This is a genomic window from Bacillota bacterium, assembly GCA_040757085.1.
Taxonomy (GTDB): Bacteria; Bacillota; Sulfobacillia; order JACIYH01; family JACIYH01; genus JACIYH01.
Genome location: JBFLXJ010000023.1, coordinates 230,687 through 288,357, shown reverse-complemented (window position 1 = coordinate 288,357; position 57,671 = coordinate 230,687). Strand labels below are relative to the sequence as shown.

The 57,671-nt window shown below is 67.6% G+C and carries 50 protein-coding genes (2 of these 50 running past the window's edge); 8 read left to right on the top strand and 42 right to left on the bottom strand.

Translation table 11 applies throughout. The features are described 5' to 3' along the window. The 4 genes from AB1446_09000 to AB1446_08985 all read right to left on the bottom strand — a co-directional run. Positions 1 to 1,204 carry the 5' portion of a metallopeptidase TldD-related protein gene (locus AB1446_09000; protein ID MEW6547041.1) on the bottom strand. The gene continues 134 nt to the left of window position 1, outside the view, so 1,204 of the gene's 1,338 nt are visible here — the first part of the coding sequence; the start codon lies at positions 1,202 to 1,204; the stop codon falls past the left edge of the window. A 22-nt stretch (positions 1,205 to 1,226) separates the two neighbouring features. Beyond that, positions 1,227 to 2,732 (bottom strand): TldD/PmbA family protein, encoded by a 1,506-nt coding sequence (locus AB1446_08995; GenBank protein ID MEW6547040.1) that lies wholly within the window; start codon positions 2,730 to 2,732, stop codon positions 1,227 to 1,229. An 81-nt stretch (positions 2,733 to 2,813) separates the two neighbouring features. Continuing rightward, on the bottom strand, positions 2,814 to 4,559 hold the full coding sequence (locus tag AB1446_08990) for an ABC-ATPase domain-containing protein (GenBank protein MEW6547039.1): 1,746 nt from the start codon (positions 4,557 to 4,559) through the stop codon (positions 2,814 to 2,816). 14 nt (positions 4,560 to 4,573) lie between these two features. Further along, positions 4,574 to 5,047: a GNAT family protein gene (locus AB1446_08985; protein MEW6547038.1), complete on the bottom strand. Its 474-nt coding sequence runs from the start codon at positions 5,045 to 5,047 to the stop codon at positions 4,574 to 4,576. A gap of 133 nt (positions 5,048 to 5,180) precedes the next feature. Here AB1446_08985 and AB1446_08980 point away from each other — a divergent pair, with 133 nt between their 5' ends. Both AB1446_08980 and AB1446_08975 read left to right on the top strand, forming a co-directional pair. Further along, entirely contained in the window at positions 5,181 to 6,902 is a 1,722-nt protein-coding gene (locus tag AB1446_08980; protein MEW6547037.1) for a DNA repair helicase XPB, read from the top strand. Further along, positions 6,899 to 8,647: a helicase-associated domain-containing protein gene (locus AB1446_08975; protein MEW6547036.1), complete on the top strand. Its 1,749-nt coding sequence runs from the start codon at positions 6,899 to 6,901 to the stop codon at positions 8,645 to 8,647. The genes AB1446_08980 and AB1446_08975 overlap by 4 nt, the downstream gene beginning before the upstream one ends. Here AB1446_08975 and AB1446_08970 read toward each other — a convergent pair. From AB1446_08970 to purE, 11 genes are all read right to left on the bottom strand, one after another. Beyond that, positions 8,644 to 9,183, bottom strand: a complete 540-nt coding sequence (locus AB1446_08970; protein ID MEW6547035.1) for a QueT transporter family protein — start codon at positions 9,181 to 9,183, stop codon at positions 8,644 to 8,646. The two genes, AB1446_08975 and AB1446_08970, sit on opposite strands and share 4 nt — an antisense overlap. Continuing rightward, the gene (purD, locus tag AB1446_08965; protein MEW6547034.1) at positions 9,180 to 10,466 is read right to left on the bottom strand and encodes a phosphoribosylamine--glycine ligase; all 1,287 of its coding nucleotides are present in this window, start codon (positions 10,464 to 10,466) and stop codon (positions 9,180 to 9,182) included. Before purD ends, AB1446_08970 begins: the two co-directional genes overlap by 4 nt. A gap of 20 nt (positions 10,467 to 10,486) precedes the next feature. After that, the gene (purH, locus tag AB1446_08960; GenBank protein MEW6547033.1) at positions 10,487 to 12,172 is read right to left on the bottom strand and encodes a bifunctional phosphoribosylaminoimidazolecarboxamide formyltransferase/IMP cyclohydrolase; all 1,686 of its coding nucleotides are present in this window, start codon (positions 12,170 to 12,172) and stop codon (positions 10,487 to 10,489) included. Between the two features lie 16 nt (positions 12,173 to 12,188). Next, the gene (purN, locus tag AB1446_08955; protein MEW6547032.1) at positions 12,189 to 12,836 is read right to left on the bottom strand and encodes a phosphoribosylglycinamide formyltransferase; all 648 of its coding nucleotides are present in this window, start codon (positions 12,834 to 12,836) and stop codon (positions 12,189 to 12,191) included. A gap of 81 nt (positions 12,837 to 12,917) precedes the next feature. Next, entirely contained in the window at positions 12,918 to 14,000 is a 1,083-nt protein-coding gene (gene purM / locus AB1446_08950; protein ID MEW6547031.1) for a phosphoribosylformylglycinamidine cyclo-ligase, read from the bottom strand. A gap of 2 nt (positions 14,001 to 14,002) precedes the next feature. Beyond that, positions 14,003 to 15,403: an amidophosphoribosyltransferase gene (purF, locus tag AB1446_08945; GenBank protein ID MEW6547030.1), complete on the bottom strand. Its 1,401-nt coding sequence runs from the start codon at positions 15,401 to 15,403 to the stop codon at positions 14,003 to 14,005. Between the two features lie 23 nt (positions 15,404 to 15,426). After that, positions 15,427 to 17,754, bottom strand: a complete 2,328-nt coding sequence (gene purL / locus AB1446_08940; GenBank protein MEW6547029.1) for a phosphoribosylformylglycinamidine synthase subunit PurL — start codon at positions 17,752 to 17,754, stop codon at positions 15,427 to 15,429. Positions 17,755 to 17,787: 33 nt separating this feature from the next. Further along, a complete protein-coding gene (gene purQ / locus AB1446_08935; protein ID MEW6547028.1) occupies positions 17,788 to 18,483 on the bottom strand; it encodes a phosphoribosylformylglycinamidine synthase subunit PurQ in 696 nt (231 codons plus the stop codon). After that, the gene (gene purC, locus AB1446_08930) at positions 18,480 to 19,556 is read right to left on the bottom strand and encodes a phosphoribosylaminoimidazolesuccinocarboxamide synthase (protein ID MEW6547027.1); all 1,077 of its coding nucleotides are present in this window, start codon (positions 19,554 to 19,556) and stop codon (positions 18,480 to 18,482) included. The genes purQ and purC overlap by 4 nt, the downstream gene beginning before the upstream one ends. Beyond that, entirely contained in the window at positions 19,553 to 20,932 is a 1,380-nt protein-coding gene (purB, locus tag AB1446_08925; protein MEW6547026.1) for an adenylosuccinate lyase, read from the bottom strand. Before purB ends, purC begins: the two co-directional genes overlap by 4 nt. A 42-nt stretch (positions 20,933 to 20,974) precedes the next feature. Next, positions 20,975 to 21,466, bottom strand: coding sequence for a 5-(carboxyamino)imidazole ribonucleotide mutase (gene purE / locus AB1446_08920; protein ID MEW6547025.1), 492 nt, complete (start codon positions 21,464 to 21,466; stop codon positions 20,975 to 20,977). A gap of 609 nt (positions 21,467 to 22,075) precedes the next feature. On the opposite strand from purE, the gene AB1446_08915 reads away from it, so the two are divergent. From AB1446_08915 to AB1446_08890, 6 genes are all read left to right on the top strand, one after another. Then, positions 22,076 to 23,224 carry an ABC transporter substrate-binding protein gene (locus AB1446_08915; protein MEW6547024.1) on the top strand — a complete coding sequence of 383 codons (1,149 nt, stop codon included), beginning with the start codon at positions 22,076 to 22,078 and terminating at the stop codon, positions 23,222 to 23,224. Positions 23,225 to 23,297: 73 nt separating this feature from the next. Next, positions 23,298 to 24,203, top strand: a complete 906-nt coding sequence (locus AB1446_08910; GenBank protein ID MEW6547023.1) for a branched-chain amino acid ABC transporter permease — start codon at positions 23,298 to 23,300, stop codon at positions 24,201 to 24,203. Positions 24,204 to 24,252: 49 nt separating this feature from the next. Then, a complete protein-coding gene (locus AB1446_08905) occupies positions 24,253 to 25,215 on the top strand; it encodes a branched-chain amino acid ABC transporter permease (protein ID MEW6547022.1) in 963 nt (320 codons plus the stop codon). Further along, the gene (locus tag AB1446_08900; GenBank protein MEW6547021.1) at positions 25,196 to 25,966 is read left to right on the top strand and encodes an ABC transporter ATP-binding protein; all 771 of its coding nucleotides are present in this window, start codon (positions 25,196 to 25,198) and stop codon (positions 25,964 to 25,966) included. The genes AB1446_08905 and AB1446_08900 overlap by 20 nt, the downstream gene beginning before the upstream one ends. Positions 25,967 to 26,085: 119 nt before the next feature. Further along, the gene (locus AB1446_08895) at positions 26,086 to 26,775 is read left to right on the top strand and encodes an ABC transporter ATP-binding protein (protein ID MEW6547020.1); all 690 of its coding nucleotides are present in this window, start codon (positions 26,086 to 26,088) and stop codon (positions 26,773 to 26,775) included. A 79-nt stretch (positions 26,776 to 26,854) separates the two neighbouring features. Further along, positions 26,855 to 28,141: an MFS transporter gene (locus tag AB1446_08890; protein ID MEW6547019.1), complete on the top strand. Its 1,287-nt coding sequence runs from the start codon at positions 26,855 to 26,857 to the stop codon at positions 28,139 to 28,141. 45 nt (positions 28,142 to 28,186) lie between these two features. Here the strand turns inward: AB1446_08890 and guaA are convergent, their stop codons facing one another. The 27 genes from guaA to AB1446_08755 form a co-directional block, all read right to left on the bottom strand. Further along, positions 28,187 to 29,716, bottom strand: a complete 1,530-nt coding sequence (gene guaA / locus AB1446_08885; protein MEW6547018.1) for a glutamine-hydrolyzing GMP synthase — start codon at positions 29,714 to 29,716, stop codon at positions 28,187 to 28,189. A gap of 108 nt (positions 29,717 to 29,824) precedes the next feature. Beyond that, entirely contained in the window at positions 29,825 to 30,370 is a 546-nt protein-coding gene (hpt, locus tag AB1446_08880; GenBank protein MEW6547017.1) for a hypoxanthine phosphoribosyltransferase, read from the bottom strand. 130 nt (positions 30,371 to 30,500) lie between these two features. Continuing rightward, entirely contained in the window at positions 30,501 to 31,844 is a 1,344-nt protein-coding gene (locus AB1446_08875; protein MEW6547016.1) for a hypothetical protein, read from the bottom strand. A gap of 204 nt (positions 31,845 to 32,048) precedes the next feature. Continuing rightward, positions 32,049 to 32,531: a MogA/MoaB family molybdenum cofactor biosynthesis protein gene (locus tag AB1446_08870; protein MEW6547015.1), complete on the bottom strand. Its 483-nt coding sequence runs from the start codon at positions 32,529 to 32,531 to the stop codon at positions 32,049 to 32,051. Next, entirely contained in the window at positions 32,525 to 33,094 is a 570-nt protein-coding gene (gene moaC, locus AB1446_08865) for a cyclic pyranopterin monophosphate synthase MoaC (protein ID MEW6547014.1), read from the bottom strand. Before moaC ends, AB1446_08870 begins: the two co-directional genes overlap by 7 nt. A 43-nt stretch (positions 33,095 to 33,137) precedes the next feature. Further along, a complete protein-coding gene (gene moaA / locus AB1446_08860; protein MEW6547013.1) occupies positions 33,138 to 34,121 on the bottom strand; it encodes a GTP 3',8-cyclase MoaA in 984 nt (327 codons plus the stop codon). 16 nt (positions 34,122 to 34,137) lie between these two features. Beyond that, complete coding sequence (locus AB1446_08855) at positions 34,138 to 36,063, bottom strand: molybdopterin biosynthesis protein (protein ID MEW6547012.1); 1,926 nt, start codon at positions 36,061 to 36,063, stop codon at positions 34,138 to 34,140. Between the two features lie 65 nt (positions 36,064 to 36,128). Continuing rightward, entirely contained in the window at positions 36,129 to 37,394 is a 1,266-nt protein-coding gene (glp, locus tag AB1446_08850) for a gephyrin-like molybdotransferase Glp (protein ID MEW6547011.1), read from the bottom strand. A gap of 86 nt (positions 37,395 to 37,480) precedes the next feature. After that, the gene (locus AB1446_08845) at positions 37,481 to 37,675 is read right to left on the bottom strand and encodes a hypothetical protein (GenBank protein ID MEW6547010.1); all 195 of its coding nucleotides are present in this window, start codon (positions 37,673 to 37,675) and stop codon (positions 37,481 to 37,483) included. Positions 37,676 to 37,846: 171 nt separating this feature from the next. Then, a complete protein-coding gene (locus AB1446_08840; GenBank protein MEW6547009.1) occupies positions 37,847 to 38,695 on the bottom strand; it encodes a 3-hydroxybutyryl-CoA dehydrogenase in 849 nt (282 codons plus the stop codon). A gap of 104 nt (positions 38,696 to 38,799) precedes the next feature. Beyond that, positions 38,800 to 39,984: an acetyl-CoA C-acetyltransferase gene (locus AB1446_08835; protein MEW6547008.1), complete on the bottom strand. Its 1,185-nt coding sequence runs from the start codon at positions 39,982 to 39,984 to the stop codon at positions 38,800 to 38,802. 26 nt (positions 39,985 to 40,010) lie between these two features. Next, entirely contained in the window at positions 40,011 to 40,799 is a 789-nt protein-coding gene (fdhD, locus tag AB1446_08830) for a formate dehydrogenase accessory sulfurtransferase FdhD (protein ID MEW6547007.1), read from the bottom strand. Between the two features lie 37 nt (positions 40,800 to 40,836). Continuing rightward, positions 40,837 to 41,316: an NADH-quinone oxidoreductase subunit NuoE gene (gene nuoE, locus AB1446_08825; GenBank protein ID MEW6547006.1), complete on the bottom strand. Its 480-nt coding sequence runs from the start codon at positions 41,314 to 41,316 to the stop codon at positions 40,837 to 40,839. A gap of 64 nt (positions 41,317 to 41,380) precedes the next feature. Next, positions 41,381 to 44,089 carry a formate dehydrogenase subunit alpha gene (fdhF, locus tag AB1446_08820; protein MEW6547005.1) on the bottom strand — a complete coding sequence of 903 codons (2,709 nt, stop codon included), beginning with the start codon at positions 44,087 to 44,089 and terminating at the stop codon, positions 41,381 to 41,383. A gap of 18 nt (positions 44,090 to 44,107) precedes the next feature. Next, positions 44,108 to 45,949: an NADH-quinone oxidoreductase subunit NuoF gene (gene nuoF / locus AB1446_08815; GenBank protein MEW6547004.1), complete on the bottom strand. Its 1,842-nt coding sequence runs from the start codon at positions 45,947 to 45,949 to the stop codon at positions 44,108 to 44,110. A gap of 178 nt (positions 45,950 to 46,127) precedes the next feature. Beyond that, positions 46,128 to 46,544 carry a hypothetical protein gene (locus tag AB1446_08810; GenBank protein MEW6547003.1) on the bottom strand — a complete coding sequence of 139 codons (417 nt, stop codon included), beginning with the start codon at positions 46,542 to 46,544 and terminating at the stop codon, positions 46,128 to 46,130. Between the two features lie 62 nt (positions 46,545 to 46,606). Next, positions 46,607 to 47,707 (bottom strand): hypothetical protein, encoded by a 1,101-nt coding sequence (locus AB1446_08805; GenBank protein ID MEW6547002.1) that lies wholly within the window; start codon positions 47,705 to 47,707, stop codon positions 46,607 to 46,609. Continuing rightward, a complete protein-coding gene (locus AB1446_08800; GenBank protein MEW6547001.1) occupies positions 47,707 to 49,539 on the bottom strand; it encodes a glutamate mutase L in 1,833 nt (610 codons plus the stop codon). The genes AB1446_08805 and AB1446_08800 overlap by 1 nt, the downstream gene beginning before the upstream one ends. Positions 49,540 to 49,625: 86 nt before the next feature. Next, the gene (locus AB1446_08795; GenBank protein MEW6547000.1) at positions 49,626 to 51,119 is read right to left on the bottom strand and encodes an ABC transporter permease; all 1,494 of its coding nucleotides are present in this window, start codon (positions 51,117 to 51,119) and stop codon (positions 49,626 to 49,628) included. A 3-nt stretch (positions 51,120 to 51,122) separates the two neighbouring features. Then, on the bottom strand, positions 51,123 to 52,538 hold the full coding sequence (locus AB1446_08790; GenBank protein MEW6546999.1) for an ABC transporter permease: 1,416 nt from the start codon (positions 52,536 to 52,538) through the stop codon (positions 51,123 to 51,125). After that, on the bottom strand, positions 52,528 to 53,226 hold the full coding sequence (locus tag AB1446_08785) for an ABC transporter ATP-binding protein (protein ID MEW6546998.1): 699 nt from the start codon (positions 53,224 to 53,226) through the stop codon (positions 52,528 to 52,530). The genes AB1446_08790 and AB1446_08785 overlap by 11 nt, the downstream gene beginning before the upstream one ends. 23 nt (positions 53,227 to 53,249) lie before the next feature. Next, positions 53,250 to 54,377, bottom strand: a complete 1,128-nt coding sequence (locus AB1446_08780; protein ID MEW6546997.1) for a hypothetical protein — start codon at positions 54,375 to 54,377, stop codon at positions 53,250 to 53,252. Positions 54,378 to 54,408: 31 nt separating this feature from the next. Then, entirely contained in the window at positions 54,409 to 55,140 is a 732-nt protein-coding gene (locus tag AB1446_08775; protein MEW6546996.1) for an ABC transporter ATP-binding protein, read from the bottom strand. 135 nt (positions 55,141 to 55,275) lie between these two features. Beyond that, the gene (locus tag AB1446_08770) at positions 55,276 to 55,878 is read right to left on the bottom strand and encodes a hypothetical protein (protein ID MEW6546995.1); all 603 of its coding nucleotides are present in this window, start codon (positions 55,876 to 55,878) and stop codon (positions 55,276 to 55,278) included. 30 nt (positions 55,879 to 55,908) lie between these two features. Then, the gene (locus AB1446_08765; GenBank protein MEW6546994.1) at positions 55,909 to 56,727 is read right to left on the bottom strand and encodes a hypothetical protein; all 819 of its coding nucleotides are present in this window, start codon (positions 56,725 to 56,727) and stop codon (positions 55,909 to 55,911) included. 30 nt (positions 56,728 to 56,757) lie between these two features. Continuing rightward, positions 56,758 to 57,378 (bottom strand): hypothetical protein, encoded by a 621-nt coding sequence (locus AB1446_08760; protein MEW6546993.1) that lies wholly within the window; start codon positions 57,376 to 57,378, stop codon positions 56,758 to 56,760. A 27-nt stretch (positions 57,379 to 57,405) separates the two neighbouring features. Continuing rightward, positions 57,406 to 57,671 carry the 3' end of a DUF6754 domain-containing protein gene (locus AB1446_08755; protein ID MEW6546992.1) on the bottom strand. It continues 547 nt past the right edge of the window, so only the last 266 of its 813 coding nucleotides appear in the window; its start codon lies off the right edge, out of view; its stop codon occupies positions 57,406 to 57,408.

The following is a 57,671-nucleotide window of genomic DNA, read 5'->3' as shown; positions in this document are numbered from 1 at the left end:
CCTGCGTAAATCGGAAGTTCTTGATGGGGGCGCGGATTTCGCCGTTATCGATCAGGAAGGTGCCGTCGCGGGTCATCCCGGTGATGATACCGCGGGCTGGATGGACGGGGTTGGTGTAGTGGAACCTGGTGACCAGGATACCCCGGCGCGTTGACCTGATCATGTCCTCCAGGGAAGCATCCCCGGGGGCCATGAACAGGTTGGTGGGCACGGGACCCGACCACCATCCCCAGGCGACGGCATGTCCCGTGCTGGTCTTCCCCTCCCGATGCGCAGTCCGGCTGTCATAGACCAGGGCATTGGCTTTGCCCTGATCGACCAGTACCACCTTTTGCTTGGGCACGCCCTCGGCATCGAAGGGGAGTGGAATCCCGCGGGCGTCGAGCCCGTCATCCCAGATGGTGACCGAGGGATGGACGATCTGCTGCCCGAGTTTACCGCACACGAAGCTGCGTCCTTCCTGGTAAGCCTCCGCCGAGAAGCCCAGCCTCCCGATGTATTCCACCAGATCCGCCACCGCCAGCGGCTCCAATACCACCTCGTATTCGCCCGGGTCGAGCCTGATGCTGTTCCGGCCGTCGCGGCATTTCTGCGCGGCGCGCTGTCCGATCGCCCGGGGGTCGATGCCGGCCACATCGGTGGAGGCGCCCAGCGCAAACCCGGCCGAATCGGGCGACATCACCACTGCCGTCATTATCGCCATGGTGCCGGCATGATAGGCCCTGATGCCCCGGCTGTTGGCCACTGCCACTTCTGCCGCCGTGGTGGAGAACGCTCCCGCCGCCTCGAACCCCATCGCGCGGGCGATCTCGATGACCTCGCGGGCGCCGCGGGCTCGATCGATGGGGCTGAACCGGGCGGTAGCAGGTACGAAAGCATCCACCGCAGGGACAGGCTGCGGTTCCGGCACCGGGGGAAGTTCCGGGTTATCCGGTTGCACGCGGGCGATCTCCACCGCCTGCCGGATCACTTCCTCCAGGGAAGGGTCATCCAGCCGGTTGGTGGTGGCCTGCCCCACCTTCTGGCCGAACCGTATCTTCACCGTCAGGCTGGCGTTGTGCTCGCCTACATTCTGATGGATGTAGTTGCAGGCGTAACGCGTGAGGTAGGAATCTCCCCCGTACAGCATGACCTCGGTGGCGTCCCCGGGGGACAGGGACAGGACCTTCTCCAGCAGGGCGAGGGCTCCCTCTTTACCTACCATTTTCCCACCCCCACTCTCACATTCACCATCTCCCTACGCCGACTCTCACGTTGCGGAAGCGTGCCGGCGCCGTCCCGTGCCCTACGTGCGCCAGTTGGGGAGGTTCTCCCTTGCCGCAGTTGGGCAGACCCCACAGGTGCCAGTGCTTCTTGTCACAGACGGCGTCGCAGGCCCCCCAGAACTCGGGCGTGATCCCCGTGTACGTGGGATTCTTGAGGATGCGTCCCAGGGAGCCGTCCTTGATCTCCCAGGCGATCTCGGTGCCAAACTGGAAGTTGAGGCGCTTGTCGTCGATGGACCAGGACTTGTTGGTCTCCATGTAGATGCCCTCTTTGGTGTCGCGGATCAGTTCGTCGAAGGTCCAGTCACCGGGCTCCAGGTTGATGTTGGTCATCCGGATGATGGGGAGCCGGTTCCACCCGTCCGCCCGCATGGTCCCATTTGACCGCGCCACCTGGCAACCGGCCCCGCCGCCCGCCGTGCTGCCGCCCGGAGCGCCGGCATGGCGGGCAAGGAGTGCGGCCGTCTCCCGGGAGGTGAGGTAGTTGACGAACAGCCCATTCCGCACCAGGGTGATCCGCTGGGCCGGGACACCCTCGTCGTCGTAACCGAAGCTGCCCAGGCCCCCGGGGATGGTGGCGTCCGCCACCAGGTTGACTGCCGCAGATCCATATTGCAGCTTCCCCAGCTTGTCGGGAGTGATGAAGCTGGTCCCTGCGTACGAGGCCTCGGTGCCGAAGACACGGTCCAGTTCGCTGGGATGACCGCAGGATTCGTGCACCTGCAGTGCCATCTGGGCGGAACCCAGGATCACCGTGGTCTTGCCGGACGGGCACTGGGGAGCCTCCAGCAAGGCCAGGGCTTCGTCAGCCACCTGCTCAGCGTGACCGGCAAGGTCCATCTCACGTACGTACTCGTAACCGCGGGACGCGTAGTCACCTCCAAACGAGGAGGGGTACGACCGCCGTTGCACCTCGCCAGCGTCGGCAGCCAGGGCAGAAATACCGGCCCCCGTCTCCGTCTTACTTTGCTCCACGTAGGTACCCTCGGTGCTGGCAAACACTTTATCTTCGCGGAAGGCCGACAGCAAACCCTGGGTCACCCTGATGCGGGGATCCTTGCGCATCAGGCGGTCTGCCTCCAGCAGGAGATCGATCTTCTCCTCCAGTTTCACCTCGAAGGGATCTTCCTTCATCGGTGATTCCCAGCGATCCTCGACCGGCTCCACGGGAGCCAGCTCCACGGGAGGCTCGGCCCTGGCCAGGGCACTGGCCCGGGCAATCTCCACCGCCTTCTCCGCTATCCGCATTACTTCCCGATCATCGATCACCGAACTGGCCGCAAATCCCCATGCCCCGTCGACCAGTGCGCGCACGCCTATCCCGCGCGACTGCAGGGCTGAAACCGACTCTACCTTCCCGTTCTTGATGGCCACCCGCTCCTCGCGCCGGGTCACCACGCGGGCGTCGGCGTAGCCGGCTCCCCGCGCCCGCGCTACTTCCAGTGCTTTCCGCACCACGTCGCGCATCCCCGCACCCCCAGTCTCGTGGTCTACAACAGCACCACACTCTTCACCCCATCGTTCGGTCAACCCCTGGTAGATTCTCCGCTACCCAAAACATTCCTGCCGCCCGGCCGCGGGTAGGCGGACACGCAGGGTGCGCAGGCGGTTGAGTGCGGCTGCCACCTCCAGGGGGCGCGCCCAGGCGTAGTCACCGGGAGGGGGGCCCGGCGGCGCCACCACGTCCAGTCCCTCCTTCTCGACCCGGGCAACCAGCATGTCGAGAGCCTCCCGCAAGGTGCGGCGGCCGTCCAGGCAGTTCCGCGCCATCCAGTACAGAGCGTCACCCGTGAAGCGCACCTGGCCCTCGTCCACGATTTGCTCAACGCAGTCCAGCACGATGTCCTCCCGCCCGAACCGGATGTGCTCGGTACCGCGAGCGGAGATCTTCACCCTGCCTCCCTTGGACGGGTCGAGGGAATCCCCCAGGGGAATCCGTGACACCGGGCGCGCCATGGGCGCCGGCTCTTCGGGCCGGCGGCGGGTGGGCATCGCGGCGGCGATCTCGCGGGCGCGGGCGGTTACATCATGCGGACGGTAAGCGTCCATCATGATGACGGTATCCGCCACGTCGAAATAGTCGCCCGATCCCCCCATGACCAGCACGCTGGAGACTCCCATATGTTCCCAGAGCGAACGCACCCGGTCCAGAAAGGGGATGATGGGCTCCTTCTCCCTGGATACCAGCATCTGCATGCGGGCGTCCCGGATCATGAAGTTGGTGGCGGACGTGTCCTCGTCCAGCAGGAGGACGTCGGCCCCCGCCTCCAGGGCTTCCACGATGTTGGCCGCCTGGGATGTGGAACCAGAGGCCGATTCGGTGGAAAAGCACCGCGTGTCCTGTCCGAAAGGCAGGTAGGAGATGAACGGGCTGATGTCCACCTTCTCGACGCGTCGGCCGTCCTCGGCCCTGATCTTCACCGCGCCGGGCACCGTCACCACCAGTTCCCGCCCGTCCCCCGGGATGTGCCCGTAGACACCCCGCTCCAGCGCCCGCAGCAGGGTGGATTTGCCGTGGTAGCCGCCGCCCACGATGACTGTCACCCCTCGGGGTATCCCCATCCCCCGCACGGGACCGCCGTTGGGGAGGAAGAACTCCACCTCCAGAGAGGGAGGCGACACGAAGGGGATCACCCGCCCCTCTCGCAGCGGGCGGTCGGACACCCCGCTTTCCCGGGGCAGGATGGCGCCGTTGGCCACAAAGGCCACCAATCCCCGGCGGGGCAGCTCCTCCCTTATGTACTCCTGATCCTCGGCCAGGTACGCCCAGCGACGGGCCTGGTCCCGGTCGATCCTCTCCCAGTACAGAGCGGACATCACCGCCCGCGGGAGTTCCCCGAGCAGCATGGCCTCCGCCTCCCGACCCAGGACGGTGCGCCCGGCCGCGGGCAGTCCCACCACCAGGCGGGCCTCTACCCGCTCGGCGTTGACGGAGATGGCCGACCGCCACAAAATTTCCTGCCCGTGGGGCATCACTGCCATCAGGCCGCTCGTACCCGTGCCCCGGTGGCCTCGCGCCTGGCGCCCAAGGGCAGCGGCCAGGGTCCGCAGGAGGAAGTCCTCCAGGCCCAGGCGCCGGAACCGGTCCTGGTAGAGATCGGCGGGAAAGCGAGCCAGGTCCTGGGGCACCACCACCCTCACCTCCGAGGGGGAGGCGAAGGGGTCGCCCTGCACCCTATCCACGTACAGGCGGAATCCCGGGAACTGATAGCTGCCCTTTATGTCCAGATAAGCCTTGTAGCCGCGGCCATCGATGCGCCGCAGAATGCTCCTCAGATCCTCACTGGTGACCACGTTGGCTGCTCACCTCACCATTTGTCACGGTCGGACTCACCCTGCACCGTCGCCGGGGCGACGGTGCGGTGAAATTCCTTATCTGTGATCTCCATTACCAGGCAGGGGAAGAAGAGATACGCCTTGCCGTAACCGGCCTGGCGGAATCCGCATTTCTCGTAGCAGCGGATGGCCCGCTCGTTGTCGGGCATCACCCGCAGCCACACCCGGCGCAGGCCCAGGGAGTCGAACAGGTACCCCAGCAGGGCCCGGATAGCCCGGGGTCCCAAACCCTGCCCGCGGTAATCGGGGTAGAGTTCGATACCAATCTCGGCGCTACCCCGGCGCCGGCTCAAGTTGCGGTAAGCCACCGTGCCCACCCGCTGACCCCCCGGCAGCAGGACCCGGAAGGCCACCTCGACCAGGGAGAACCCGGGCTCCCGCTCCAGGCAGACTCCATCACCCGGGATCGTGCAGGATGGTGCTACACGGGCAGAGAAAAGATACATATTCGGACCCACTCCCGGCCTAGGTGGCAGACCACCTGCTGGGCAAGCAACCCCTCCGTGGCGACAACGGCCGTGGATTGCCGGCATAGCCGCCGAGGCAAGTTTCGGCGGTGGCGCCGGGGCATACCGCGGGGTGGTGCCAGTGCGCGGACCTGCGGTCGTCCAGAGTGATCGTACCATATTGCTGGAAGTAGATCATCCCCTGTACGAGGATGCCCGCGACGCTCTGGCTCCTTTCGCCGATCTGGAAAAGAGCCCCGAGCACGTGCACACCTACCGCATCACACCCCTCTCCCTGTGGAATGCGGCAGCAGCCGGGCTCACCGCAGACGACATCCTGCGTGCGCTGGACAGTTACTCCCGTTACCCGGTCCCGGAAAACCTGCGCCGGGACATCGTTGACTACGTGGGCCGCTACGGGCGGCTGAAACTGTATCGGGACGGGGACCGGCTCGTCCTGCGCTCCCCAGACCCCGTACTCCTCACCCAGATCTGGAACCACCGCCAGGTGCGTGCCTGCCTGGACGAACAAGCCCCCGATGGCATCTACGTGACCGCGGGCAAACGCGGCTACCTCAAGCAGGCCCTGATCAAGGTCGGTTGGCCCGTGGAAGACCTGGCCGGCTACACGCCGGGCGCCCCTCTGGACATCTCCCTGCGCACCGAGACGCGGGCGGGCCGACCATTCCGGCTGCGACCCTACCAGCAGGAAGCGGCCGACCGCTTCTGGAAGGGCGGGGGCCCCGCGGGGGGAAGCGGCGTGATCGTCCTCCCCTGCGGGGCGGGCAAGACCATCGTGGGGCTGGCCATCCTGGCGCAGGCCCGCACCCGCACCCTCATCCTCTGCACCGGGGTAACCGCAGCCCGCCAGTGGCGGGACGAGTTGCTCGACAAGACCTCACTCCTGCCCGGCGACATCGGGGAGTACACGGGCGAGGAAAAGCAGATCCGCCCCGTCACGGTGTCCACCTACCAGGTGCTCACCTACCATCCCCGCAAGAGCGAGGATTTCCCCCACCTGAAGCTGTTCGACCGGGAGGACTGGGGCCTCATCGTATACGACGAGGTGCACCTGCTGCCGGCTCCCGTCTTCCGGGCGACGGCGGAAATCCAGGCCCGGAGGCGCCTGGGCCTCACCGCCACCCTGGTGCGCGAGGACGGCCGGGAGGACGACGTCTTCTCCCTGATCGGCCCCAAGCGGTACGACGTGGCCTGGAAGGCGCTGGAGAGGCAGGGCTGGATTGCAGAAGCCACCTGCCACGAGATCAGGGTGAATATGCCGGAGGACCTGCGCCTGCTCTACTCCGTCTCCGACGAGCGCTCCCGCTTCCGGCTGGCCTCAGAAAACCCGGCCAAGATCCCCCTGGTGCACCGTCTGGTGAGGGCTCACTCCCGGGATCAGGTGCTGGTCATCGGCCAGTTCCTGGAGCAGCTGGCCGATATCGCCGCATCCCTGGGAGCACCGCTCATCACGGGTACAACCCCCAACCGGGAGCGGGAGAAACTCTACCGGCGGTTCCGCAACGGGGAACTGCGGCTGCTGGTGGTATCCAAGGTGGCCAACTTCGCCCTCGACCTCCCCGAGGCCAGCGTGGCCATCCAGGTCTCCGGCACCTTCGGCTCCCGCCAGGAGGAAGCCCAGCGCCTGGGGCGCATCCTGCGGCCCAAGGCCTCCGGCATCCCCGCCACCTTCTACACGCTGGTCTCCCGGGAAACCAGGGAGCAGGATTTCGCCCAGAAGCGCCAACTGTTCCTCACCGAGCAGGGGTACCGCTACTCCATCCATTATGATCACGAATTGCTCGCCGGACAGGAACCGCTGCCGCCCCGGCGCACGACGGAGGCATCACCATGAACGCGGTGGTACGGGTGTGTGGGCTGGACACCTTCCTGCCCCCCGCCCCCACGCTGGCCGAATGCCTGGCCTCGGCGCCTCCCTGGTACCTGGCATCCCTCTGCACGCATAGCCGTGCAGCATCGCCACAGGAAACGGTAGCATCGCTCACGGAGCCGGGGCACCTGGAGGCGGTACTGGCGGGCCTCGATCCGGTCGAGAAAACCGCCTTCTGGCTGGTGGGGACATTCGACGCCGGCCGGGGCGTGCCCGTCGAACAGTGCTGGGCCACCCTGGCTGAAATGACCGGACAGCGTCACCGGCGATACCAGCCCATCCTGGATTCCCTGCGCCGCAAGGGCCTGGTGTTCGTCGGACATCACAACTACCGCTCCGTATACTTCATCCCGCGCGACCTGCGCCGGCTGGCAGAGGAAATCTTCTTCCGCCCCGTAATAGCCCATGCCGTCCTCCCCGAAGACGCGTACCGCCCCCTTCCCCACCAGCCCACCGCCCTCCGCGACATGCAGTTGTTCCTGGTGGCGGCGGCCAGAGGCGAAGTCAGCATCACTCAGCACGGGGACATCTACCGTCGCCAGCAAATCAGGCTGGCCCGCTTGCTGGGATGGCCCACCTGGGGGCCAGCCGACGTCCAGTTGCCACGGGAGGATTACCTGGCCGCCAGGCTGTCACTGCTGTGGGAGTATGCCCTCAGTCGTCACCTGGCGGAACGCCGCTCGAGCACCGTTACTCTCACTCCCGCCGTGGAGGATTGGCTGGACCTCTCCTGGGCGGAACGGTGGATCGATATGGTGGAAGCAACCCTCCGCCAGAGCATGAGCTGGTATCAGAACGTGTTCACGGCACTGCAGGTATTGCTGTGGGCACCCCCGGGCAAGTGGCTGCCCATGGGACAGGCGTTTCCCCGTCCGCGCTACAACCCCGCTTCCCCGAGCGCAAGCCAGTCTCTCAACCAGTGGCTCCACCGCCTGGCCTACCTGGGCTTGCTGGAACAGGCGGAAGATGGGGACCCGGCTTCACTCCCTCTCCGCCTCACGCCGCTGGGGCGGGCATGCCTGGAGGCAATCTACGGTCAACGGGAGGGCATGCCTGCCGAGCTTCTCCCCACCGACGAGAGGTCGTTCATCGTGGCGCCCAACTTCGAGGTGGTGGCACCGTTCAGCATCCACCCCCGTCTCCTCCTGGAGGTGGGGGCCCTCGCCGACCTGGTGCACGCCGACCAGGCCCTCATGTTTCGCATCAGCCGCAATTCAATATACCGGGCATTGAAGGCGGGCATGGACGGGGAGGCCATCCTGGGGGTACTCAGGCAGGGCAGCCCTCACCCTCTCCCCCAAAACGTGGAGGTCACCATCCGGGAATGGGTAGCCGCGTACGGGCAGGTGTGGCTGGCCCGCTTTCACCTCCTCCGCTGCGCGGACCCCGAGGTCGCCGCCCGGCTGAAGGCTTCTCCCCGACTGCAACCGTTTCTGGCGGGGGAACTCACTCCCCGGGACCTCATCCTGCGCGAGGGTGACCTGACTTTCCTGCCCCGCATCCTTGAGAAGGAGGGATACCTGCCCCGGGCCGAGGTGGAACTCGCCCCTCCCCTCGACGGTGCCTTCCCCGCCAGTCTACCCCACCCACAAGGACGCCACGCCGCCGTATCCCGGCGCGATACCGGCCTTCTCCGGCACGAGACCGATCCTCTGCCGGCCATCCGCATCATTCCGTCCGACTGGCTCGACCTGGCCGGCCGCCGCTAGCAGCGGGTTCTCCCGGTCGAGCCGAGGAGGGACTGCAGGCGAGGGCGGCGGCACAGGTACAGTAACAGGGGGTAACCCAGGCCGTAGCAGGCGACCAGCTCTCCCAGCCCCACCCAGGCCCAGCCCACGGGCAGGAACACCCGCAGCCCCAGCAGCTTTGGCACATAGGTGCCTACGACGAGAGCGTTCAGGACGACCGGGGGCAGGGGAGCCAGCCAGGGCGCCCTGACCCGGGAGGTCAACAATGCCGCCGCCAGGGTGGTCAGGCTGCCCAGGATCATGTCCACCGGGCCCAGGCCCCCCGCCACGTTGGCCACCAGGCAACCGATGAACAGCCCGGGTACCGCTGCGCGGGTCAGGTAGGGCAGCACGGTGAGCGCCTCCGCCACCCGCACCTGAATCATGCCGTAGCTTATGGCCCGCAAGGGGGGGAGCAAGGTCAGCACGGCATACACCGCCCCTATGAGCGCCACCCGCCCCCAGTAACCGACCGGATGCTGCGGTTGCTGCCCTGCGGGAGTCCCTGCAGATTTCACTGTGCATCACCACCCTCAGCCGCCGGGGACAGGGCGATGTCCCGGCGGTAGTGCATCCCCTCGAAGGAAATGCGGGCGCAGGCCCGGTAGGCTCGCTCGCGGGCTTCCGCCAGGCTGGGGGCCCATGCCGTCACCCCCAGCACCCTGCCCCCGGCGGTCACCAGCTTCCCCGCGGCGTCGCACGCCGTTCCGGCTTCGAACACCACCACGCCCGGCACCTCCTCGGCCCGCTCCAGCCCGGTGATAGGGAAACCGCGTCGGTAGGGCCCGGGATAACCGCCGGAGGCGATCACGACGCACACGGCATACCGGTTGTGCAGGGCCGGGCGTCGCCGGGGGAGCTCGCCACGGGCGGCCGCAGCCAGTAGTTGACCCAGATCCTCATCCAGGAGGGGCAGGATCACCTGCGCTTCCGGGTCTCCAAACCGGCAGTTGAATTCGAGCACAGCCGGACCGTCCCGGGTGAGCATGAGTCCCGCATACAGCACCCCGCGGTAGGGACGCCCCTCCCGGGCCATCCCCTGCACCGCGGGAGCAATGACCTTATCTGTCACCGCGTCCAGGAGCCCGGCGGGCAGGGGAACGGGGGCGTAGGCACCCATCCCGCCGGTGTTGGGACCGGTATCCCCGTCACAGACCCGTTTGTGGTCGCGGGCAGGGGGTAGCACCATGAAGTTTTCCCCGTCGCACAGGGCCAGGACGGACAGTTCCTCCCCCTCCAGACGGTCTTCCACGACCACCACCTGGCCGGCAGCCCCCAGGATCCGGCGCTCCATGAGGCCGGTCACCACCTCCAGGGCCTCCCCCGGGGTGGAGCAGACGAAAGCACCCTTACCCCCCGCCAGCCCGTCCGCCTTCACCACCACGGGCCCTCCCCGCGATTGTATGTAAGCACGGGCCCGGGCCGCATCGTCGAAGATCCGAAACGGGGCGGTGGGAATCCCGTGCCGGGCCATGAATTCCTTGGCGAAGGCCTTGCTACCCTCGATGCGCGCCCCCTCCCGGGAGGGACCGAATACCAGGAGGCCCGCCTGGGCGAAGACATCGCCGGCGCCCGCCACGAGCGGATCCTCCGGCCCGACCACGGTGAGGTCTACGCCCTGCCGCCGCGCGAAGTCGCACAGGGCGTCCAGGTCGGTGGCGGCGATATCCACGTTCCTCGCCAGGGCCCCCGTCCCGGCATTCCCCGGCGCGCAAAAGAGTTCCGTGACGGAGGAATCCTGGGCCAGTTTCCACACCAGGGCGTGCTCCCGGCCGCCCCCTCCCACTACCATGACCTTCATGCCGACCACCCCCGCGGCGGCTAATGGAGGAAATGGCGGACCCCGGTGAACATCATGGCCAGGCCGGCCCGGTCGCAGGCGGCGATGGACTCGCCATCGCGCAGGCTGCCGCCGGGCTGGACGATGGCGGTGATCCCGGCCCGCACCGCCTCTTCCACCACGTCGGGAAAGGGAAAGAAACCATCGGAAGCCATGACCGCCCCGCGGGCCCGCGGCCCGGCCCGCGATATAGCAAGCCGGGCGGCATCCACCCGGTTGGGCTGTCCCTGCCCTATCCCCACGGTCGCCTCGTCTTTGGCCAGCACGATGGCGTTGGAACGCACGTGCTTGGCCACCCTCCAGGCAAAAGCCAGGTCGGCCACTTCCCTGGAGGTGGGACGCCTTACCGTGACGGTGCGCCAGCCGGCGGGATCGTCCTGATCCCCCAGGCGGTCAGATTCCTGCACCAGCAGCCCACCGTCGATCTGGCGCAGGTGCCATCTCTCCAGAGGCGCGGGCACGGCAGGGGCAGGCGCGCAGGGTACCTGGAGGAGGCGCACGTTGTGGCGTCGACCCAGGTGCCACATGGCCTCTTCCGTGAAAGCAGGGGACACCACCACCTCCAGGAAGATGCGGGCCATTTCGCCGGCGGCAGCCTCGTCCACGGGGACATTCAGCGCCACGATCCCCCCGAATACAGAAACCGGGTCGCCTTCGCGGGCGCGGCGGAAAGCGGTGGCCGCATCCGGGCCAACAGCACAGGCACAGGGCACGGCGTGCTTAACCACCACCGCGACCGGTCGGGAATCACCGAACTCGCGGGCCAGGGCCCAGGCAGAACTGGCATCGGCCAGGTTGTTGTAGGAGAGTTCCTTGCCCTGGATCTGGCGGGCGGCGGCCAGGCCCACCACCGGGGCCCCCAGAGGACGGTAGAGAGCGGCCTTCTGATGGGGGTTTTCCCCGTACCTGAGGGTACGCACCAGTTCCCAGCCCAGGTGCAGTTGAGCGGGGAAGGCCTCCGTCCCGCCTGCCGCGCCGAACGCGACCCCGGCTGCAACGGCGGCCCCTGCCCCGCCCGCATTGCCAGCCGCGGCTCCGGCTACCGTGCCGGGGCCGGCTGTTTGCTCGCCGGCGGAAAGGTACTGGCTCACCAGGTAGTCGTAGGCCGTGGTGTGGCGGAAGGCTTCGCCAGCGAGGCGCCGGCGCAGCATCCCCTCCTCTTCCGGAGGGAGAGCCCCTGCCGCCTTGCGCCGGAGGGCATCCAGCACCACCCCGTACTGCTCGGGCCGGCAAACCGCCAGCACGTGGGGAAAGTTCTTTGCCGCCGCCCGCAGCAGGGCAGGGCCGCCGATGTCTATCATCTCCAGGGCGGCACCCAGATCGGCTCCGTCCTCAAGGGCCTGGTGGAAGGGGTAGAGGTTGACCGTCACCAGGTCGATGGGGTGCGCCCCCAGGTCGCGGAGCTGGGCCATGTCGGAGGCACGGTCCCGGCGGGCCAGGATGCCCGCGTGCACCAGGGGATGCAGCGTCTTCACCCTACCCTCCAGGAGGGCGCCAAAGCCCGTGAGTTCCTCCACCCGGGTCACCGGCACCCCCGACCCCGCCAGATGGTCGGCCGTCCCCCCGGAGGCCAGGATGGCGAACCCCAGATCCACCAGGCCGCGGGCAAAACCTGCCACCCCCGTCTTGTCCCACACGCTCACGATGGCCCATCGCTGCTCCCCCATCTTTACCCCCCCCTGCTCAGGCCGATCCCCCGCTCGCGGGAGGCAGGATCTTCACCCGCCGCCCCTCGATGCGGAGGCGTCCTTCCGCGTACAGGCGGATGGCCTCCACGTAGACGCGGTGCTCCTGCTCGAGGATGCGCGCGGCCAGGGTCTCAGGAGTATCATCCCCCAACACGGGCACCGCCGCCTGCAACACGATGGGGCCGGCATCAACCTCCGGCACCACGAAGTGTACCGTGCACCCCGCCACCTTCACCCCATACTCCCAAGCCTGCCGTTGCGCCTCCAGGCCGGGGAAAGCGGGAAGGAGTGACGGGTGGATGTTGAGCACCCTCCCCTCCCACTCCTCCAGAAAAGACCGTCCCAGCACCCGCATGTAGCCGGCCAGGCACACCAGCTCCACTCCGTGCTCCCGCAGATGGCGGCAGATCTCACCCTCGAAGTCACTTTTCTTCCTGCCCCGGGGGTCCACGAAGACCGCGGGCACGCCCGCCCGCCGCGCGCGTTCCAGGGCCTGGGCACCCGGGTTGTCGCTGACCACGACCGTCACGCGGGCAGGCAGCTCCCCGCGGGCACAGGCATCCAGGATGGCCTGCAGGTTGGTGCCCCGCCCCGAGGCCAGCACTCCCACCCTGAGCAAGCTGCCCTGCCATGCTCCCGTCACTGGTCCGGGTTCCGACCCCCGCGCTTCTGGCGACCGGGTTGATCCCAACGTACCCGGCAAACCGCCCGACCCCCCAGTGCCCTACTGCAACAGAACGCCTTCGCCCGGCTCCACGAACCCGATCCGGTACACCTGCTCCCCCGCCCGGGAAAGGATATCCGCCGCCCGGTCGGCGTGGGCGGGATCGACCACCAGCACGAACCCCAGCCCCATATTAAACACGCGCCACATCTCTTCCTCCGGGATAGGCCCTTCCCGCTGCAGCAGGTGGAAGATGGGTGGGACGGGCCAGGCTCCCCGCCGGATGACCACCCGGCATCCCCGCGGGATGACGCGGGGAACGTTCTCGACCAATCCCCCGCCGGTGACGTGAGCCATGGCGTGCACCGGCACCCGCTGCAACAGATCCAGCACCGGGCGCACGTAAATGCGGGTCGGTTCCAGCAGGACCTCCCCCAGGGTTTTGCCTTCCAGTTCAGGCACCGGTCGACTGAGGCGCTCCCGTATGTCCTCGTGGGTGCCCCTTCCGCGGGTGCCGGGGTGCACGTCCCGGGGGGAACTGCCGTGTGCGTCATGGAGCAGGACGCGGCGCACCAGGGAAAAACCGTTGGAATGCAGGCCGGAAGAGGCCAGCCCCAGCACCACGTCGCCGGGCCGAACGGCGGAACCATCGATGAGGCGAGACCGCTCTACCACCCCCACCGCAAATCCGGCCAGGTCGTACTCCCCGGGGGTGTAGAATCCTGGCATCTCAGCGGTCTCGCCACCCAGCAGGGCGCATCCCGCCCGCCGGCAGCCTTCCGCCACCCCCGCCACCACCTGCGCCACCTGCTCGGGATCCAGCTTCCCCACCGCCAGGTAATCCAAGAAGAACAAAGGCTCGGCACCGTGGGTCAGGATGTCGTTGACGTTCATGGCCACGCAGTCGATGCCCACCGTGTCGTGCCTGCCCAGGGCAAGCGCCACCTTGAGCTTGGTCCCCACCCCGTCCGCGCCCGCCACCAGGACCGGCTCCCGGTACCCCGCGGGCAGGGCGAAGAACCCGCCGAAGCCCCCTATGTCCCCCAGGACCTCCGGCCGAAAGGTGGCCCGCGCCAGCGGCCGGATGAGACGCACCGCCCGGTCGCCCGCCTCGATGTCCACCCCCGCGCTGCGGTAGTCCACCGCTACACCTCCCGAGGGAAGTACCCGCGCTCGAAGAGAAGCTTGTCCAACGGGACCAGCACGGGCACCAGGTACTCACCGGTGAAGCAAGCCAGACAGTACCGGTCGAGGGGTCTCCCCAAGGCCTCAGCCAATCCCTCCACCGGCAGGTAGGCCAGGGTGTCAGCACCCACCAGGCGGCGGATTCCCTCGACATCCTTGCCCGCCGCCACCAGTTCCCCGTGGGCGGAGGTATCGATGCCGTAGTAGCACGGGAATCGGTAGGGAGGCGAGGATATGCGCAGGTGCACCTCGCGGGCACCCGCCTCCCGCAGCAGCCCCACGATGTACCGGGAGGTAGTCCCCCGCACGATGGAGTCATCCACGAGAATGACACGCTTGCCGTCCACAACCCGCCTCAAGGGGTTGAGTTTCAGCCGCACCGCCAGGGCACGCCCCTCCTGGCGGGGTTCGATGAAGGTGCGCCCGATGTAACGGTTCTTGACCAGTCCCATCTCGTAAGGGATGCCGGCTTCCTCCGCATATCCGGTCGCGGCGGAAATGCTGGAGTCGGGCACACCGGTCACCAGGTCGGCCGGCACGGGCTGGACCCGGGCCAGGACCCGCCCCAGTTGCTTGCGCACGGCGTGTACGTTTAGCCCGTCCAGGTCAGAATCCGGACGGGCGAAGTAAATGTACTCGAACACGCACAGGCCCGGGCGACCCGCGGGCGTGGCGCGGTGGCTGGTCAGCCCCTGCCGCGTCACCACCACCATCTCTCCCGGCTCCACCTCGCGCACGAATTCCGCCCCCACGGCATCGAGGGCGCACGTCTCGGAAGCAAGGCACCACGACCCGTCCAGCTTACCCAGGCAGAGGGGACGAATCCCGTGGGAATCACGGGCCCCGATGAGGGCTTCCGGGGTCAGGAAGACCAGGGCGTACCCGCCCTTCACCTCCGCCAGGGACCCGGCCACCGCGTCTACCAGTTCCCTGGTGGGCCGCCTGGCGATGAGATGGGCGATCACTTCCGTATCGAGCGTGGTTTGAAATATGGACCCCTGGGCCTCCAGTTCATGCCTCAACTGGGCGGCGTTCACCAGGTTGCCGTTGTGGGCCAGCCCGAGCATCCCTCGCTGGTACCTCACCAGGAGCGGCTGGGCGTTAACCGGGTCGGAAGATCCAAAGGTGGAATAGCGCACGTGGCCGATGGCAGCCTCTCCCGCCATATCGCGCAGGACACCCTCGCTGAACACCTCGGAGACCAGACCCATCCCTTTGTGAAGACGCAGGTGACCGTCCCTGACGCTCGCCAGTCCCGCGCTTTCCTGCCCCCTGTGCTGCAGGGCAAACAGGGCTACATGCGTCAGCTCCACCGCGTGGGGATGCCCCCAGATCCCGAACACGCCGCATTCCTCCCGCAACAGACCACCTCCACGAACCCCGACTAACGGCTACCCCGTACCCCGAGCCGCCCCGGCCCCTGGCCACCCTGGCCCACCACCAGGCGGGGTATGGCGCGGAGCCATGCCTCCCGCAGATCCCCCACCGGCACATCCACCAGGAGCCGCCCGTTCACGCGCAGACGCAGGCGTTCGCCCCGCACCCATCCCACCGGCTGGGCGAGGACACCCACCGCCCGCGACAGCCGATCCAGGCGGGGCCAGTCACCCGGCCGGCAACTCACCACCACCCGGCCGGTACTCTCGCCGAACAGCACGGCGTCCACTCGCACTCCCCCTGCCGCCGGGATGTCCACTTCCACCCCGTACAGGGCCCCGTACCGGTCATGCGCGGAGGCGAAGCAGGACTCGGCCAGAGCCACCGCCAGGCCTCCGTCGGATACATCGTGAGCGGAGGCCAGGATGCCGTCCTTTGCCGCCTGGACGAGCAGGGTGATGAGGGACCTCTCCTTCTTGAGGTCGGGGATGGGCGGCTGGCCCGCCACCATCCCGTGCCACACGGCCAGGTACTCCGACCCACCCAGGCCCTGCCATCCCCGATCCGTATCCGGGCGCAGCAGTGGCCCGAGCAGCACCACCATGTCCCCCGCCCGCTTGAAGGCTGGCGTTACCACCCGTGCCACGTCGCCCAGGAGGCCAACCATCCCCACCACGGGAGTGGGGTAAACGGCCCGCTCCCCAGTCTGGTTGTAAAAGCTCACGTTGCCCCCCGTCACCGGGGTGCTGAGCTCCCGTGCCGCCTCGGACATCCCCTCGATCACCCGGGCGAACTGCCACATCACGCCGGGATCCTCGGGGCTGCCGAAGTTAAGGCAGTTGGTCAGCCCGATGGGCTCTGCCCCCACGCAGGCCACGTTGCGGGCCGCCTCGGCCACCGCCGCGGCTCCTCCGGAGCGGGGGTCAAGGTAGCACCAGCGGCCGTTGCCATCGGTGCAGACGGCAATGCCCCGGGAAGTCCCCTTCAGACGAAGCACGGCGGCATCGGCACCGGGGGCGACCACCGTATTCACCTGCACCATGTGGTCGTACTGGCTGAAAACCCACTCCTTGCTGGCCACACTGGGGGAAGCCACCAGCTTCTCCAGGATGGCGGGGAACGCCTCCTCGGCGGGCAGGGGTACCACCACGGGATCCTGATCGCGGGCCCGCGCAGCTTCCTCGGGCTCCACCTGGGGAGGCGTGTACGTCGGCGACCCGGCCGCCAGCAGGGAAGCCGGGACCTCGGCCACCACCTCATCCCCATCCCGCACGCGGAAGAGGCCCACCTCCGTCACCCTCCCGATCACGGTGGCGGGCACGTCCCAGCGGCGGAACACCGCCAGCACCTCGTCCTCGTGCCCCTTCTGCACGATGAGCAGCATGCGTTCCTGAGACTCCGACAGCATGACCTCGAAGGGGGACATCCCCCGCTCGCGGCGAGGCACAAGGGAAATGTCGATCTCCACGCCGGTGCCGGCGCGGGCTGCCGCCTCGGCGCAAGCCGAGGTGAGCCCGGCCGCGCCCAGATCCTGCAGACCCACCACTGCCCCCGTCTCCAGGGCCTGGAGACAGGCCTCGATGACGACCTTTTCCATGAAGGGATCGCCCACCTGGACGGCGGGTCTCATCTCGGCGGCCTTCTCGTCGAACGTGCGCGAGGCGAGCAGCCCCGCCCCGTGGATGCCATCCCGCCCCGTGGGCGACCCCACCAGCACCAGCGCGTTCCCCACGCCTGCGGCCTGCCCCTTCATGAGGCGGTCGCGGGGGACCAGCCCCAGGCACATGACGTTGACCAGGGGGTTGTACTGATAGGCGGGGGCAAACACCACTTCTCCCCCCACCGTGGGAACCCCGATGCTGTTGCCGTACGAGGCGATGCCCGATACCACGCCTCCGAACAGGTAACGGGTCAGGGGCGAGGCAGGGTCGCCGAAGCGGAGGGAATCCAGCAGGGCCACCGGACGGGCACCCACCGCCAGGATGTCCCTCACGATACCCCCGATGCCGGTGGCCGCGCCCTGGAATGGCTCCACGAAGGATGGGTGGTTGTGGGACTCAATGCGCAGGGCCAGAGCCACCGGCTCGTCAATGTCCAGGACACCTGCATTTTCGCCCGGTCCCTGCAGCACCCGCCGCCCCTGCGAGGGAAGCTGGCGCAGGAGCAAGCGGGAATGCTTGTAGGCACAGTGTTCGGACCAGAGCACGGAGAACATCCCCAGTTCCGTCCAGTTGGGCTCCCGCCCCAGCCCGTCCGCGATCAGGCGGTACTCGTAGTCGGTCAGTCCCAGTTCCCGCCACGCCCGGCGGGCCTCGATCTCCTCACGGCTCAGCACAGCGGCCCTCCCGTCTCCCACCACAGAAGCCGCCTAGCGGCGACGCAGGTACTCCACCACCGACCGGAAGATGAGCTTCCCATCCTCACTCCCCAGGACCGCTTCCGCAGCCCGCTCGGGGTGGGGCATCATGCCCAGCACGTTCCCGGCCGGGTTACGCAGGGCCGCGATGTTCCCCACCGAGCCGTTGGGATTGGCCTCCGGCACTACCTCCCCGGCGGGCGTACTGTAGCGCATCACCACCCGGCCCTCTCTCTCGATCTCTTCCAGTTCTCGCGGAGGGGCGTAAAAGTTGCCTTCGTAGTGGGCAATGGGGATGCGCAGGACCTGACCTTTTTCGCACAGCAACGTGAACGGGGTGGTATTGTCCTCCACCCGCAGCCACGTCCACTGGCAGCGGAAGGTGAGCCCCTCGTTCTTGCACATGGCTCCCGGGAGCAGGCCGGCCTCTTGCAGGATCTGAAATCCATTGCATATCCCCAGCACCAGCCCGCCATCGGCGGCGAAGCGGGCTATCTCGGCCATCACGGGCGAAAACCTCGCTATGGCCCCCGTCCGCAGGTAGTCCCCGTAGGAGAAGCCACCCGGCAGTACCAGGCAGTCGTAGCCGGCCACCCTCGTGTCCCGGTGCCAGACGTACTCCACCCGGGCGCCGGTACCCACTCCGATGGCGTGGTAGCAGTCGGCGTCGCAGTTGGACCCCGGGAACACCACCACGCCGAACCTCACCGCTCCAGCCCCCCGCCCCCCGCACGGGTCGGAGAGCCCCCGTGCGGATCGCCCGCCCAGCCACCATGTCCCGGCTCACCGCCCTGTTCGGCTGGCTCGACGGCGAAGCGGAAGTCTTCCAGCACCGGGTTGGCCAGCAGCCGCTTGCCCATCTCGGCCAGTTGCTGCCGCACGTGGGCGTGATCGGCCCCCCTGAGCCTGATCTCGATGAGCTTGCCCACCCTGACCTCTTCCACGCCCGGATAACCCAGCGAGTGCAGGGCTCCCGCGATGGTACGCCCCTGGGGATCCAGTACCCCCTCCTTCAAGGTGACCCTCATCACTCCCCGGAAAACCTGCTCCGCGGGAGCACCCGCCGGCGGGCGGGGCTCACCCTGGACGCGGCGCAGGACCTCCTCGTAAGCCTCCTCGACCCGGCCCAGGTCGCGCCGGAAGCGGTCCTTGTCCAGCTTTTCGCCGGTGCCGACGTCCCACAGCCGGCAGGTATCGGGGGATATCTCATCGCCCAGAACAAGACGCCCGGCGGTGTCACGGCCGAACTCCAGCTTGAAGTCCACCAGTTCCAGGCCCCTCGCCCCCAGGAATCGACGCAGGAGGGCGTTGGTGGCCAGGGCCATCTCCCTCAACTCCTCCAGTTCCCGCGGGGTGGCCAGGCCCAGGGCGAGGGCATGGTCTTCGTTCACCATGGGGTCCCCCAGGGCGTCGCTTTTGTACGAAAACTCCAGCACCGGCCTGGCCAGCGGGGTTCCTTCTTCGATCCCCAGGCGGCGGGAAATCCCGCCGGCCGCCCGGTTGCGCACCACCACTTCCAGGGGGACGATCTCAAGCCGCCGGCAGAGCAACTCGTTGTCGCTAACCTGGTCGATGAAGTGGGTGGCGATCCCCTCCTGCTCCAGATAGCGAAAGAGGATGGTGGACATGGTGGCGTTGAACCGCCCCTTGCCACCGATCACACCACGCTTGGCCCCGTCGAAGGCGGTGGCCGCATCCGTGAATTCCATCACCACCCGTTCCGGGTCGTCGGTGGCCCACACTACCTTGGCCTTACCCCGGTAAATTTCCCGCAGCTTCACGCCCCTCCACCTCCACTGCGCGCATGGTCACCGGCCCGGCCCGCACCCGCCTCTGCCCCGGAAGCTGCCACCGGGTCGCCCGGAAGGAGGCCCAGACGACCGAAGATGTACTCCACCCGGGCCAGGAACGGACTCAGGTCGAAACACCGGGCCACCGCGCCCGCATCCAGCACCTTGCCCACCCGCGGGTCGGTCTCCACCAGATCCCGGAAAGATGCTCCCGTGTCCAGCGCCCGGTGAGCCAGTTCCTGCACCACCTGATAGGCATCCTCGCGGCTCATGCCCCGGTCCACCAGGGCCAGCAGAACGCGCTCGGAAAAAGCCAGACCGCCTCCGGCATAGACGTTGGCCTCCATCCGCTCGGGGTAGACCCGCATGCCCTCCACCACCCGGGTGAAGGTGTGCAGCATATAGTCCACTACCGTGGTGGCATCCGGGATGATCACCCTTTCCACGGACGAGTGGGAAATGTCGCGCTCGTGCCACAGGGCCACGTTTTCCAGGGCGGCCATGGCGTACGAGCGGACCAGCCGGGCCAGCCCGCACATGCGCTCGGACAGGATGGGATTCCGCTTGTGGGGCATGGCGGACGACCCCTTCTGCCCCTCACGGAAGGGTTCCTCCACCTCGCGCACCTCGCTGCGGGCAAGACCCCTGATTTCCAGGGCGAACTTCTCGATGGAAGCGGCCAGGTTGGCGAGAGTGCACAGGTAGTGGGCATGGCGATCCCGACTCAGCACCTGGCTGGAGATGGGGGCGGGCTCCAGCCCCAGGTGCCGGCAGACGTACTCCTCCACGCGGGGATCCAGGTGGGCGAAGTTCCCCACCGCCCCCGATAGCTTCCCCACCGCCACCTGCCGCCGCGCCTCCGCCAGGCGCTCCCGGTGCCGGCCCAGCTCCGCCCACCACAGGGCCAGCTTGAGGCCGAAGGTAGTCGGCTCCGCGTGCACCCCGTGGGTGCGTCCCATGATCACGGTATTGCGGTACTGCAGGGCCTTCTCTCGCACCACCCCGGCCAACCGGGAGACACCCTCCGCGATCAGGTCGAGCGCCTCTACCATGAGGCAGGAGAGGGCTGTGTCCATCACGTCCGAGGAGGTGAGCCCGTAGTGGAGGTAACGGCCGTCTTCCCCCACCGTCTCCGCTACTGCCGATACGAAGGCAATTACTTCGTGCTCAACCCGGTGCTCCAGTTCGCGCACGCGCTCCACCGAGAAGGCAGCCCGCTCCCGGATGCGGCGGGCAGCGTCCGGGGGGATGACGCCCAGGGAGGCCCAGGCGTCGCAGGCTGCCACCTCGATCTGAAGCCACTTGCGGTAGCGGTTCTCGTCGGACCAGAGCCGCCCCATCACCGGGCGGGTGTAGCGCTCGATCACGCCTTCATCCCTCCCTCCCCGCCACCCCGGCTCCTGTCCCCATCATGGCCCGGCCATGCCCAGCTCGGCCACACGGGCGTTCTTCTCCCTGACGGCCTCTGCCTGCTCCTGGCGGAAGCGCTGCAGCCTTTCCCGGAGATCCTCGTACTTGACGGCCAAGATGGCGGCCGCCAGCAACGCCGCGTTCCGGGCGGCGTCCAGGCCCACACAGGCTACGGGCACACCGGGCGGCATCTGCACCACGGACAGGAGCGCGTCCAGCCCTCCCAGGCTGCCCACCGCTCGCGGCACTCCTATCACCGGCACCGTGGTGTGGGCAGCGATCACCCCCGGCAGGTGGGCAGCCATCCCGGCACAGGCGATGATCACATCCACCCCCCGCTCCCCGGCGCTACGGGCGAAGGAGGCAACGGCATCGGGCGTGCGGTGGGCCGATGCCACCAGCACCCGGCAGCCGATCCCCCAACTCCCCAGCAAGTCGTACGCTTCTTTCATGAGGGGAAGGTCGGAATCGCTCCCCACCACAATGGCCACCAGCGGCCCCTCCGCCCCTCGATTGTCCTCCGGCCGACCACCCGGCGCCCGCGTTGGCCCGCGCTCGTCCACCCTTACCTCACCCCTAAACAGCTTGCCCAGGGGATAGGTCTCCGCGGCAAGAAACCTACCCACCTGGGCTTTTGTCCCGTGGTGTAGCGCTCCCGGGATGACACCCCTGACCCGCCCCGCACGGCTTCTTCGGGGTCATCCCTGCTGCGCCTGCGCCGCTCGGTCACTGCCACCTCCATACGGGTGCGGAACCCTAGGCGCACTTTCCCCCGCCTGATCTGCTTGTCCACCGAAAATGATATCCCAGCCAACTGGCAGCGTCAAGGCTTCTGACCATTCGCCGCCAGTGTCATCACCCATAAGAAGGACTTTGGGTTGCTCGCCTGGAATAATATGCAGTGCATTTGCCTGCCGTAGTCTTACGTTTCAAGCACGCCCAACTCGTGCCGGCCAAGCAAACAGAAAGAGAGGCTTGTGCCAGGTAAAACCGACGGCGGGTCGGCACGGAATCCGGCGAAGGGAGGTGGCCGCCTGCAGGTATGAGCGTGGGAGCCCGATGCCAGGACGAACGTTCGCCCTAAAAGGAGGGAGGATGTGATGCGCAGAAGGCTGGCACTCGTCGTCTTCCTCGCCGCAGCTCTCGTGGGCATGAGCGTTTCGGGGTGCGCACAGAAAGAGGCCGAGATCAAGATTGGACTCAACGCCGAACTCACCGGTTCCATCCCCGTGGTGGGGCAGTCGTGCAAGAACGCTGCTCTGATGGCCGTGGACGAGGTCAATGCTGCAGGCGGACTTGAGGTAGGGGGCAAGAAGTATAAGATCACCCTGATCATAGAAGACAACGAGGATAAAGCGGAATCGGCGGCGGCCGCGGCGCAAAAACTGATCAACCAGAATCAGGTGCTGGCCATGATCGGCCCCAACGCGAGCCGGAACGCCATACCGGCGGCAACCGTCGCGGAAGGTGCCAAGGTTCCCATGATCAGCCCCTGGTCCACCAACCCCAAGACCACTCAGGACAAGAAGTACGTATTCCGGGCCTGCTTCATCGATGACTTCCAGGGCGTGGTATGCGCCAAGTTCGCGCTCAAGACCCTGGGTGCGAAAAAGGCAGCCGTGCTGTACGACGTGGCCAGCGAGTACAACAAGGGTATCGCCGAGGTATTCAAGCGCACCTTCGAGGCAGAGGGCGGGACCGTGGTGGCCTTCGAGACCTACACCACCGGCGACAAGGACTTCAGCGCCCAGCTTACCAAGATCAAAGCCGCCGGGCCTGATGTCCTGTTCCTGCCCAACTATTACAGTGAGGTACCGCTACAGGTTCAACAGGCCCTCAAGCTCGGGTACACGGGCAAGTTCCTGGGCAGCGATAGCTGGGGCAGCACCGACCTGATCAAACTCGGCGGCGAGGCAATGGAGGGCCATTTCTTCAGCACTCACTATGCCCCGGACATCGCCACCCCCGAGGCCCAGAAGTTCATCAACGCGTACAAGAGCAAGTACGGCAGCACGCCGGACGACGTAGCCGCCTTGACCTACGATTCCTTCGGGCTTCTTTTCCAGGCTCTCAAGGCCGCCGGTAAGGTAGACCGCGAGGCACTCCGGGATGCGCTGGCCAGCATCAAGGAGTATAAAGGCGTCACCGGCCAGATGCAGTTCAAGGGCACCGGCGATCCCATCAAGAGCGCGGTGATCCTGCAGATCCAGGGCGGTCAGTTCAAGTACTACGAAACCGCCAGTCCGTAGGTCAGGGTAGAGGGGGGCAGCCACTCCGGCTGCCCCCCATCCCGTCTGCAAACCCGGCCGGGGAGAGGTGGGCATGACTCACATCATCCAGCAGGTCCTCAACGCCCTCCAGTTGGGGAGCGTGTACGCCCTTATATGTCTTGGCTACACCATGGTGTACGGGGTCTTGAGACTGATCAACTTTGCCCACGGCGACATCTTCATGGTGGCTTGCTACATTAGCTTTTTCGCGACCACTTTCTTTCTGACCTGGGGCCACCTGGCACCCACCACCACCTTCGTCTTAGGTATGCTGCTGGCCATGATGCTCACGGCCCTGCTGGCGGTGATCATCGAGCGCGTGGCCTACCGCCCCCTCCGCAACGCCCCGCGCGTCTCGGCCGTCATCACCGCCCTGGGCGTGGGAATCTTCCTGGAGAACTTCACCTTGGCCACCCTGGGGCCGGAACCCCGCCACATGCCGCCTCTCGTCCCCATGATCAACTTCAACGTGGGCGGGGTCACGGTTTCCGCCGTGCAGGTCGTAATCATCCTGGTATCCGTCGTGCTCATGGTATTGCTCGACACCACCGTCATGAAGACCATGACCGGCATGGCCATGCGGGCGGTTTCATATGACCGCACGGTGGCCCCTCTGCTGGGCGTGCCCGTGAACCGCATCATCTCCGTCACCTTCGCCCTCGGTGCGGCGGTAGCGGGAGCAGGCGGGATCCTTTACGGGCAGGCTTACCCCATCATCGATCCTTACATGGGCATCCGCATCGGATGGTGGGCATTTATCGCCGCCGTCGTGGGGGGCATCGGAAACGTGAGGGGTGCCATGATCGGGTCCTTCATCCTGGGCTTTATCGAGATCTTCACCCCCGTTTTCCTGCCCTCGTCCACTTACCGGGACTTCGTGGCCTTCTCCCTGCTGCTCCTGTTCCTGGTTTTCCGCCCCACGGGCATCCTGGGGCAACCGGCCATGAAGAAGGTCTGACGGGGGCAAGGGGGTATCGGACGTGCTGAAGCTGCTCAGACATCCGCGCATGTTCTGGTGGATCCTGGTGGCCCTCTTGCCGGTCACCCTGCTCCTGCCCGAACTGGGGTTGATTAACCCCTACCTCCAGCAGGTGTTCATGTACGTGGGCATCAACATCATCCTTACCGTCAGCCTCAACCTGGTCAACGGCTACATGGGTGAGTTCTCCGTCGGACATGCAGGATTCATGGCCGTTGGCGCATACGTTTCTTCTATCCTGACCGTGTGGGTGTTCCCCCGCCCTTACGGTCCGTTCATCTTCCCCCTCGTCCTCATCGCGGGCGGGTTGGCCGCAGCGGTGGCCGGGCTGGTGGTGGCGATCCCGTCTTTCCGGACCCGCGGCGACTACCTGGCCATCGTAACGCTGGCGTTCAACATGATCGTGAAGAGCGCCCTGGAAAACATCGAGGCCGTGGGCGGACCGCGCGGGTTCATGGGCATGGACAGGCTGACCAACATGGCCTGGGTGTACGTCTGGACCATCGCGGCCCTGTTCTGCATACGCAACTTCGTTTACAGCAACTACGGTCGGGGCGTACTGTCCATACGGGAAGACGAAATCGCCGCTGAACTGGTAACCGTCAACACCCGGCAATGCAAGGTGCTGGCCTTCGTCATCGCCGCCTTTTTCGCCGGGATCGCCGGGGGGCTGTTTGCCCACCTCCTGCAGTTCATCAACCCCCGCAGCTTTGCCCTCTTCCCCAAGTCCACGGAAATCCTGGTCATGGTCTACCTGGGCGGCATTGGCAGCATTGCCGGGTCTGTCCTGGGCGCCACCATCTTTACCGTGGTGCTGGAGCTGCTCCGCCCGCTCGGGGTGTGGCGCTGGGTGGTGGTGCCTCTGACCCTCGTGTTACTCATGCTCTTCCGCCCCACCGGGATCATGGGACTGCGAGAGTTCCGGCCCCTGATCCCCGCAGGCGAACTGGCCCGCGAGGAGGTGAAGGCCCGTGCCTCTGCTGCAGATTGAAGGCCTGACCCACTACTTCGGAGGGCTGCGGGCCGTTTACGACTTCAACCTGGAGCTGGAGCCGGGGGAACTGGTGGGGATCATAGGCCCCAACGGCGCCGGCAAGACCACCGTGTTTAACCTGATCACCGGGGTGTACGTCCCCACCCGGGGCAAAATCATGTTCAACGGCATGAACCTGGTGGGGCTCCCCTCTCACCGGATAACGTCTCTGGGGGTGGCGCGCACCTTTCAGACCATCCGCCTCTTCCGAGACCTCACCGTACTTGACAACGTGCGCATCGCCCACTATTCACAGTGCCGGTACGGGGTGGGCAGCGCCATCCTGCGCACCCCTGGCTTCGCGGGCGAGGAGGCCCGCATCCGGGAGCGCTCGCTGGAACTGCTGCGGCTCCTCAACCTCGACCGCTATGCGGGGCAGCCCGCCAGGGCTCTGCCTTACGGGGAACAGCGGCGCCTGGAGATCGCGCGGGCACTGGCGTGCCGGCCCAGGCTGCTTCTCCTCGACGAGCCGGCAGCGGGGATGAACCCCGGTGAGATCGTGCGCCTTATGGAGTTCATCCAGTGGATCCGCAGCCAGTTCAGCCTGACCATCCTGCTCATCGAGCACCAGATGCGGGTAGTAATGGGGATTTGCGAACGCATCAAGGTACTCGACTTCGGCGAGACCATCGCCCACGGCCCGCCTGCAGAGATCCAGCGCAACCCGCGGGTGCTGGAAGCCTACCTGGGGAGGGGGACAACCCAGTGAGTACGGTCAGTGCCAATCACCGCAGTTCAGCCCCCGGCCAGGCTCAGCCCGGCTGGACCGCTGGCCAGCCTCAGGCGGGCGCGCCTGCGGGCCAGGCGCCCCTCCTTTCGGTCCAGGACCTGCATGTTTCCTACGGCGCCATCCGCGCCGTGAGGGGCATCTCCTTCCAGGTCTTCCCGGGGCAGATCGTCACCCTGATCGGAGCCAATGGCGCGGGCAAGTCCACCACCCTGCGGGCCATCTCCGGCATCGTGCCGGTGACGAGCGGGAGCATCACCTTCGCCGGTCAAAACCTGGTGCGCATGCCCGCGGAACGCATTACCGGGCTGGGCGTGGCCCACGTCCCCGAAGGCAGGGGCATATTCGGGAACCTGACGGTTTACGAGAATCTGAAGCTGGCCACGTTCCTGCGTCGCGACCGGGAGGAAGTCCGGCAAGACTTTGAGCGGGTGTTCACCATCTTCCCGCGTCTCAAGGAACGCCAGCGTCAGTTAGCCGGCACCCTGTCCGGCGGTGAGCAGCAGATGCTGGCGGTGGCCCGGGCCCTTATGACCCGCGGCCGCCTCATGCTCCTCGACGAGCCGTCCATGGGCCTTTCCCCCATCCTCGTCGAGGAAATCTTCGCCATCATCGAGGAGATAAGGAAGGCGGGCACAACCATCCTCCTGGTGGAGCAAAACGCGCACATGGCGCTGAAGGTCGCGGATTACTGCTACGTGCTGGAGACGGGGACGATAGCCATGAGTGGGACGCCCGCCGAACTGGCCGGCGACCCGCGGGTGAAGGCGGCCTACCTGGGCATCGCCTGAAGCTACCACTTCCGAAGCCCCGAGCCGGCGCCGGGGAGCCCGGAAGGAATACCTCGTTGCACGAAGTAATATATCAAGCATGAGCAACGGGGAACTGCGGGCCTGCCCTGATCCGGGGGGCTCCTTCATCTATTGGCGGCGGAACCTTTACGTGGCGTGCGCGGCCCAGTTCATCCTGATGGCGGCCATCCAGCTCATCATGCCTTTCCTGGCGCTGTTCATCCGCCAGGATCTGGGCATACGGGACATGCGCCAGGTAGAGCTTTGGGCGGGGGCCATCCAGTCGTCAAACATGCTGGTGGCGGCCCTGGTATCCCCCCTGTGGGGCGCCCTGGCCGACCGTTACGGGCGTAAGGTGATGGTACTGCGGGCCTCGGCCGCCGTGGGTGTATTCAGCATGCTGGCCGCCCTGGTGCGTAACGTCTACGAGCTGCTGGGCGTACGCCTGCTCATGGGCTTGTTCAGTGGCTTCGGGGCCACGGCCGTGGCCCTGGTGGGAGCCGGAACGCCTCCCCAGTACCTCGGGTACGCCCTGGGCATCCTCTCCGCGGGACAACTGGCCGGGATCGTTTTCGGGCCCCTCGTCGGAGGAATTCTGGCGCCCACCATAGGCTACCGCAACACGTTTCTGGTCACGGGCGCGCTCTCCCTGTCCGCCTGCGTGCTGGTGGCAGCCCTGGCCAGGGAACGCTTTGCCCCCGCACCCCGCTCGCAGACCGAACCACTGCGCAGCCAGGTGCGCGGGGTGCTGGCCGTGCCCGGCCTGCTGGCCATGTTCGGAGTTCTCCTCATGGCCCAGGTGGCCACCTCCAGCGCCGGCCCCCAGCTTTCCCTCTTCGTGCTGGAACTCACCGGCGACCCCGACCGGGCCGCTGCCCTTTCGGGCATGACATTCGCCGCCGCAGGGCTGGGAAGCTCGCTGGCCGCTCCCCTGCTGGGAAGGCGGGCCGACGCCCTGGGATGCAAGCCCACCCTGGCCCTGGCCACGGCGGGAGCCACCCTCTTCGTGCTCCCCCAGGCCCTGGTCCGGGAGGTTTGGCAGTTGGCCGCCCTGCGCTTTGGACTGGGCGTGTTCCTGGGGGGCATCCTGCCCACGGCCAACGCCCTCGTCGGCCACCTCGCCCCCCACGAGCGACGGGCCACGGCCTACGGCCTGACCTCCAGCGCCACCTTCCTGGGCAACTTCCTGGGACCCCTCCTGGGCGGACTGGTGGTGGCCACTTTCGGATTGCGAACCATATTCGTATTCACCGGCCTGCTCCTGGTGGCCAACCTTATCTGGATGACCCTCACCGTGCACGAGCCCGCGCCGACAGGCGACAGGGAGCAGGTGCCGCTTTCACCTCGCCCCGGCGATACACGGTAGGCCAGCGCCGGACGCGCCGCACACCCCGAGCGCCGGGGGAAACCGCTACTCCCACTCGATGGTAGCGGGAGGCTTGGACGTTATGTCGTAGACCACCCGGCTAACAGCCGGCAGTTCATTCACGATACGAGTAGCGATGGATTCCAGCACGTCGTGGGGAAGCCGCGCCCAGTCGGCGGTCATGGCGTCTTCGCTTTCCACCGCGCGCACCGCCACCGTCCAGCCGTACGCCCGGGCGTCCCCCTTCACCCCGACGGAACGCGTGTCCGTCAACACGGCAAACGCCTGCCAGAGCCGGCGGTACCAGCCGGCCCGCTGGATCTCTTCGATAACGATGGCATCGGCCCGGCGCAGGACGGCCACCTTCTCGGGAGTGACTTTTCCCACGATGCGCACGGCCAGGCCCGGTCCGGGGAAGGGGTGCCGCCAGACCAGGGTTTCCGGCAACCCCAGGGCTTCCCCTACCGCCCGCACCTCGTCTTTGAAGAGTTCCCGCAGGGGCTCCACCAGCTTGAAGGTCATGTGCTCCGGCAGTCCCCCCACGTTGTGGTGGGTCTTGATGGTGGCGGCCGTGGCCGTGCCGCTCTCGATCACGTCCGGATACACGGTCCCCTGGACCAGGAACTCGACCGGTCCCAGGCGCGCTGCCTCCTCTTCGAAGATGCGCACGAACAGTTCCCCGACCCGCTGGCGCTTCACCTCGGGGTCGACCACACCCCGCAGGGCAGCGAAGAAGCGGTCGGCCGCCTTCACGTGGACCAGGGGCAGGCCGAATACGTCCCGGAAGGTGGCCACCACCTGCTCCGGCTCCCCTTCCCGCAGGAGACCGGTGTCCACGAACACACAGGTGAGGCGGTCGCCAATGGCCCGGTGGGTGAGGGCCGCCGCCACCGACGAGTCCACTCCTCCGGATAAGGCACATACCGCCCGCCCGTCGCCCACCTGCTCCCTCACGCGCTCGATCGCCTGGTCGATGAAAGAGGAGGTCGTCCACCCTCTCCGGCAACCGCACACCCGGAACAGGAAATTGGCCAGGACCTCCCTGCCCCGGGGCGTGTGCACGACCTCGGGGTGGAACTGCACCCCGTACAGCCGCCGGTCGGTGTCGGCCATCGCCACCACCGGGGCATTGGGAGTACGGGCCAGAACCCGGAACCCGGCCGGGGGTTCCCGCACCAGGTCGCCGTGGCTCATCCACACGTCCAGGGGCCCGGGACCGAGGCCAGCCAGGATGTCGTCTTCGTCCAGCAGCTCCACCCGGGCCCGCCCGAACTCGCACCTTTCCCCGCGCTCGACCGTGCCGCCCAGCAGGTAGGCCAGCAGCTGCATGCCGTAGCAGATCCCCAGCATCGGTACCCCCGCGCTCAACAACTCCGGATCAAGGCGGGGAGCACCCTCCGCGTACACGCTGGCCGGCCCGCCGCTCAGGATCAGGCCCGCCGGCCCCTCGCCCAGGATGCGGGACGCCGGCCAGTTGGCCGGCACGATTTTGCTGAACACACCCGCCTCACGCACCCGGCGGGCGATCAACTGGGCGTACTGCGCCCCGAAATCCAGCACCAGTATGACGTCCATCTCATCTCACCGGCCCCATCTCAGGGCCTCCCGCGCACGGACCAGCAACTCCGTCCAGCACCGTGCATCTTCCGCGCCAGTCACCGTCCCGCACGGTGCGGCATCCCATCAACCTCCCGTGCCGGTCGCTCCCGGCTCTGCCTCAAGCCGGGCGATGTAAGGCAATTCCCGGTAGCGTTCCTGGTAGTCGAGCCCGTACCCCACCACGAAGACGTTGGGTACTTCGAACCCCACGTAGTCCAGGGGTACCTTGACCCGGCGGTGGGCCGCTTTATCCAGCAGGGTACACACCTTCAGGCTGGCGGGATCCCGGGCCAGCAACAGATCGCACAGGTAGGAGAGGGTCAGCCCCGTGTCCACGATGTCCTCCACCAGCAGCACATGGCGGCCCTCGATACTGGTATCGAGGTCCTTGAGGATCCGCACCTGCCCTGACGTCACCGTGCTCTGCCCGTAACTGGACACCGCCATGAAGTCCACGTTAACCGGGACCGTCAGGTGCCGCACCAGATCGGCCAAAAAGATGACGGCCCCTTTGAGCACGCATACCAGCAGGGGCTCCTTGCCCTGGTAGTCCTGAGAGATCTCTTTCCCCAGTTTCTTCACCCTGTGCGCTATTTCCTCGGCCGTGATCAGCACATTCCGTTCTTCCATGGCAGCCCCCTCTGCTATTCTTCACCGCGCGCATCACCACCCAGCGCCCCTTAATCGCCTGGCAAGGGGCCCGGGCAGCCTTCCCTTAGCTTTCTTCACGCAGGGCCCTCCGTCCTGCCGAGGGCGGGGGTTACTCACCCCCGCCCTCAGCGGCAGTATCCGGAACGTGGGGTAACGCTTCCGGCTGCGGTGCCGGTACTGACGGGGAACCCTCCCCGCCGGGGAACAGGCGCGACAGCCACTGGCGGGCGGCCGAAAGCAGGCAGGCGGCTTCGCCAGCATGCCACACCGCCGCCCGGGACGGCAATTCGGCTGCTACACTCAGGCTGAGTTGGAGGTCGCCGGTATCGCCCATGGTGACGGCGACGGGGGTGATCACGCCCCAGGGAGAACGACCGGGATGGGGCACGGCTGCCCATCCCGGGTAAAACCGGGCAAAGCGCCGGTAGATTTCCCGGGAGATACGGCTGTCGGGGGCCTCCACGCCGCACAGGACGGGAAATAGCTGGGCCACCGCGTCCGGGTACCACTGCCGCCAGTTGGGCAGGCGCCGCGTGCCCGACATCTTGATCGCCCAGTAGTACTCGCCCCGACGGGGGTTGTACATCACCTGTCTCACACCCTGGCGTACGGCCTCGGCCCGGGCCGCCCAGTAGGCGGCGGACTCGGCGTCTCCCAGCCTGGCCAGCAGCCAGGCATAGTCGCTCAACCCCTGGTAGTTCTCGGCGTTGTCCATGAGGTACTTGACCCAGTGCCCGGGACGAGCCCAGGCCAGGCCATCGGCGTCCTGCAGGGCCACGATGACCCCCGCCACCAGGTCGAGTTCGCTGCGGTGATCGAGCACGAACCGGGTGTCACCCGTCACCTGCCAGTAGCGGGCCACTGCGGTGAGGAACGTAGCCGCATAGGCGTCGGCCGAATCGTACGATCCCGTGGGCACCTCGCGGTCCCCCTCGATGCGGTAATCGTACGCCGTCCCCACCAGGCCCCAGCGATCGGGCCGGTTGAGGTGGCTGAGGTACCAATCCAGGTGAGCCCTGACTTCCCCGGGATATTCCGGCAACAGCGACCAGGCGGCCTGGTTCGCAAAATAGGGGATGATGAGGTCGGATGCGGGCGCCACGGCAAAGGTGCCGCCGGGGGTGCGACAGGCCAGCAGCCATTCTGTCTGCTGGGACACCAGCCGCTCCAGCCCGGCACCGATGTCCGTCGCACCCACCGCCACCGGGCTCCCACCCTCATTGACGCCCGATGGAACAGGCCCAACTCCGCGCTGGTATACCCCCGGGGGCACGGTGTGGTACAACCGGTCACCGGCCAGTGTGCCCACCACCGTCTCTACCGCAATCTCCAACCGGGAGGGCACCTCACCCAGCCACGCAACCCGGGGATAGGCCCAGGCGCCTCCCACCAGCAATCCCGCTAACGTTACCACGCCCACGATGCACGCCAGGGGCTGTTTCGGAAATGCCATATGCCCCGCTCCCGCCCTGTCATCCCCGCATTGCATCCTTGCGGAGTTTACATAAGCAGTTAGCGGGGCAGACCGCTATCGCCTTTAACGTTCCCTAACAATTATGCTACAGGCATGTTACAGTGAGGCCAGCACCATGCACCAGCCCACACCTGCCCATCCCGACCTGCTACGGGGCATGCGGTGGCGGGGCCTGCCCGAGGATCAGCGGCGCAGGCGGGCGCAGTCGATCGCCTTTCCCTGGAGGAGTTCCACCGCATGGGGCAGGGCGGGCAACAGCACCTCCAGGCTCTCCTGCACAGCGCGGGGGCTGCCGGGCAGGTTGACTACCAGGGTGCTCCCCCTGACTCCCGCCACGCCCCGCGAAAGCATGGCATGGGGGGTTTTCCTCGTTCCCGCCGCCCGCAGGGCCTCGGCGATGCCGGGCACCTCCCGCTCGATGATCGCCCGCGTCGCCTCGGGTGTGCGGTCGCGGGGTCCCAGCCCGGTACCGCCGGTGGTCAGGATGACGTCCACCCCGAGGCCATCCGCCATGTACTTCATTTCCATGGCCAGGGCCCCCTCTTCGTCGGGCAGGACCTTCTGGTGGACGATCTCCATGCCCGCCTTCTCCAGGATGGCGGCAATGAGGGGACCGCTTTCGTCCTGCCGCTCGCCCCGGTAGGCGCTGTCGCTTGCGGTTAAGATCCCTGCTCTGATTTTTCGCTGGAGGGCCAGGGCTCCTCACCTCCCCTCTGCCACCGGCCGCTGCGCCCGCCTTCCTTGCGGACCAGGCGCACCTGGCCGATGACCATGTCCCTGTCGACTCCCTTGCACATATCGTAAACCGCCAGGGCCGCCCCCATGACGCCGGTGAGTGCCTCCATCTCAGCTCCGGTGGGAGCCCGGGTGCGCACGGTGGCCTGGATGAGTACGCGGGCGGTGGCATCCTCCGCGGCCGCGCCCGGCGCGGCGACGGAAGGGTCCTCCAGTCTAAGGTCGACCTGTACGTGGTCCAGGGGCAGGGGATGACAGAGGGGGATCAGACGGGCAGCCTCCTTGGCGGCCATGATCCCCGCCACCCGGGCCACGGCCAGCACATCCCCCTTGGGCAGGGCGGCACGCCTGATGAGCTCCAGGGTGCGGGGAGCCATGGTCACCTGGCCCCGTGCCACCGCCTCCCGTAAGGAAGGTTCTTTCCCCGACACGTCCACCATCCGCACTTGCCCGGCCTCATCCAGGTGGGTGAGACCCGTGTTCCGTTCACTCATCCTCAGCAGTCCCCTTCCGCTGGCGTCCCGCTCACGCCTGCAGCTAGCCGCCCAGGCGGGACATCTGCCGCCCGCATGCCACCTCGTCGGGCGTCATGTGGTGCTCGCGGGGCTTCTGGGACACGGCCAGGGCGATGAGGCGAGCCAGATCGTCATCCGTCGCCCCTGAACGCAAAGGACCGCGCACGTCCACCTCGCCCACCCCGGCCAGACAGGGGCTCAGATGCCCGTACGACGTGAGACGCAGTCGGTTACACCCCTGGCAGAAGTGCTGGCTGAGCGGGGTGATGAGGCCCAGTCTCCCGGGCGCACCCCGGTAGGCGAAATAGCGGGCGGGGCCACCACCATCGCCGGCAGGGGTGGAAACCTCCTCGACGGGGCCCAGCGCCTGCAACCGGGGCCAGATGGTTTCCGCGGGCAGGTACCGGCGCTCCTGCCCTAACCCATTTTCCCCCAGAGGCATGATCTCGATGAACCTCACCCACAGGGGATACTCCCGGGTCAGGCGGGCAAAATCCTCCACCTCATCGTCGTTGATACCCGCCATCAGCACCACGTTCACCTTGACCGGCACCAGTCCCTCGCGCAGGGCGGCCATTATCCCCGCCCACGCGCGTCCAAATTCCGGACGGCGGGTGATCCAGGCAAACCTGTCCTCGCGCAGAGTGTCCAGGCTCACGTTCACCCGGTGCAACCCGGCCCGGCGCAGGTCCCGAGCCATGTCCGCAAGGAGCACGCCGTTGGTGGTGAGGGAAACATCGGTTATGCCGGGGATGGACGCCAGCCGCCTCACGAATCCCACGATGCCCTTGCGCACCAGTGGCTCCCCGCCCGTCACCCGCACCCGCCAGAAGCCCAGCCGCGCCGCCACCCGCACCAGCCGCTCGATCTCCTCGTAGCGGAGGACATCGGCATGGGCGATGGACTCCACGCCCTCCTCGGGCATGCAGTAGCGGCAGCGCAGGTTGCAGCGGTCGGTCACCGAGACCCGCAAGTAATTAATCTCCCGGCCGAAGGCATCCCGCACCCCCGTCGCCCCCCCCTCACAGCGGGCCGACCTCCTGCCCGTCGCCGTCGGCCGGTCGATAGCCGCCCATGGCCTCCAGGGCGCGGGCAAAGGCATCGCTCCGCACCACCTCCACCAGGGCGCGGACGCGCTCGTCGCCGAACGTCTCGGGCAGGAAAGCCAGGTCGTACCGCTCCTCGGCCACCGGGATGAACTCCAGCCCCAGGGCGCGGGCGGCGCTCAGCACCCCCAGGCCAGCGTCGGCCGTCCCGCTCTCAACGGCCACGGCCACCTGAGCGTGGGTGAACAGTTCCCGCGCATAACCGTTCACCTGGCGGGGAGAGATTCCCTTCCGGCCGAGCAGCCAGTCCAGCAGGACCCGCGTCCCCGACCCCCGCTGGCGGTTCACAAAGGTAACATCCGGGCGGGCAAGATCTTCAATCCCGTGGATCCCCTTGGGGTTTCCCTTCCCCACCATGATCCCCTGCTGCCGGAAGTGCAGGGGAAACAGGATCACCCTGCGTTCGGGAAGCAATCGCCGCACGTAGGCAACATTGTACTCGCCGCTTTCGGGGTCGAGCAGGTGACATCCCGCCGCATGGCACTCCCCTCGCCCCAGAGCTACCAGGCCGGCCAGGCTACCCACGTTGGCGGAACTCAGTCCCAGTCCGGGGAACCGCTCACTCATGAGGCTGCTCACCACGTCCAGGGCGGGATCGTGACTTCCCGTCACCAGCAGGCGGCCCTCTATTTCCTCCCGGCTCCGCAGGAGCTGCACCTCCACCCCATGGCCCTCCGGGAACCCTTCCACCCCTGCGGGCACCACCAGCCAGCCATCGGCCCGCACCAGGCTGGTGGTCACTCCCGCTCCGCGGGGCAAAGGCGTCACCACCAGTTCATCCCCGACCCGGCCCACGCGCACCCGCACGAATTCCTCCACTCCCGCACTGGAGGCCAGGCGCCGGGTCAGCCGCCCGCGCACCACCTCACGGGCGGGGGGCGGAAGCCCCTGCCAGGCAAGCACCAGGGGCCGCACGAACAGTTCCATGGCCAGCACGGCCGACACCGGGTACCCGGGGATACCCACCGCCGCCTTGCCGTCCACCTTCCCCAACACTACCGGCTTGCCCGGCCGGGTGTTGACCCCGTGCACCAGCACCTCGCCGCACTCTGCCATGGCCCGGGCGGTATAGTCGCCCGAGCCGGCCGAGGAACCCCCGATGGTGAGCACCAGGTCGCATTCCCCCGCCGCCCGCAGCATGGCTTCCCGCACGGTCCCGGGGTCATCCGGAACCGGCGGGTACACCACGTGATCCGCTCCCCACTCGGCCAGCATTCCGGCCAGGATAGCCGAGTTGAATTCGGGGATCTGCCCCGGCGCCATGGCTTCGCCGGGGGGCACCAGTTCGTCTCCCGTAGGCACGATGGCCACCCGGGGACGACGCCGCACCGGTACCTGGGTCACCCCTGCCGCCAGCAACGCCCCCACGTCGACGGGGCGCAACCGGTGTCCGGCCGGGACCACCATCTCGCCGACCACCACGTCCTCCCCCACGGGACGCACGTTGTCCCAGGGGGGCACGGAGGCGATCACCTCCAGGCGACCGTCGGGCAGGAGGTGCAGATCCTCGCTCATGATGACCGCGTCGCGCCCGGGGGGCAGGGGGTCACCCGTGTCCACCGGGTCGTACCGGTCCGGGCTGAGAACCACGGGATGAGACTCGCTGGCCCCTGCCGCGTCCCGGCTGGACACGGCCACGCCGTCCATGGCGGCGGCGTGATAATGAGGCCAGGAGACTGCAGCGAACACCGGCGCCGCGGTGACCCGGCCCACCGCGCGGCCGGTGGGTACCAGTTCCCCCTCGGTGCGCCCCTGGCGCCCCGGCCCCAGCACGGCGTCCAGGAACACCTCCTGTGCCTCCTGCCAGGCCACCGTTTTCAGGTAGACGTCCTTCCGCAACACTTTCCAACCTCCAGCACGCCAGCCGCGGTCACCACGAAGGGATGGTACCCCCCCTGGCTCCTCTCTTAAACGGGCAGGATCGGCATTACCTCCACCTCTTCACCCTGGGCCAGGCCGGTGGCCTCCGCCGGGATGCGCACCAGCCCCCAGGCCCGCGCCAGGGTGGAAATCAGCCCCGACTTCCCCAGGACGGGATGGGCCACCAGCACCCCGCCGTCCCGGCACAGACTCACCCGCACGTACTCCTCCACCCCCGGCCGGGAGGCCAGGTTGCGCCCCAGACGGGCACGCACGGTTGCCTCCACCGGGAAAGGTTCTGCCCCCGCCAGGAATCGCAGCACCGGGCGCACCAGCAGGTAAAAGGTGACCAGGGCGGATACGGGATGGCCGGGCAACCCGAAGATGGGCCTGCTGCGCGCAACGGCGGCGATGACGGGCTTGCCCGGCCTCACGGCCACGCCATGAACCAGGATGCCGGGTTCCCCCAGGGAAGCGATGGCCTGGGCCACCAGGTCGCGAGCACCCACCGAGCTACCGCCCGACACCAGCAGGCAGTCGGCCCGCAATCCTTCCTGCAGCGCACGGTCAAGGGCAGGACGGTCGTCGGGCACGATCCCCAGCAGGCGGGGGTTCCCTCCCTCGGCCTGCACCGCCGCCGCCAGAGTATGAGAATTCACGTCCCGGACCCGGCCCGGACCCGGCGTCTCCCCGGGAGGCACCAGTTCGTCCCCCGTGGAGACGATGGCCACCCGGGGACGCACGAACACCGGCAATTCCGTATATCCCAGGGCGGCGGCCACCCCCAGGTCCGGCGCCCGCAGGACGCGGCCCCGCCGGATCACCACCTGGCCCGCAGCCACGTCCTCCCCGGGACGCACCAGGTTCTCCCCCGGGGAAACCGGCCGCATCACGGCCACCGTGCCGTCCCCGGGCGTCTCGGTGTGCTCCAGCATGACCACCGCATCGGCGCCCGCGGGGAGCGCCCCCCCGGTGGCCACGGCCATGCACTCGCCGTCTCCCAGGTGCCGCTCCGCCGCCTGCCCCATGCGCAGTTCTCCCGCCAGCGTCAGGTACGCGGGCAGAGATTCGCTGGCGCCGAAGGTATCCTGGGCCCGCACCGCATACCCGTCCACCGTGGAACGCGCAAACCCGGGCACGTCCTCGCGCGCCACCAGGTCCGCAGCCAGCACCCTGCCCAGGGCTTCCTCCAGCCCCACCAACTCAACCGCCCGGGCGTGCCCGGGCGCCCCAGCCCCCCCCGACGGCGGAGCCGCCAATGTGGCCAGGATTTTCTCCTGTGCCTGCCGCACTGTCACCACCTTGAAGAACAAAACCGCCTCACCGCCCTGACTGCCAACGGCACCTGCTGCCCCACGCCAGCGACCATCCTACTGCCCCGAACAGTATGACCGTCCCCTCACTTAAAGCATCCCAGTTGACAGGCAACTATCTTGATACCCAGGCGATCGGCCAGTTCGCCCACGCGGGCCGGCGGAATCTTCAGTTCCCGGGCCAACTCCAGGGCCCGGGCACAGGGGAGCCGTCCGTCCCGGGCTGCCTCCCGCACCGACCGTGCCGCCTGATCCAGTTCACCATGCTCGCGTTCCGTCATGCAGTTCAGCCTCCGCCCTCTGCCAGCATCGCCTGCCCCGGCAAGCAAGTCTTATGCCTGACTGCCGCAGCAAGCGTTCGCGCTCTCTCTGGAACGCCACCGTTATGCTCAGGCAGGTATTTCGACCCCACGGAGCACTATACCTCCAGGATCGCCTGCCTGGCCACCACTTCAGTAGGTGTAAAAGCCGCGGCCCGTCTTGCGCCCCAGCAGACCCGCACTTACCATGCGCCGCAGCAGGGGACAGGGCCGGTACCTGGGGTCACCCAGGCCACGGTGCAGCGTCTCCAGGATGGCCAGGCAGGTATCGAGGCCGATCAGATCAGCCAGGGCCAGGGGCCCCATGGGATGGTTCATGCCCAGCTTCATCACTGTGTCTATGTCTTCGGCCGAAGCCACACCTTCCATCAGGCAGTAGATGGCTTCGTTGATCATGGGGAACAGAACCCGGTTGGCCACGAATCCCGGATAGTCCTGCACTGTCACCGGGGTCTTCCCCATACGCACGGCCAGGTCGCGGATCACCCGGTGGGTCTCGTCGGAAGTCAGGTGGCCGCGCACGATCTCCACCAGTTGCATAACCGGGACCGGGTTCATAAAATGCATGCCTATAAACCGGTCCGGACGCCGGGTACTCGACGCCAGTTCCGTGATGGGCAGCGACGAGGTGTTCGATGCCAGGATGGTGGCCGCCGGGCAGATGCGGTCCAGTTCGGCGAACAGGTCCTTCTTGGCCTGTAGATTCTCGACTATCGCCTCTATGACCACGTCGGCATCCGCGGCCCCGTCCAGGTCCAGCGTGGTCTGGAGCCGGTCCAGGATAGCCTGTTGCTCCTCGGGCGTGATGCGGCCCTTCTCCACGCTGCGTTGCAGGTTGCGGCGGATGGTGGCCATTCCTTTCTCGGTGAATTCCGGGGCGATATCCCGCATGGTTACCTGCAGACCGGCCTGGGCTGCCACCTGCGCTATGCCGGAGCCCATCTGGCCTGCTCCCACCACGAAAACCCTCCGTACTTCCATACCAGTCCCCTCCCTTCTGCACGGGTACCGTGCCCGCCTGCGCTTCCACCCTGCCGGGCGACATCATACACCCAGGATTGATCCGCCAGCGCCACCCCGGCGCCTCAGGGCTCGACGCGGATGACGGTGGCCTCGCCCTGGCCCCCGCCCGCGCACAGGCAGGCCACCCCCAGGCCGCCTCCCCGCCGGCGCAGTTCGAAGGCCAGAGTGAGCAGGATACGCGCCCCCGACGCCCCGATGGGATGCCCGAGCGCCACCGCCCCACCGTTGACGTTCACCTTCTCCTCGGGCCAGTCGCCCAGCTTCATGTTCACCAGTGCTACCGCAGCAAACGCCTCGTTCACCTCGATCAGGTCCACGTCGGCGAAGGTAAGTCCCGCCTTTTGCAGGGCAGCCTGCGCGGCCGGATAGGGGGTGAGGGGAAACTCCTCCGGTGGCCGCGACACCCAGCCCTGGGACACGATGGTGGCCAGGGGCTTCAACCCCAATTCCTTCGCCCTGCGCCCGGACATGAGCACCAGGGCAGCGGCGCCGTCGTTGATCCCGGGTGCGTTGCCGGCGGTGATGGTGCCGTCGGGCAAGAACACCGGCTTGAGGGAAGCCAGCTTCTCGGGGGAGGTGTCCGGCCGGGGGGATTCATCGGTATCGAATACCACCGGCGGCCCCTTGCGCTGGGGAACCTCCACCGGCACGATCTCCTCCTTCAGGCGCCCCGCCCGGATGGCGTCCAGCGCCCGCACGTGGCTGCGGTACGACCAAGCGTCCTGCTCTTCGCGGCCGATCCCGTACTGGCGCGACACCCGGTCGGCATGGACCCCCATGTGGACGTCGTGGAAAGCGCACCACAGCCCGTCGTTCACCGTGGCGTCCACCAGGGTCTGGTTCCAAAGCCGGTAACCCCAGCGGGCGCCGGGAACCAGGTAGGGGCTGCGGCTCATGTTCTCCATCCCGCCGGCCACCGCGATCTCCAGGTCGCCGGCCCGGATGAGGGCATCGGCTATGTTCACACAGCGCAGTGACGACGCACAGACCTTGTTGATGGTATCGCTGGGGACGTGATGCGGTATCCCCGCCTTGATGGCAGCCTGCCGGGCCGGACTCTGTCCCGCCCCCGCCTGCACCACCATCCCCATCAGCACGTACTGCACCTGCTCGGCGGATATCCCCGCCCTGCCCAGCGCCCCGCGGATGGCGAGTGCCCCCAGTTCGGCCGCGGCAATATCTCTCAGGCTGCCTCCGAAGCTACCGAATGGGGTCCGGCATCCGCTCACTATTACCGTTTCCTGCATCTGCTCTCCCCCCCGCATGTTTGGGTTCAAGCCATCACTCTCTCGGGAAACGTGTACACGTTGAGGTGACCCGCCCGGGCGAACCCCACCAGGGTGAGGCCGGTCAGGTAAGCCAGCCGGATACCCAGGGAGGTGGGCGCCGCCCGCGATACCAGGACGGGAGCCCCCAGGCGACTCACCTTGAGGACGATGTCCGACGACAGGCGCCCCGTGGTGAGCACCACCAGGCCCTGCGCACTCTGCGGCCCGGCTGCGCGGCGAGTGAGCCACCATCCGGCGATCTTGTCGATGGCGTTGTGCCTGCCTACGTCTTCCCTCAGGCAGAGGATCCCCCCTCGCTGTGCCAGAGCGGCCGCGTGCGTCGCGCCCGTCACCCGGTGCACCGGGGCCCGGGTGAGGCCGGCCAGCAAGTCCATTATCTCCGCCACGGTTACGCACAGGTTACCGGAAATTGTGGGGAGCTCCGATTGGCGTTCTGGGAAAGCCTGGCCGCAACCGGTGGGGACGAGGCGCGCCGCCTGCCAGCCAGTCAGGCGAGCCTCTGCCCCCGCGGCCAGGGTAACCTCCACCCGCCCGGCACCCGGTTCCGCTTCCACCTTCAGGTCCCGTACTTCGTCCGGCGACAAAATGAGGCCCCCGGTGTAAAGGAATCCGAGGGCCAGTTCGTCCAGGTGCTCCGGTGTACACATGAGGGTGGCCAGTTCCCGGCCCTGGCACACCAGGGTGACAGGGTACTCCTGGGCCACCCGGTCACCCACTTCCTCCTCCGACCCGCCTCGTATGCGGCGGACTACCACCGCCATTACTGGTTCCACAGCCAATCCCCACCCCCCGTCCTCGGCGGTAGGGTCATCAGGCAAACTGGGCCAGCACCTCCTTGACCCTCTGGGGGTTGAGGCGGGCGAATGTCTGGTCGTTCACCATCATGGTGGGGGCAAGGCCACAGCAACCAAGGCAGGCTACCCGCTCCAGGGTGAACTTCAGGTCGGGCGTGGTCTCCCCGGGGGCAATCCCCAGTTCCTTGCTCACGGCCTCCAGCACCTTTTCTCCGCCCCGCACGTGACAGGCCGTCCCCAGGCAGACCCGGAGGACATACTTGCCCCGCGGCTTGAGGTGGAACTGGGCGTAAAAGGTGATAACCCCGTACGCCTTGCTGAGGGGAATCTTCAGCCAGCGGGCGGCTTCCTCCACCGCCTCCCGGGGGAGGTAGCCGAACTCGGCCTGGATGTCCTGCATGATGGGAATGAGTCTGGAAGGGGCCGTCCCGTGACGACGCAGGATGGGCTCCAGCCTTTGCTTCAGTTCCTGGGGCCTGGGGGCAACGGCAGCCACAGCGGGAACACCTCCTCATGCCTGGGGCGCAGGTCTCGTCGGGCACCGGCCGACCGGGGCGGGTTCAGGCGGGGCGGATGCGCACGGCACACACCTTGAGTTCGGGGATGCGGGCCCGGGGGTCGAGGGCCGGGTTGGTGAGCACGTTCGCCGCCGCCTCGGCGTAGTGGAAGGGGATGAACACCACCCCGGGGGCGGTGCGATCCGTCACCAGCGCCCGCAGGCAGATGGAGCCCCGGCGAGAGGTGACCTCGACCATATCCCCGTCCCGGACGCCCAGGCGGGCAGCCGTCTCCGGGTGCACCTCCACGTAGGGGTGGGGCCGGATGGCCTGCAGGCCCCGGGACCGCCGGGTCATGGAACCGGTGTGGTAGTGGAACAGGATGCGGCCCGTGGTCAGGTAGAGCGGATATTCGGAATCGGGGACCTCGGCGGGAGGACGGAACTCCAGGGGGAACAGCCGGGCCCTGCCGCGCGCGAACTTCTCCCGGTGCAGGATGGGCGTCCCCGGATGGCCGGGGTGCGGGCACGGCCACTGCTTGCCGTCCTCCCCCAGGTACGGGTACCCCATGCCGCCGTAGCTGGGCACCAGGCGGGCGATCTCGTCCATGATCTCGGCCGGGGACCCGTAATGCATGGGATATCCCATCCGGGTGGAAATGCGGCAGATGATCTCCCAGTCGGGCAGCGCCTCCCCGGGCGGCAGGATGGCCCGGCGCAACCTTTGCACCCGCCGCTCGGTGTTGGTGAAGGTGCCTTCCTTCTCGGCGAAGGCAGCGGCGGGCAGCACAACGTGGGCCAACCGGGCGGTCTCGGTGAGGAAGATGTCCTGCACCACCAGGAACTCGAGAGACCGGAGGGCTTCTTCCACGTGGCCCAGGTCGGGGTCGGACAGCATGGGGTTCTCCCCCATGATGTACATGCCCCGGATGCGGCCCCGGGAAGCCGCCTCCATCATCTCCACCACGGTGAGGCCGTCCCCGGTGGGGAGGGACCGTCCCCAGGCGGCCTCGAACTTCTGGCGCAACCCTTCGTCCCGGTAGGACTGGTATCCGGGCAGGACGTTGGGCAGGCCGCCCATGTCGCAGGCGCCCTGCACGTTGTTCTGGCCACGCAGGGGATTGACCCCCGTGCCCTCCCGGCCCACCTGACCGCAGATGGCCGCCAGGGCGGCGATGGCCAGCACATTATCGGTGCCGGTGGTGTGCTGGGTGATCCCCATGGCGTACAGGATGGCGGCCCGTTCCGCCCGCGCGTACTCACGTGCCGCCTGGCGGATGAGGCCGGCGGGGACTCCGGTGACCTCCTGGGCGTACTCGGGCGTGAGCCCCGCTACCGAGGCACGCAGATCCTCGATCCCCTCGGTGCGCTCGGCCACGAAATCCCTGTTTTCCAACCCCTCCTCAAGGATGACGTGGATCATGGCCCCCAGGAGGGCTACATCAGTGCCGGGCAGGTGCTGCAGGAAAATGTCAGCCCGCTCCGCCAGCTCCGTGCGGCGGGGATCGGCGACGATGAGCCTTGCCCCCGCCCGCAGCCCCCGCTTCACCCGCAGGGACAGCACGGGGTGGCCCTCGGTGGTGTTGGAGCCGATGACAAAGTACAGGCTGGCCTGCTCCAGGTCGGCCAGGGAGTTGGTCATGGCCCCGCTGCCGTACGCCATCCCCAGTCCCACCACGGAGGAGGCGTGACACAGGCGGGCGCAGTGGTCCACGTTGTTGGTGCCCCACACCGCCCGCACCAGTTTCTGGAACAGGTAGTTTTCCTCGTTGGTGCACTTGGCCGAACACAGGCCCGCCAGGCTGTCGGACCCGTACTTTTCCTTGATCTCGCCCAGCCGACGCGCCACCAGGTCCAGGGCCTCGTCCCAGGTGGCCTCCCGGAAGGTGTCGCCTTCCCGGATAAGGGGCCGGGTGAGCCGGTCGGGGCTGTGGAGGAAGTCCCAGCCGAAGCGGCCCTTGACGCACAGCAGCCCTTCGTTGGTGGGGCCATCCCCGCCGCTGGCCCCCACCACGCGCCCCCCGCGGCCGTTGCGGCCATCGCGGACTTCCAGGTCGAGGGAGCAACCCACACCGCAGTACGGGCATACCGTGCGCACCTTGCGGATCTCCCAGCGCCGGCCCTGTCCCACCGATAGCTTGGGCTGCAGGGCCCCGGTAGGGCACGCGGCCACGCAGTTACCGCAGAACACGCAGGGGCTGTCCTCCAGGCCCACCTCGTAGGCGGTGGCCACCTTGGTGCGGAACCCCCGGTAAGCGTAGTCGATGGCGTTAACCGCCATCACCTCGTCGCACACCCGGATGCAACGCCCGCACATGATGCACTTGTCGTGGAACCGGTAAAAAAAGGGGTTGGACTCGTCGGGCGGGTAGTCCCGCCGCTCACCATCGTAACTGGTGCGCGCCACCCCGTACCGGTAAGCGTACTCCTGCAGGGTGCAGTCGCCGCATTTCTCGCACGTGAGGCACTCGGCGGAGTGGTTGGCCAGGATGAGATCCAGGATCACCCGACGCGCCTCCACCACCCGTTCGGACTCGCTGTGCACCACCATGCCGGGCGCCACCGGAGTGGTGCACGAGGTGGGGAGCCCGCGGGCGCCCTCGATCTCGACCACGCACAGCCGGCACGCCCCGCTGGGTTTCAACCAGGGATGGTGGCACAGATGCGGGATCTCGACCCCAGCCGCCCGGGCGGCCTCGAACACCGTGGTACCGGCGGGAACGTTCACCTGCCGCCCGTCTATGGTCAAAGTGACGATTTGCGTGGCATTCACCGGGTGCTCACCATCCTCTCAGTGGCTGATGGCGCCGAAGGGGCAGGTGGCCTCGCAGGCACCACAACGGATGCACAGGGACGGATCGATGACGTGGGGCTGCCGCCTCTCTCCCGAGATGGCACCCGACGGGCAGGAGCGCTTGCAGAGCAAGCATCCCCGACAAAGCTGGGGATCGATGCGGTAGTCGCGCAATCCCGCGCACACCCGGGCGGGGCAGCGCTTGTCCACGACGTGGGCGCGGTACTCGTCCCGGAAATAGCGGAGCGTGGTGAGCACCGGATTGGGAGCGGTCTGGCCCAGCCCGCACAGGGAAGTGTCCTTGACCACCCGGGCCAGCTGCTCCAGCCGATCGAGATCTTCGGGGTCTCCCTTGCCCTCGGAGATCCGGGTCAGGATCTCCAGCATGCGCCTGGTGCCCTCCCGGCAGGGCGTGCACTTACCGCAGGACTCGCTCTGGGTGAAGTTGAGGAAGAAGCGGGCGATGTCCACCATGCAACTGTCTTCGTCCAGGACCACCACGCCACCGGAACCCATGATGGCGCCCGTGGCCGTCAGGGAGTCGTAGTCGATGGGGGTGTCCAGCAGGGCTTCGGGCAGACAGCCCCCGGATGGCCCCCCGATCTGCACCGCCTTGAAGCGCTTGCCTTCTTTGATGCCCCCGCCCACATCGAATATGAGTTCCCGCAGCGTGAGGCCCATGGGGACCTCCACCAGCCCGGTGCGGGCCACCTTGCCGGCCAGGGAGAACACCTTGGACCCCTTGCTGCGCTCGGTGCCCACGGAGGCGAACCAGTCCGCCCCGTGGGTGATGATGGCGGGGACGTTGGCGTAAGTCTCCACGTTGTTGATGTTGGTGGGCTGGCCCCACAGACCCGACTGGGCGGGAAAGGGAGGCCGGGGACGGGGCATCCCCCGTTCCCCCTGGATGGAAGCCAAAAGCGCCGTCTCCTCACCGCAGACGAAGGCGCCGGCGCCCTCCTTGATATGCAGATCGAAGGAAAAATCGGTGCCGAGCACGTGGTCACCCAGCAGCCCCCACGCACGGGCCTGCTCGATGGCCAGCTTGAGGTGCTTCACCGCCAGGGGGTACTCGGCCCGCACGTACAGGTAGCCTTCGTCGGCCCCGATGGCATAGGCGGCGATCATCATGCCCTCCAGGACCGAGTGGGGATCGCCCTCCAGCACACTGCGGTCCATGAAGGCACCCGGGTCGCCCTCGTCACCGTTGCACACCACGTACTTCTTCCTGCCGTTGGCCCGGCGGGTGGCCTCCCACTTGCGCCCGGTGGGGAAACCGGCACCCCCCCGCCCACGCAGTCCCGAGCGCAGCACCTCGTCGATCACCTGCTCTGGTGTCATCCCGGTCAGGACCTTTAGCAGGGCCCCGTATCCGCCCCAGGCCAGGTAGTCCTCGATGCTGCGGGGATCGATGAAGCCGCAGCGGGCCAGCACCAGCCGGCGCTGCTTGGCATAGAAGGGAAGCTCGCGGTAGGGTTGAGCGGGGTCGGTAATTCGCCCCACCAGGTGTTCCTCCACCGGGTGCCCCTCGAGCACGTGCTTCTCCACGATATCGGGCACCACCTCGGGTGACACGTGTCCGTAGGTGATGCGGGGCTCACCCGGGCGGATCACATCGAGCAGGGGCTCGGACTCGCACATGCCGATGCATCCCGTCCGCACCATCCTGGCCGGGATACCACGCCGGCCCAGCTCTTCCTCCACCCTGTCCCAAACAGCCTGAGCCCCCGCCGCCAGACCGCACGTCCCCATTCCCACGTATATCTCGAGCCCGGGGGAACGCGTCCTCTCTGCCATGAGCTGCTGCCGCCGCCGGGAAAACTCCTCCAGACCGAGCATGGACGACTCCTCCGTTTCCTGACCGGGCGCTCAGACACTGGCTAATTCGCTTCTTGCCCCACCGCCTCCTGCCTGTACCGCCCTGCCACGCCACGGCCGCAAAGCACCCCACCCTTCCGCAGCACGCCGTGCCCGCGGCTCCACTCCGCTGGTGCCGTGGCGCCGTGCCAGCGGTCGCTCAGGGCTCCAGGCGGCGGCCCGGCCGATGGCCGCGGTCCTGGGCAACCTCGTCGAGGTAGCGGGTCACCACATAGAGCAGGGTGGCCGGCAACGCGCTCATGGCCACCAGGTGCACCCAGAACACGTCGTAAAACCACATGGTCATCAGGGCCTGGGCCACCGCCAGGGGAACGCCCCACAGGAAGTGGGGGAAGAGGTGGTGGGCAAGATAGTCGTCCCAGTAAAGCCAGGTGCGCCGGCGGGGTTCCAGGCGCCAGTAGGAAAGATCACCGGCCAGCCTGGTGATGAGGACCAGAGCCAGCAGGCGCACAAACCCCGGCATCCCCGACCAGGCCAGTTGGGCCAGGTCGCAGAGTACCTCGGCCGCGGCAAAGGCACATATGGCAACCACGCCCAGTCTTTGCGCCCTCGTCATCTTCGGCTGACCACACTAAAGGGTACCCCGTCGACCACGATCAACTGGCCGTCCACACAGCGTCAGGGAGAGGGAGCGGGCTCGAGAGGGATGAGCACCTCGGGGCGGACAGCGCCCGCCCGCACCTGGGTGGTACCGTCCAGGGAAACCGTGCGACCCTGGTGGTACGCCAGTTCCCCGAAGAGACTGGAATCCATGGCCCGGCGCCCGAATCCGGACATCAGCACCACCGTGGGTCCCGGCTCCTGCCCGGTGATCCCCACCACCATCTCTTTGCCGGTGAAGGCGACCAGGTCACCCTGGTTGGCGCTGCCAGTTATGATCCCGCGCACCCCAACCTCCCGCGCCCGGCGCAGAGCATCCAGGGTCACGAGCGACCCGCCAAGCAGCACCCTCCCCGAGTCATCATCGCCGATCGACCCCACGTCCAGTACCTCCTCCGGACCGGAGACGGCCACCCGCAGCGCCCCGTAGGCCTGCCCCCCGATGCCGAATACCCCGGTGACCTCGTGGCCCAGGGCAGCGATGGCGGCTCCCCACTCGGGGAACACCTCCACCACCCGTCCCGCCAGGTAGGCATCCACCTCTGCGGGACGGTGGGGACGGCGGATGGCCAGCCCGCCCGTGCGGGCATCCACCTTTTCCACCACCCCGGACACCGGGGCATATACCCGGGCCGCCATGAGTCCTTCCAGGCCCTGAGCGATCAGTTCACCCGCCTGTACCTCGTCTCCCTCCTTGACCCGCAGGAAAGCCCGGATCCGCTCCGGGCGTACGTCCAGCCGGCGGGCTACATCCACCCACACCACGGGGGCAGCCTTGCGGGCGTCCTCCCGCACCAGCACCTGCCCGTGACCGGTCAGTATGGCCTCCACCACCCCGTCGCAGGGGCTGCGACATTCCCGCACGCCACCCAACCCTTTGTCCACCCGAGCCAGCACCTCGCCGGTCCCCACCCTTTCCCCGGGTACCTTCAGGACGTGTCGCCGTATTTCAGCCGGCTCAACCCCCAGCTCCCGGGCCACCTCCACCACGTAGGGCATCCCGGGCACCAGGGTGGCGCGCGCCACCACCGTGTGGGGCTCGACAATCTGGCCCGGCTCCGCCAGCACTTCCCCGGGAAAAGGAAGCCGCCGTTCCCGCCGGATCAGCGTCACCTGCATCAATTCCGACCCCCCTCGGCCCCGCGCCCCTGGCACGCTGTAAGAGCCTCCCTGGGATAGGCGTCCAGGAACTGCATGATGCCCAGCAGCCAGTCGCGGCGGGCAGCCTCGTCTTCGGGAGGGGAGAGGGGCCGTCCCCGGGCATCCAGGATCACGCCGTACTGGCCCCCTTCCAGCCGGGTACGCACCAGTTTCCCGGGTCCGGCCCCCACGTCCACCGCCCGGGCCGGGCGCAGTTCCACCTCCAGGACTTCCCCCCGGTACCAGGGGAAGATGCGGAAGTCTCCCTGGCGGATAATTTCCCGGCCCACCGTCCCCTGCCGACTCACTACCATTTCCGCGATTCGAGCGCCGGGGCGAGTCCGCGGTGCCACCGGGGCGATTACGGTGGCCAGGTGGACCAGACTCTCCTGGAGCAGGCGCAGGCCCAGTTCCGGGTCGGATTCGGCCAGGGCTCCCAGGTGGGGGAGCAGAAAGCCCCGGTCCCAATAAAGCTCCGTTACCCCCTCGGGCTGGAGCCCGTCCAGGAGGATGAGAAGTCCCTGCTGGGGCCGGGGGGCATGGGATATCACCCCACCGGCACCCACGATGGCGTCCACGGTGCGCATCTCCACCAGGGGAGCCCCGGACGATTTAGGCGAAAAGATGTCCGCGATGGTGCGCTGTAACTGGATCCCCTTGAGTTCCCTGGCCAGGCGCAGGTGCTCGCGAAAAGAAAGGCGCAGGGCTTCCCGGGCGAGGGCGTGTTCCACCATGAGTTCTTCCACGGTTTCGGGCAACACGGTGGGCCGGATCATCTTGTTCGCGATCCAGTTGCGCAATTCGTCCTCGCACACGGCAAAGGGCAGCCAGCGCGCCAGGTTGGCGAAGCTGGCCTGGGCGAAAACATGCGGGCTGCTGTAGGAAAGGCCCAGGTTGGCGGACACCGTGCGGTTGAACACTCCCCCCACCACGGAAAACACGTCGGTGGTGGCTCCTCCGATGTCCACCGCCAGCACATTGCCCCGCCATTTCTCCGCCAGAAGGCGCACGGCCGTGCCGACCGCCACCGGAGTGGGGAGGATCCTGCCCCCCGTCCACTCCAGGAGCCGGGGATACCCGGGGGCATGCTTCATCACATGTTCCAGAAAGAGCCGGAGGATTTCCTGTCGCGCCGGCTCCGGTTCCTCCCTCTCCAGCACGGGGCGCAGGTTGGACACCATGGAGACGACGAAATGCTCGCCCAGTTGCTCCTGCACGTGGGGGCGGGCGCGCACGTTTCCCGCGTACACCACGGGCAGGCGGTAACCTTCCCCGAACCGGGGCCGGGGCTGGGCCGCCCGCAGGCACTCGGCCAGGGCTACCACGTGGGACACCCCGCCCCCGTCCGTACCTCCGGACAGGAGTACCATGTCGGGACGGACGGCACGGACGGCGTGCACCTTCTCCACGGGCGAGCGCCCGTCGTCGATGGCGAGCACGTCCACCACGATGGCACCTGCTCCCAGGGCAGCCCGCTCGGCGCTCTCTGCCGTGAGCTCGCGCATCACGCCCGCCACCAGCATCTGCAGTCCGCCCCCCGCGCTGGAACTGGCCGCCACCACGTCCACCCCCCGGTCACCCTGGCGGGGGCGGATCAATTCGCCCCTCTCGTCCAGCAGAACGCGCCCCGTGACCTGCCCGAGCCGGCGCAGGCTCTCCCTCACCCCCACCATTACGTCCTCCAGGGGGGCTTCCACCGTGGTGGGGGCATTGGCCTGCCCGGCCAGACGCCATCCCTCCGGCCCCTCTTCAAAGAGGGTGGCTTTGGTGGTGGTGCTCCCCACGTCCAGACCCAGGATCAAACGGCTCACGCCCCCACCTCCATCCCTGAAGCTCCCGTGCCGCGCTTTTGACGGGCCCTCGACGGCGCCCACCCCGAAACCGACAGGGGCGGGGGTCAGAGGCCCTTGAGGAGGTCCACCGGGCTGCGCCGCAGGGCACGCCAGGCCGGGATGAGGCCAAACAGCACGCCCATGAGGGCGGAAAGCAACAACACCTGGACCAGGTGATCCAGCGTGCGCACCGCCACCTCCAGCCAGGGCATGCGGTTGGATACCAGGTTCCAGGTGCCCAGCAGGTGGATGAAGCCAAAGGCCACCCCGCTCCCGACCAGGCTCACCGCCAGGCACTCGCCCAGCACCATGGCCATAACCTCGTGCCCGCGCGCCCCCAGGGCCCGCAGCACGCCGATTTCCTCCTGCCGACCCGACACCAGCACCAGCATGTTCACCGCTACCAGCATCCCCGCCACCGCGTACACGAGGTAGAGCCCCGACCGGCCCGGATCCACGGGGATGACGGCCTGGGGGGGCGGCGGAGGGGCAACCGTTCCCTTTCCCGCCAGCCTAATTCCCCCTGCCCCGGCGTAGGGCAGGCCGACGAGCCCGCGGCGCCACTCCTCCGGGAGGACCAGCCCGTCACCGACCCCCTCGTGGAGCAACCGCGGGACACTTACTGCCGCCCACTGGGGGTAACGCCGCCCCAGGGCGGCCGCTACCTCCTCCAGGTATGCCACCGAGGTCAGGCGCACCAGGGCGGCCGGTGCCCGGTCCAGTTCCCGGCCGGTCACCTCCCGGTAAATGCCCTCCAGGGTGCGGGCGGGTACGAAGATTTCCCCGGGCTGCCACGATACCGGCACGGTGACCGGCGTGTCTCCCTCTCGGCTCACCGTGACCACCCGCCCGGGCAGCTTAAGCACGCCCACCACCTGGAACCGGTACTCCCGGCCCCCGCGGTCGTCAGCCCGCAGGTCCTCGCCATCCTGGCGCAAGGCCGGCACCCACACCGTCAGCGTGTCACCCACCCGTGCAGCACCCGAGAACACCACCGCCACCGGGCGTCCCTCGTCACCGGGCTCCAGGTAGCGCCCCTCCAACACCATTTCCTCACACCGCCACCAGGCCAGGTCCTTCACCACATCCCTCCCCCGGAGGGCCACCGGTTCACCCAACCATGCCACCCGGCCCTGCTCGTCTACCACCTGCCGGATCAGCCGCGCCGGCAGCAGCCAGTAGGGCACCACGCCCTCGACCGCCTCTCCCGTCACGGCAGCGAGCTCCCCGGCTTCGACGAGCCCGGGCATATCGGCAGGCGCGACAAATCCCCGGGTGAAGGCCCCCGGCTGGAAATAGCCCAGGGGAAAGATCAGGTCGGGGTTCGCCTTTTGCAGCCTCATCTCACCGCCCCGATCCGCGAACCAGTAGCGGGCCGGAAACAGGACGATGTCTCCCCCCAGCACGAAGCGGTACTCCAGCCCGGCTGCCGCAGGGTACCCCGTCCCCAGGGAGAGAGAAGCGGTGAAAACCGCCGCTGCCAGCCCCACCCCAATGAGGGCAACCGCACTGCGGGAGAGGTTGCGCCAGGCGTTCACGAACCCAAGCAGCAGGAACACGTCTCACCCACCCCCACCGCGCTGCCCGCCACCCGGAGGCGGCACGTCGCCCACCGGGCGGCCGAAGCCCCTGGAGGGAATGCCGCCTGCCTGGTGTTGGCCCCGCGCCGCGCCGCTTACCTGCGGCCAGGCCGGCCGAGGGGTGCCGATGCGCTGGTGCCACAGGCGGATGGTACGTCCGTGCAGGAGTTCGCTCACCGTGGCGGCCCGCGCCATAGCCGCCGGTCCCGCCGCGGCCAGGGTCGCCGTCACCAGCACCGCCAGCGCTGCGCCCAGCACCATCCCCGAGGAGATGATCAGCGACGCTCCCCCAGGTCCCCCCAGCCAGGGTCGCATCAGGACCGCCCCGGCCCAACCCAGCCCGCATCCCAGGAGGCCAGCGGCCAGGGCCTCCAGAGTGAGGATGCGACCGATTTCCCGGCCAGGGATGCCCACCGCTTTCAAGATGGCCAGTTCCCGGCGGCGGTCGAGCACGGCCAGCAGGGTGCTGGCGAACACACCCAGGCCGGCAAAGACGAACAGCAGGGGGAACAGGGACTGCACCGGCCCGTACATGTGCCAGGTGAGAGCGGCCACCATTTCCCGTGGCGTCTCCGCCTGCACGATTTCGTACACCTGATATTCCGAATTGTTAAGAATCCGCCAGAAGAGGGCGGCATCTGCCTCTTCCCGGAAACTGACCAGGAGCGTATTCGCGTAGGGCCAGGCTACCTCTCCCTTTTCCCGCAATTCCCCGGCATAATCGCGCTCCTCCAGATCACCCAGGGGCAACAGGGGCACGGCCAGAACGGGATCGATTCCGCTGTATATTCCCGCTACCCGGCACGTCTGAACGCGCAAAAAGCCTGTGCCGGGATCGATGAACCCCAGTTCTATCTCGTCTCCCACCCCCACGCCGGCCCGCCCGGCCCACTGGGCAGGCAGTCCGACCTCTCCCGTCCCCCGGGGGGGCCCGCCGGCTTCCCACGCCAGGGCAGAGACCAAACGCCCGCCGGGCACCACGTACCACACTTCCCCCTGCCCCAGGGGACCCGTGAGGAGGGGCACCGCTGCCGCCCCCTCCATCCAGGCCACATTCGCCTTTTGCACTGCCCGGGCCAGATCCCCCCCGAACACGCTGTCGTAGCGGTAGGTGGGAGGGATGTTGTTCTCGGGCTGACCGGGGTCCACCAGCACCCGTACCGCCGGCGGTACCCGCAGCACCAGGTCGCAGGGAAGGCGGATACGAGGGCATTCCCGTCCCAGCAGCCGCCCGTGGGCGGAAATATAGGCGAGGCTCAGCACCAGCACCGCCATGCCCGCCCCCAGCACAAGGGCGGTCAGCAGGTACCGCCACCACCAGCGGCACAGGTTGCCCAGCGCCAGCCCGATTTCTTCCCCCAGGTTAGCCGTCATCGGGTAATCCGGCCTACGGTGCATCCCCGTCCCCCCCGGAGGCAGGGCCGTACAGCCGCCCGTCCCGCATGTCCAGGACCCGCGAGGCGTACGGCAGGAAGGTTTCCCGGTGGTGGGTTACCACCAGGAAGGCTATCCCTTCCCGGCGGAAACGATCGAAGAGAGCCGCTATGGCCCGGCCGGAAGCGGCATCCAGGTTGCCGGTGGGCTCGTCGGCCAGCACCACCAGGGGCCGGTTGGCCAGGGCCCGGGCCACTGCCACGCGCTGCTGCTCGCCTCCGGAAAGCTCCCCGGGCAGGTGCTGGGCCCGGGCAGCCAGTCCCACGCTCTCCAGCAGTTCCATGGCCCGCCTGCGGGCCGCCCGCCCCCTCACCCCCGCCATCCGCAGGGGTAGGGCCACATTTTCCCAGGCCCGCAGGTGGGAGATCAGGTGAAACCCCTGAAACACGAAACCTATGTATCGCCGCCGCAGCCGGGCCAGACCTCCAGGCCCCAGGCGGGAGTACGCGCGACCCTGCAGGTACACCTCGCCGCCGGTGGGACGGTCCATGGCCCCCAGGAGGGAGAGCAGGGTGGTCTTGCCGCAGCCAGAAGGACCCGCCACCACCACCAGTTCGCCCGCGGCGACAGCCAGGTCCACATCCCTTACCGCCCATATTTCCTCTCCCAGCATGTATCTGCGCGACAGACCCCGCGCCTCAAGTACGGCCACCGCCGCCCCACCCCCGCGCTCGGCTACCCGGGCAGCAACTCCAGGTTGGACAGGGGCACGATCACCAGGCTTCCATCGTTCAACCTGACCCGGGCGGCTGGCACCGGCACCTCGGTCGGGAGCACCACCGGCTCGGGTAAGACCTCCACCACCGTGCCTTCCTGCCCGGCCCGACGCAGGCCTGTCAGGCACACTCTGGCCCCCGGCACCACATCGGCCCGGCATCCACGGGCCACCTGTCCCCCGGTCGCGAATGTCATCTCCGTCTTACCGTGGTCAGGCCCGGTCCCGCTCCGGGCCCCCGCAATGCCCACCCAGGGAGGAGTGCATTCCTCCCCGCTCACGTAACACCACTTGTCCTGGGCCGCGACGAGAGCGCCGTAATCGTCCCGGGAGAGCGGCACCGGGCCGAATCCTCCCATGGTGACCAGGCTCAGGGGCAGGCCATCCTGGTCCTGCCACAGCGGCTCTCCCGCCGCCCCCCGCGGGCCCTCGTACACCCGGGCCAGGTACTCGTCCGGGGACATGCCGGCCCGCACCCTCTGGAGCCACTCCACCGCCGCCTGCGCCACCCCGCCCAGGACGAGGGCCGCCACTCCCAGCGCAAATGCCCGCTCTACGGCTTCCCGGTCCGCCCAGCCCCCGGCCACCACCCGCCCCGTATGCTCATGACCCAGCCGGGCGGGAGAGACTTCGCCATTGGGTAGCACCACCAGGTCTCCTCCCCGGGCCGGTCCCCAGGCGGCTCTCCCCAGCAGAGGGATACCCTCCGCAGAAATGACGGCACGGTCACCTCTGACCTCTTCCACCCGGCCCCTGACCAGGGCCTTCACCGCGGGCGGGAAGGGCTGCACCATGACCCGGCCGCTTTCAATGGCCACCACCTCGCCGTCCACCGGGGAAACGAATTCCCGGTAACCCAGCCCAAACATGAAAGAATAGAAGGCCAGGGGCTCCCCCCGCGCCACCCGGTCACCCACCTGGTGCAGGAGGGTGGCGACCGTCTGCCCCTGGTCCGTCTCCAGCAGCACCGCCCGGGGCGGGGGGGCAGGCCGGTAGCCCACCACGCTGGCCGGCTCCACGTCGTCCCCGGGGCGGCAGACCGCCCGACCGCCCGCACCCCACACCCTCTCCACCCGCATCACCGGCACCACCTGACCTCCTCAACCCACCCAACAGCTCCTAAACCCCGACCCCGCCAGCCATTTCACCGTCCCGCGCCCCTCCGGTTCGACCGGCCGGGCCCGCGATGGTGCCGTCCCGCATGACCAGCACCCGAGTCGCCCTCTCCACCAGCGCGCGGTCGTGGCTGACCACCACCAGGGTACGCCCCCGCCGGTTGATCTGCTCGAACAAGTCCGCCACCTGGGCGGCGGTGCGGGAGTCCAGGTTCCCGGTCGGTTCATCGGCCAGCACCAGGTCGGGATCACCCGCCACGGCGCGGGCGATGGCCACCCGCTGCTGCTCCCCTCCGGAGAGCTCACCGGGCCGGTGCCGCCAGCGGGCTCCCAGGCCCACTTCTTCCAGGATCTCGCGGGCGCGCCGGGTGGCCCGGTCCCGGTTCCATCCCCGGAAGCGCAGGGGCAGGGCCACGTTTTCCACGGCGTTGAGGTGGGGCAGCAGGTTGGAGAACTGGAACACGTATCCTATGCGCTGCCTGCGGAGGGCGGACAAGTCGTCTTCGGACAGGCTACCGTAGGCTACGTCACCCAGTACCACCTCGCCTGCGGAGGGACGGTCCATCCCCGCCAGGATGTTAAGCAGGGTGGTCTTGCCACAACCCGAAGGCCCGGTGATGACGAGCAACTCACCCGCTGCCACCGCCAGGCTGACCCCGGCCAGGGCGTGCACCACGCGCCGCCCCTGAACGAACACCCGGCGCAGGTTCACCCCCCGCAGCAGCAAGTCAGGCACCTGAGCACCTCCTCGATGTCCGTGCCGCCCCTCTCGCAGACCGACCCATGCTTCCCCTGCGCACAGTCGCGCGCGAAGGGCGCACATGAGCAAAGGGGCCGCCCGTCACCGGGCGGCCCCTGCCAGGTTCTCCCGTCAGCCTCCCAACCCCAGCCAGGTGTTGAAGATGAGCTTCATGCGGGGATAAAGCAGGTTGTAGCGGTACAGGATGGTGTTGCCGAATGAGGCACCCAGGGCGATCATGATGGCCCACTTGCCCACCGTGCTCAGGCCCTTCATACCGCGGCTCTCCTTGCTCACGGTGAAGAAGAAGTAGGCCAGCGAGGTGAGGACGAACAGCCACAGGATAAGGTTGTTGAAGCTGTTCAGGCTGACGAAGCTGGCCCTGATCTGCCCCAGCAAAGGCTTGATGTCGAAACCCAGCGAGTAGCCGGCGCCATATCCGATCATGTAGGCCATGGCGTACCGGCCCAGCCAGCCCCATCCGGGGATGAACCGGGTGTACAGCAGGATGCCCAGGATGAGCGGGATCAGGAAGGACCACTGCCCTTCCTTGATCATCTTGTCGGCGATGAAGGGCTTGATGTAGTTGTGGTAGCCGTAGGCGATGCTGTACCCGGTGTAACCGGCCACGATGGCGTACTCGAAGATACGCCAGAACCAGTTTTCCTTGTACAGGTAAGTCAGGACGCCGATGGTGCATATCACCTGCAACCAGACACCCACGTCGGTGGACATGAATTCACCTCCTTACCTGCCCAGCCTCGCCTAACGGCTCCGGGTGGTCAAGTAAATGACGTTGCCCAGGATGATGAGCAGGCCCACCAGGCCCGCGGCCAGGGTCTGCCCGTCCATGGCCCGCACCGCCGCCGCTGGCTTCCCCACCAGTTGTTCGTACTCGGCCGCGCCCCGCAGGCCGGGGATCATGCCCTTATACTGCCCCGAATGGACGAACTGCATGGAGTCGGCCACCGACATCTGGATCTGGCCCACGCCCATGGGCACGCCCTTGACCTCGGTGACGATGGCCAGGTACTGGGGGGCGCCAGGAGAACCGGCCGGGAAGTCGATGATGAATGCCACGTACGGCTTATCGAGGGCTTTCACTTCCCGGGTGAGCGGGAACTCGTCCAGTGACTTGCCCTGATAATCGACCCCCGCAGCCGCCTCCTTGATGCTGGAAGTCATGAGCCGCAAGTTGGTATCACCACCGGGCTTGAACCCGAGGTCCACCCAGTCCTTACCGTACTCCTTGTTATACTCCTTCATCAGCTTCTGGATGATGTTTCTTCCCAGGGTCCCCTGGGTGTTCCACATGGTGTACGTGATGATGCGGAGGTTCTTGCGGAAAGCGTGATGGACCACGGCTTCCAGCTGGGGATTCAGTTCTCCGGCCACGCTGGGCCCGTAGTCAAGCCCCAGCCAGAGCACCGACCCGGGGGGGAGCTTGTCGACGTAGTCGTACATGGCCTTGGTCATGGGGGTAACACGCACGGGCAATCCCAAGGGGAAGATCACCACGATGGCGATCAGGACGAACACTGCCAGAAATATCCACCGCCGGTCCAGATCTACCAGTGCCCTCACGGTAATGCACCTCCTCTCCCGGCAGCACTGTTACCGCGCGCCACCCAGGTACGCCCGCTCCAGGCCCAGCATCACGCGCAGGGCCGCCGCCAGCGTACCCAGATAGATACCGATGGTGATGCCCCGCTGCCCACCAGCGTTGGGGTAGCTCAGCAGCCAGTCCTTGAAAGCCCCCCAGCCCGGGATGATGAGGTCGCCCAGGGGCGACACGCCCAGGAGGACGATAAAGGCCGTGAGCAGCATCAGGGTGGCCTCCAGCGTCCTGGCCCGGAAGGCCCGGAAAGAAGCCGAGGTGATGTAAAACGCCAGCAGGGCGAACACGGTAGAGTCGATGGGGGTGATGAAGTTCTTGAAAACCCAGTCCGCCTGGGGGCCGTCCACGGTCTGGATAAGAGCAAGGATCATGTAGCCCCACATGAACAGGAGCAGCCAGATGCTGTAGGCCCAGTTGGGACGCCGCTTGACCACCGCCATCACGTGGATACGGGTCAGGTTGACCAGGCCGAGGCCCATGGCCAGGTAATACAGCAGGTTATTCCATTTGTCAAACATGTCCATCCATTCGAGCTTGTTGATCGGGAAGATATACATGGACAGGACCACGACCGCGGCCATGACGATGCATATGATGGTCGGCAACTCTTTACGCATTCCCACACCTCCCTTCTCGGGCCAGCCCTACTTGCTGAAGATGCTGGTGATGACGTTGGCCTTCCCCTGGATCAGCTGGAATATGGTACCGACGATGATCACGGCGAAGAAGCCAATGCGCATCCAGTCCTGGGAGACCACGGTCCCGTACAGCACGGGTTCCTTGGACAGGTACGCCGAGGCCGCGTACATCTCCTCGCCGATCAGGGCGTAGTCGCAGGCGGCCACGAAGAAGGGGATCTGGTGCATGTTCGCGGTGGCCCCGATCTGGATGGACCCGGTGCGGTTTCCCT

Bases quoted from the DNA above. Each gene is read 5' to 3' on its own strand.
- hpt (MEW6547017.1), bottom strand. From the start codon at position 30,370: ATGGAAGAACGGAATGTGCTGATCACGGCCGAGGAAATAGCGCACAGG.
- AB1446_08890 (MEW6547019.1), top strand. From the start codon at position 26,855: ATGAGCAACGGGGAACTGCGGGCCTGCCCTGATCCGGGGGGCTCCTTC.
- AB1446_08770 (MEW6546995.1), bottom strand. From the start codon at position 55,878: ATGTCCACCGACGTGGGTGTCTGGTTGCAGGTGATATGCACCATCGGC.
- purH (MEW6547033.1), bottom strand. From the start codon at position 12,172: ATGGGGGAGCAGCGATGGGCCATCGTGAGCGTGTGGGACAAGACGGGG.
- AB1446_08915 (MEW6547024.1), top strand. From the start codon at position 22,076: ATGCGCAGAAGGCTGGCACTCGTCGTCTTCCTCGCCGCAGCTCTCGTG.
- AB1446_08790 (MEW6546999.1), bottom strand. From the start codon at position 52,538: ATGCACCGTAGGCCGGATTACCCGATGACGGCTAACCTGGGGGAAGAA.
- AB1446_08805 (MEW6547002.1), bottom strand. From the start codon at position 47,707: ATGCAGGTGACGCTGATCCGGCGGGAACGGCGGCTTCCTTTTCCCGGG.
- AB1446_08840 (MEW6547009.1), bottom strand. From the start codon at position 38,695: ATGGAAGTACGGAGGGTTTTCGTGGTGGGAGCAGGCCAGATGGGCTCC.
- AB1446_08985 (MEW6547038.1), bottom strand. From the start codon at position 5,047: ATGTATCTTTTCTCTGCCCGTGTAGCACCATCCTGCACGATCCCGGGT.
- AB1446_08905 (MEW6547022.1), top strand. From the start codon at position 24,253: ATGTTCTGGTGGATCCTGGTGGCCCTCTTGCCGGTCACCCTGCTCCTG.
- AB1446_08845 (MEW6547010.1), bottom strand. From the start codon at position 37,675: ATGACGGAACGCGAGCATGGTGAACTGGATCAGGCGGCACGGTCGGTG.
- purD (MEW6547034.1), bottom strand. From the start codon at position 10,466: ATGAAGGTCATGGTAGTGGGAGGGGGCGGCCGGGAGCACGCCCTGGTG.
- AB1446_08975 (MEW6547036.1), top strand. From the start codon at position 6,899: ATGAACGCGGTGGTACGGGTGTGTGGGCTGGACACCTTCCTGCCCCCC.
- AB1446_08875 (MEW6547016.1), bottom strand. From the start codon at position 31,844: ATGGCATTTCCGAAACAGCCCCTGGCGTGCATCGTGGGCGTGGTAACG.
- AB1446_08810 (MEW6547003.1), bottom strand. From the start codon at position 46,544: ATGACGAGGGCGCAAAGACTGGGCGTGGTTGCCATATGTGCCTTTGCC.
- AB1446_08760 (MEW6546993.1), bottom strand. From the start codon at position 57,378: ATGCGTAAAGAGTTGCCGACCATCATATGCATCGTCATGGCCGCGGTC.
- AB1446_08910 (MEW6547023.1), top strand. From the start codon at position 23,298: ATGACTCACATCATCCAGCAGGTCCTCAACGCCCTCCAGTTGGGGAGC.
- moaC (MEW6547014.1), bottom strand. From the start codon at position 33,094: ATGAGTGAACGGAACACGGGTCTCACCCACCTGGATGAGGCCGGGCAA.
- guaA (MEW6547018.1), bottom strand. From the start codon at position 29,716: ATGGACGTCATACTGGTGCTGGATTTCGGGGCGCAGTACGCCCAGTTG.
- nuoF (MEW6547004.1), bottom strand. From the start codon at position 45,949: ATGCTCGGTCTGGAGGAGTTTTCCCGGCGGCGGCAGCAGCTCATGGCA.
- AB1446_08995 (MEW6547040.1), bottom strand. From the start codon at position 2,732: ATGCGCGACGTGGTGCGGAAAGCACTGGAAGTAGCGCGGGCGCGGGGA.
- AB1446_08835 (MEW6547008.1), bottom strand. From the start codon at position 39,984: ATGCAGGAAACGGTAATAGTGAGCGGATGCCGGACCCCATTCGGTAGC.